Genomic DNA, 55,001 nt, shown 5'->3' on the forward strand with positions numbered 1-55,001 from the left:
GGAGGCGCGGTCGGGTGTCACCTGCCCGCGACGTCCGGTGAGCGATCCCTCGATGAGACGCAATCCTCATGCTCGGGCGTATCGCGCTCGGCGTCATCGCCGTATAGTTGTGTAGCACAGAAGTGGCACAGAGAGGTGTTTTGTGGCACAATAGTCATATGGGCATCGACTTCACGCGCAGCGCAGGCAAGCACCACATCCCCGGGCCCGACGCGCTGCATGCGATCAAGAACGCAGTGTGGAGCTCCACGAAGGTGAAGGTGAACGAGGGTGACCCGCGTAGCCAGCGGCGGGTGTTCGTTGGCCCGCAGCACGCGCAGACGGATCGGCTCATTGAAGTGCTCGTGGAGCTCAAGTCCGGCGGATTCGTGGTCTACCACGTGATGGAGCTTGGCTCGTACTACCGAAAGCTGATGGAGGAGGAGAAGTGACACTCTCGAAGAAGGACCAGGACCGCTACGACCGCATGGCGGCAATCGAGGAGGCGTCGACGGGTGCGCCGCTGCCCGGCGATAGCGCGCATGGCGCTGACGCGGCCGAGATCGGGGCGCAGCTGCTCCTCGACGCGCTCGGCAGCGAGGCGGCCGTCTCCAAGGCAATTGGCCGGCCGAAGCTGGGTGGCGCGGTGCCGGACGGCGAGCACTCGCCAACGATCCACGTCCGCCTCCCCCAGGACCGCAAGGACCGTCTAGAGCGTCTGCGAATCGTGCAGCGCCGCAAGTACGCAGCAGATCTGGTCCGGGACGCGATCGACGAGTATCTCGATCGACACAAGGACGACCTGCACCGCGTCGCGGGCTGAGAAACGCGCGCGCGGGCGGCCGTCTGAACAACCCCGGCCACGCCTGATGTCGAGTCGTGATCGAGCGGGCCGAGTCATGCATCGAGGCGCCGCGGCTTCGTTCCGCTGCGCTCCACGAACCCGCGCCCATGAACTGTGCGGGGCGCGCTCATGAGGCGGCGGGTGCTGTGGCATCGTGACCGCGAGCCCTCGCCTGGTCATGGCTACCGTGCTGACCCTGGCGAGCCGCGAAGGATGTGACGGGGTGCGGCCTGTGGTTCTTGTTCGGGTCCGACATGACGACTTCACCGCGGGCGATCTGGCATCGAAGAGAGTGAGGGCAGCAGGCATGCGAGCGTGGTTTGAGCAGGCGAAGGCGACGACCAACGGACGACGTGGGCTCGTGGTGTTGCTGAGCTACCTGATCGTGCTGCCTGTGACGCTTCTTGTGGCAGAGGTCGCGCTGCTCATCGGTGCGACAACGCTCGCGGGTGTCAGCGCTGTCATCACCTTCGGGCTAGGTCTCTTCACTGTCCCCGTGGCCGCGGTCGCGCAGGGCTATCGCCGCGCACCAGGCGCGCTGTCGTCGACCACGGGGGTGGTCTGGCATCTCACGTCGCAGCTCTGGGGCGTCGGGGACGGGGTTGTCCTCGAGCGGCGCCGGTGTCGTTTGCGGTCCTGCATGCAGCGCTCGGATCGGCCGGTCGCCCTTCCGCGTCGCGCGGTGTTCGTCTTCACGGCAGATCCGGCGGATGCGCATGTGCGCGGGAACGTGACCCGGAGCCGGGCCCGCTACCTCTACCGACTGGACATCAGCGAGGCGCACGGGCAGGTCTTTCAGCGCGGCATCGCGGTCGCTATCGCGGGCGATCTCCACGCCACCGTCTCGGCACGCCGAACCCTCACCGCGACCGACGTACCGACGCTCTAACCAGCAGGCCGCGTGGTGAGGCTGGTCCTCACCACGTCGGCGGAGTGCGGTACCTCCGCGGGTCGTCGATCGGCCGAGTCGTGTCCTCCACGGGAGCAACGACCTCGCCGGGGAGTCGGCAGGCGAGCTTCACGAACAGCTGCCCGGACTGCTCGTTGGGTGCCTCCACCGTCCACGTCCGGCCGGGGTAGAGCTCGATGAGCGCGCGCACCATCGCGTCGGCCCAGCCATCGCGGCGCCGCGCGGCCTGGACGACGATGTTCGTCACGAGCCCCTGATCGGTGTCGAGGAAGACCTTGAAGCGCATCTCGGTGTCCCTCGTCTCCGCGCGCCGAAACCAGCCGTTCGGACGTGACCGGTGGCGGGGCACCGGATGCAGGAAGGCAACGAGCGTGGGACCGTACTGGGCCTGTTCTGTGAATCGGAACCGACGTCCATCGACCGTCACGTCACGGTGCGAACGCGCCACCTTAGGCCTCGGAGGGGGCGTAATCCTCGCGCCGCTCGTCCTCGTCCTGGACGGCGGCTGCTGAGCTGCCGATGGCGCTCGGGGCGGACGAGGGAGTGGCTCGGGTGGCCTTCTTGACCTCCCGCGTGGTGATGCCGAGGCGCGCCGCGACTTCGGCCGGGCTGGCACCAGCATCGATCATGCGTGCGATGACCTGCTCGGCGTCGTCGCGTGCCTTCCGTGTCTGCTGCTCCGCCCGCTCCCGGAGCTTCGCGATCTCGCGCTCGGTCTCTTCGTTCGTTGCCTCCACGGAGTCGATGGCCACGAAGTAGTCGGCCGCGAGCTGTTCGAGCTTGTCTTGCAGCTCACGGAACTGTGCCGCCATCTCTCGTGCTCGACGCCGTGCGTCGGTCTGCTTCGCGGACTTGCGGAGTTCGGCCATGTGGGTCCCCCTTGCTCGATGACCGGACCAGTATGCACGGCCCGCCCCCGCGCGTCCCACGGGGCACCACAAGGCGGCGGGGCCTCGACTCCGGGGGAGTGAGCGAGGCCGGCTCGGCTGTTGCTTCTCGACACGCTGACGGGCGCGCTCCTCGTTCCTCGTCGCCCACCCGTGCGGTCTCAAAGCACAGCCGCATGAGCGTTGCTCATGGCCGATCTTCTCTCCCTTCGTCCAACGGTGAGCACGCTCGTTCCTCGCCTGCTCACCGCAGTCCTCCGGTCATTAGTTCGTCACACCTCAGGCATTACGAATGAATGAGGTAAGCTCGACCCATGTTTCAGATGCGAGCGCTGACTCTCTCCGGGTTCGCCCAGGGGTGTCCTACGCCGCTCGCAGATGAAAGTGAGGGCACTTGGATCGGTGGATCCCCGACCGGCGTTGACCCGTCCAGGCCGGTTTCCCCGTCGCAGTTTCGCGACATCGCGGCTCGCGCGACTGATCCCGTCACCGCGTCGCCGGCGCTCCTGGAGCTTACGTTCGACGTCCCTCGATCGGTGTCCGTCGTCTGGGCCACGGAGTCGGAGGAGATCCGTGTACTGCTGACGGAGACAGTTCTCCGCGCCGTCGACGACACGTTGCAGATGCTCGACTCGGCGTGGGTGTTCGCTCGCCGTGGTGCCGGCGGTGTTGCACAGATCGACGTGGCCTCCCCCATCGCGGGGTGCGCGTTTCTGCACTACTTCGACCGTCAGGGGAAGCCGGCCCTGCATGTCCACGTCGACGTCATCAACGCGGTACTCGGATCGGATGGGCAGGTCTCGGGCATGGATGTGACCACCTTCCGATCCGCGGACGAGCTGGCCCACGAGAGGTACGCGTCGTCCCTCATGTCCGGGCTGCGTGAGCTCGTCGGCGTCGCATCCGAGATCTCCTACGGCGACGACCGCCGCACGCACTTCGAGGTTGCCGGTGTCGACCCGGCGCTGATCTGGGATCTGCCCCGGGTGCCCCTGACTCCCCAGGATCCACGCTCATGAGCACGGTCTCCGCTACGCGCGCGATGCCGACTCCGCGAGTGCACCCGGCGACGTTCCGCATGATGACGATGCACGTCCTCTCCGCCGGGGATGGGTACACCTACTACACGAGCGAGGTCGCGACCGGCGACGCGAAGCGCGATCGGGATCGTGAGCTCGGCGACTACTACACCGTCGACGGGAACCCTCCCGGACGGTGGATGGGTCGGGGCGCCGACCTCATGGGTGTCTCGGGGACGGTCCACCGAGGAGCAGATGAAGGCCCTCTACGGCGAAGGGCTGCACCCCGGACGCGGACCGCATCATCGCGGATGCTCTCGCCGAGGGGGTGTCCGCGAAGGAGGCGCAGCAGCGCGCCAAGCTCGGCCGCTCCTATTACGCCTACCGCGCCGGACCCGCGACGTTGCAGGGGCGGATCCAGGCTGGCTACGACACGTTTCAGCGCCTCAACGGCCACGAGGCGGATGCCGAGGAACGCCGCCTCATCCGCGCCCGCGAGGGGGCTCAGGCGTTCCGCGACGCGAAGGGACGGGAGCCGGCCGACAAGGAGGAGCTCGGCAAGTTCATCACCGCCGCCACCCGGCCCGACCAGGCCGCGGTCGCCGGGTTCGACCTCGTCTGCTCCCCCTCGAAGAGCGTCTCCGTGCTCTGGGCACTCGGCGACACCGAGACCCGGAAGGCGATCGAGGCCGCGCAGGAGCAGGCCGTGCGTGACACGATCGGCTACCTCGAGCGCGAGGCCATCGCGACCCGCGCCGGTACCAACGGGGTCGCGCAGATCGAAGTCGAGGGCGGCATCGCGGCGACCGTGTTCCGCCACTATGACTCCCGGAACGGTGACCCGCAGCTTCACGACCACGTGGTGGTCGCGAACAAGGTCAAGGGCGTCGACGGCAAGTGGCGCACCATCGACTCGAAGCTCCTGCACCGCATGAACGTGCCGGCGTCCGAGTTTTACAACGCCGCCGTCATGTCAGAGGTCAGCCGTCGACTCGGCGTCACGACGACCGCCCGGGTCCCCTCCCCCGGCAAGCGGCCCGTGATGGAGATCGCGGGCGTCGACCCGGACCTGATCGACACGTTCTCCTCCCGCTCCGCCTCCATCCGCGCGGCGACCGCCCGGCTCACGGAGGAGTACCAGCGCGACCACGGCCGCGCGCCGGACGCGAAGGCCCTCATCGCGATCGCGCAGCAGGCGACGTTGGAGACGCGGCCGCAGAAGGACCACGTCCGCTCCCCGCAGGCCATCCACGAGGCCGCCGTCGCGCGCGTCGGCGCCGACCGCGCCGCCGGCCTCGTCGACGTCGCGCGCGCCCTTGCGCCCGCAGGGCAGGCCGTGACGGCCGTCGACGTCGACGTCGACGAGGTCACGGCGCTGGTGCTCCGCACGGTGGAGGAGCATCACGCGGTGTGGGGCGCGCACGTCATCGAGGCCGAAGCGCGCCGGCACCTAGCCGCGCGGATCCCGGATCAGAGCGTCGCGGAGCCGCTCGTGCAGCAGGTCACCCGCGCTGCCCTGGGCGAATCGGTGACGCTCACTCCCCCGTCCCCACACGGCGCGTTCACGCCGCTCACGCGGTCGGACGGTTCGAGCATCTACGAGCACAAGGGCAAGACCCTGTTCACGTCGATGCGGATCCTCGACGCCGAGGACCAGCTCCTCGACGCCGCCCGAACCCGCACCGTCTCCCCCATCAGCCGAGACACGTTCGAGCGCACAGCCGCACAGCACTCCGGCCCGCTCGACGCCGGCCAACGGGATCTCGCGCGCGAGTTCGCGACCTCGGACCGGGAGCTCGTGGTCGGCATCGGTCCCGCCGGCGCCGGCAAGACGACCGCGCTGCGCCTGGCCGCGACCGCGCTCGAGGACGGCGGCCGCCGCATGATCGGCCTCGCTCCCTCCGCCCCTGCCGCGTCCGTGATCGCCGAAGCGGTAGGCATCGAGGCGACCACCATCCACGGGTTCCTGACCGCCCACGCGCAGGCGGAGCTGCCCGCGAAGTACGAGATCCGCGCCGGCGACGTCCTGGTCGTCGACGAGGCAGGCATGGCCGGTACCCAGCGCCTCGCCGCTCTGCACACCATCGCCCGCGAGTACGGCGCGCACGTGCGCCTCATCGGCGACGACCGCCAGCTTTCCGCCGTCGAGGCCGGTGGGGCGCTGCGCCTCATCGACCGCGAGGTGGGGTCCGTGCGCCTCGAGCACGTCCACCGCTTCCAGGACGCCGACGAGGCCGAGGCGTCTCTGCACCTGCGCGACCCGTTGCGCCCCGGCGACCCGTTCACCTGGTACCAGGCGAACGATCGGGTCATCGGCGGTGACGTTGACCGCATGACCGACGCCGTGTTCGCCGGCTGGCAGACCGACACCGACGCAGGTCTCCGCTCGCTCATGCTCGCTCCCACCGGTGCCACCGTCACCGAGCTCAACGCCCGCGCCCAGGCCCACCGCATCGCCGCCGGCACCGTCACCGGCACCCGCTCGGTCGACCTCCGCGACGGCCTGTCCGCGCACGTCGGCGACGTCATCGCCACCCGCCGCAACGAGTCGCTCTTGCGGATCCAGAACGGCCGCGACCGGGTTAAGAACGGCGACCTGTGGCAGGTCACCCGCATCGGCGCCGACGGATCCCTCGACGTCGTCCACCGCGACCACGCCGCGCCCGTCACGCTGCCCGCCGGGTACGTGCGCGAGCACGTCGAGCTCGGCTACGCCCGCACCATCAGTCGCTCCCAGGGCCTCACCGCCGACACCAGCCACGTTCTGGGCGATGAGAGCATGACCCGCGAGACCGCGTACACCGGCCTCACCCGCGGCAAGCAGTCCAACCGCCTCTACCTCGACGTCGCCGACGGCGCCGCCGTCGACGACGCGCTCGAGCAGATCGCCGCCCGCTCCGACGCGATGCTCTCCGCGCACGAGACCATCCGCGCCGAACAGGACCGCGTCGATGACCTGGTCACCCTCATCGACCAGCACGCCGACGTCGTCGAGCGCGCCGGCGAGATCCGCTACGGCCGGATCGCCGAGGTCGCGCTCGGCACGGACCTGGCCACCACCTTGCAGTCGCAGGAGAGCTGGGGCGCCGTCGCGGCCGCGCTGCGGCACGCCGAGGACTACGGGTTCAGCCCCGTCGAGACCCTCCGCGTCGCGTACGAGCAGCGCGAGCTCGGGACCGCGGACGATGTGCCGGCGGTGCTGTCCTGGCGCATCGAGCGCGCCCTCGAGAAGATCGACGCCCCCAGGCGCTCCGTCATGGACCTGCCCGACGTCGACGGTGTCGCCGCGTGGATCGCCGACGCCCGACTGCAGGACAACGACCTGGTGCCCGAGGACTGGCGCGAGCACCTGCAGGAGCGCCACCACTACATCGGCGTCCGACTCAAGGAGCGCGGCGCGACCCTCGCTGCCGAGCGGCCCGCGTGGACCGACGCGCTCGGCGCCGTCCCGTCACACCCGAAGCGGATGGTCGCCTGGCACCAGCTCGCCGCCGAGGTTGACGTACTCCGCGCGAAGTACCGCGTCGACCCCACCGAGCCGGTCGCGATTCCTACGACGTTGCGCGGGAACGAGATCGCCGACCGCCTGCAGCAGCGCGTCACGGCCATGCACAAGGCGTTCCCGCTCCTCAGCGCCGAACCGATCGCCCTCGACACCCGCCAGCGGTACGCGGCGCACTTCACGAACCGCGTCGATGCCGTCCGCGCCACCCTCGGCTGGCCCGTTGTCCTGTCGGCAGTCGCGGCCTCGGCCGCGGCCACAGAGCCCGCCGCAGAGGCCATTCCGCCGACACCCGTCGTCGAGACCGCACCCGCGGCCATGCCCGGCACCGAGACCACCCCCATGGCCGCTGTGTCACCCACCACCGGGCAGGAAGGAATCCCCATGAGCGACCCCCTCGATGAGGCACTCGAGCACGTCGGCCGGCACGTGAGCCGTGTCGGGCAGACCGTCACCTCGGAGGTGACTCGGCAGATCCAGCGCGCCGCCGACGAGCGGCGCCGCGAGCAGCAGGAGGCCCAGCGCAAGGCGGAGCGCGATCGCGAGTACGCGGTCCGCGAGGCGCAACGCAGGGCCGATCGTGAGCGGGAGAAGGCGGAGCAGGTCGCCGAGCGCGAGCAGGAGCGCGCCGACCGGCTCGCCGCCCGTTACGGCCGCCCCGAAGCTGAGCAGCAGGAGGCTGCCGGCGTCGCGGATGGCGCCGCCCCAGGTGCGGCGGCGGCCAGCAGCACCGAGACGGAGGCCGACACAGCAGCGCTCACGTCCGAAGAGCGCGATGCGACGGTGGCAGAGGCGGGGACGGAGGTGCCCGACTCCGACGCGCAGAGCGAGAACGCCGCGTACACGGGTCGTGAGCTCGAGGAGCGCGAGATGCTGCGTGCAGCCGGCATCGACCCGGACGAACGGTCCAGCGGCACCTCATCCACCACATCGTGGGCAGACCAGCCGTCGATGCCGGAGATCTCGCGCGGCGACGACGGCATGGAGCGCTGACCCGGGCACACCGAAGGCCGGGCGTTCCCGCTGGGCCTTGTCTTCTACGTGCTCGGATCAGATCACGGCGACGTCGTCCGCTGGCATCTCGAGCACGATCGAGAGCTGCTCGCCCTTGTTGTCGGCGAGGTGCCCCGCGGCGTTGCAGGCCCGGAAGGGGCCGTATGTCTTGTCGAAGATGATGCGGGCGTGGTGGTCCCAGTGCTGCACCCACCATGCCGACTGCGCGAGCCGGTCGTCCTGCATGCGCTTCGTCGCCTCGAGGTAGCCCTTCCAGGAGACGTAGAACCGCTCGACGACCTCGGGGTGCTTCCACCACTCGGGGCACCACGCCGGCTTCTGCTTCACCGGGACTCCAAATGCCTCGACACGGCCGAGCTGCAGCGCGACCCAGTCGAGGAAGAGCTTCCGGTCGTCCGGCCTCGGCTTCTTCGGTGGCGCCGCCGTCGCTCCGCGCTCGTCGACGACCTCGCCTGTACCGGGGTCGGTGGGCGGCATGCCCTCGTCCTCGGGTGGTGGGGGCGCGTCGCGATCGGTCGGCAGCGGACGCCCATCACCCCAGCTGGGAGGCGGGACGTCGGGCCAGCTGCTCGCGTCAAACGGCGTCGACATGCGCGGCCCTCTCCGTGACCGCCTCGGATCCGGCCGCCGCCTTCTTCGGCTTCACGATCTTGCCGTCGACCACTTCCTGCCCGGCGACCATGGCGCAGAGCACCTCGTCCTCGAACCAGGGCCGGATGCGGACGAGGACCGGTCCGACGTCAGAGGCGTCGAACACCGCTCGCCACTTCGGCAGGTGAGCCAGCACGTCCGCCGGGAGGATCTGCTTCGACTTCGACGTCCGCGACCTCGTCGAGCCGTTCCGGCCGGAGGAGGTGCTCGTCGACCACTCGTCGTAGGTGCCGATGCTCTCGCTGAACCGCTTGAGGAACGGCGACTGCGTGGACTCGCCGCCGCCGTAGACGCGGATCGACGACGCGCTCCACAGCGTGTCCGCGCCCTCGTTGCCGAAGGTGCGGACTATCTGCCCCCAGGACTGGAAGTACATGCTGAGGCTCAGCCCCATCGAGCCGTAGAACGAGACGAGATCCGGCAACTCGGGCCAGCGGACTATGTTCGCGACCTCGTCCAGCTCGAACACGACGGGGACGGTGATGCGGCCGCCGTCCGCGGATGCCGCCCTCTCGCCGGCGCGGGCGATCGATCGCACGAGCGCAGCGACGAACGCACCACCCGATCCCGCGCCATTGCGCGAGATCAGCACCGCCGTGTCGCCGCTGCGCACGAACGCCTCCGCGTCGAACCGGCGTACGCCCGGGGCGTGGCTCCACAAAAGCAGCATGTCGTTGGCCAGGGCGGACGCCATCCGCTGCGCGGTCGCGTAGACGCTGCCGCGGGTCTTGTCCGGCTGGCCCTGCAACCCGAGCAGTGCTGCCTCCGGCCCCGGGTGCCCGTGCTTCTGCATGATCGCGCGGAGCTCGGCGTGCTCCTGCTGCGTGATCCACGCGTAGACCTTGATGAGCCCGACGCCCTCGAGTTTCGCAGCGAGGAGCGCGTACGCGAACAGGTCCAGGCCCTGGGAATCGAACTGCGCGTCCCTCTTGCTGTCCGCGTCCTTCGTGCTGGCCTCGAAGATCGCCGCGATCTCCTGGGCGCTGATGAGGTCGGTCACGTCGTCCAACGGGTCGTAGACGAAGTCCGGGCGCGCGTCCCGCCGGTAGACCTGCATGGGGTCGTAGATCCACTGCTGGCCCCGGCGCTGCCGGCCCGCGAGTACCTCCTTCACCCCGTCGACCTTGTTCGAGGTCATCACCGCCGGCCCGGGTGCTTCCAGCATGTGGCGCACGACGGCGCCGGTGGTCTTACCTCGGCCCGGGCCGAAGATGAAGATCGCGATGTCGCGCCAGCCCTGCCATACCCACGTCGAGCCGGCCCCGACTAGCGTGCCGATCCTCTGCCCGGGCAGCAGACCCTCAGCGCGAGGGTGCAGCTCCTCCCGCGTGGAATTCAGCCGTGCCGCGTACAGCACCGGCGTGAGCCTGTTGCCGGCTCGGAGGTGACGCTGCATCCGATCCACGGGATGCGTTCCGTACCGCCTGGTCACGGAGAAGACGGCACCCGCGAGAGCGAGCGCCGATGCGGCGATGAGGAGCGCGGGTGCCCACCACGACCAGGGGATCTGGCCGAACGGAGTGGCCAGCGTGTCCAGGGCGGTCGTGCTCATCTGGTTGTCCTCTTCCTCGTCGTGTGTGCGATCTGCTGATGTCGCGCAGGGCTAGCCGAGCCCGTCGACGGGGCGCCAGACCTGTCCGTTCGGCTGGCCCCAGACCTTCTGGACCTTGACGACGTCGCCGACCTTCGGGGCCGCGATCATGACGTCGCCGCCCAGGCTGATGCCGACGTGCCAGGCGCCGTCGCCGCCCCAGAAGATGAGATCGCCGGGCTGCGCCTCGGACAGCGGATGCATCTGGCCCCGCGCAACGCCGTTGCGCCACTGGGTGGTCGCCGAATGTCCGCCGTCGATGTCGATCCCGATGCCGGCGTAGGCCACCTTGGTCAGGCCGGAGCAATCCCAGCTGTCGGGGCCGGCACCGCCGAGCCGGTACGGCTTGCCGAGCTGCTGCTTCGCGAATGCAATGACCTGCGCGACCTGCTCGGCATGCGGACCCGTCGGCGGGTGTTCCCCCGTAGCCAGCTCACCGCTCGCGAGGCCTCTTCCACGCGAGCAGGCGAGGCCCTGGTCCGTGCTCGAGACATGCGCGACGTCGGCTCCCGAGAGGCCGTCCATCAGCTCGGTTGCCTCCGGCAGGTGCGTTGCGTAGCGGTCGGGGAACGCCGACCGCTCGACCGCCTGCGCCGCCTCGCCCGGTGCCTTCGCCTCCCAGCCGGGGACGGCCGTGAGGCGGTCGTAGAAGAGCCCGATGGCGTACTGCGGATCCGTGATTTGATCGTGCGTCCCCCACCTCTGCGACGGCCGCATCTGGAAGAGGCCGGCGGAGTCGCGATCCCCGCCGTCGAGATCCCGGAGACCCGACTCGGTCATCGCCGCGATCAGGGCGATCTGCTGGGCGTGCCGGTCGAGACCGCGCTGCCTGCCGATCGAGAGGATCGACGCCGCGTTCTGGAGCTGCTCGCCCGAGTACGCGCCGATGCGGTCAGGGAGCTGGCCCGTCTGCACGGCGACGGCCGGCCCGATGGCGGCACAGGCGGAAGCCGAGGCTCTGTCGTTCCCTCCGTCGATGACGATGGTGAAGACGACTACGACGAGCGCCGCGAGGCCGATGACCGGCGCGGCGACCACCATGGCGATCGCACCGCCCTTGCTCACGGCGCGCCGCCGGCCGGGTCGATGTACGAGACCTTCCACGGCGCGGCCGGCCTGTCCCGGTGCAGCGTGACGGTCACCGGTCCGCCGACCGCGGCGTCGAACTGCCATGCCGCATCCGTCGCTGTCTGCTGATCGCCGACTGGTCCGCCGGCGTCCATCACGCCCGCGCACGGCACGTTCGCCGGATCCGTCGCCGCATAGAGCACGCGGGCGTCGGCCGTGAGGTCCGGGTCGAGCGCGCGCTGCCACGTCCCGGAGTCGACGTCGGGTCTGCAGAAGGCGGTCGCGGCCGCGAACGCCAGCGCGCGATCCTCTGGTTCGGGTGTCGCCGTGGACGTCGCGTCAGCGGCGAACACGCCCGTGTCTTCGGACCCTGAGCCCGGCACCGAACGCGCCACCAGCATCACGGCGACTAGCAGACTGCTAGCGCCCGTCACCCCCAGAGCGATGACGATGGCTCTCCTCGACATGGGACCTACCGGTACCCGTCGACGATGGCGGCCGCGATACGCATCCACGCCAGGCGCGTGGCCGGCGACACCCGCCCCGGCACGATCTGCACTCCCCCGGCCGCGGCCCTGTCCCGCGGGACCTGGATGAGCTGTGCCGACGACACCTCGAGGAACCGCGCGATCGCTCCGCGGTCGACCTCATCCGGCACGTCCGCCATGTCGGTGACGACGACGATGGCGCCGTCGGCGAGGGGCGCATAGCCGTGCTCGCGCAACCACTCGATGGCCCGGGCAGCGCGGTCGGCCGCCGAGACCGCCCAGTCGGTCACGATCACGACGTTGGAGACGCTGCGGAGGATGCCCGCCATCGCCGGGTGCGAGACGCCCGTGCCGCAGTCGGTGAGCACCACGTTGTAGTAGCGCGCCACCAGTGCCTGGACCCGGGCGTGGTCGTCGGCGGTGAGCGCGTCGGACACCTCGGGATCCTGCTCCCCTGCGATGACGTGCAGCCGGTTCGCGTGGTGCATGTACCGGGAGAGGTCGGTGAGCGAGCCGATCGTCTCGGCCTCCCGGACGACGTCGGTCACGGTCGGTGCGGTCTCCACGTCGTAGGCCGCTTCGCCGACGACACGCTCGGCGAGATCGCCGGAATCCGGGTTCATGTCGACCGCACACGGCGGGTCGCCGCGGTGCTCGGCGAGCATCATCCCGACACCGCCGGTCGTCGACGTCTTCCCGACGCCGCCCTTCAACGAGAGGATCGCGGTGGAGTGGCTACCGGTCAGCTTCCGGCTGATCCGCCGCGCGAGCTCATCCGTCTCCCGCTCGAGCGCGGACTGGCCGAGGTTCACCACTCCCCCTGTGGCCGCGTACACGGCGGCGCGGAGCCCGGTCCGCGGTCGCGGCTTCGCCGGCTTCACGAAGCGCACGTCCGCGCGGCGGAGTGAGGCGCCCGGGGCTATCGTCGCCGCAGCCGGTCCGGCAGCATGGACGGTGCCGTCCGTGTCGACGGAGAACCAGCCCTCCTTGCCGGAGACCGTGTCGATGCTGTGCACGCGGATCGGGCGGCCCTTCTGCTGCGCGTTCCGGGTCAGCCACTCGATGGCGTCGGCGTAGGAGCCGGCGCCAGAGAAGGGGACGTCGCCAAGCCGGAGGACGTCGCCGGTCGCGATCAGGTCGAGCTCATCGCAGGGAATCGTGGTCATTCGGGCCTCCTAGTGCCGGTACCGGTCGTCGGTGACGTGGAGCCGCTGCTGCACGTCGGTCTGGAGCATCTGGACGGTGATCCCGGCCCGCTCGGGGAGCTTCAACATCACGCGCCCGGCCCCAGGCGGGGCCCCCTTCGTTCCCTTGCCCCTGCGTGGGGACCGCCACGACGGCGCGGCGTTGAAGCTCGCAACTCGGTCGATCTCCTTGGCGGTGAGCCGGCGCGTGCCGCTGAGCGACTCCAGGTCGTCGCGAGTCAGGGCCATGAGCAGCAGGAGCCCGGAGCGCTCGATGAGCCCGCGCGCCTTCTCCCGGTCGGCGGGGTTCGAGAGCGAGAGGAGGTCCTTCGGGGAGTGGGTGACCTTGAGGTCGGCCTCGCCTTTGCTCCGGTTCGTGCGGGACGCCGCGTCGGCACGGTCGACGATGTCCTCGCAGGAGCGCAGCGGGTACCAGAACTCGTCCTTCAACGACGTGTATCCGCTCCAGGTCACGGTCGGCTCGTAGAGGTCGCCGGCACGGGCGGCCTCCTCGGCCAGACGTTGCTCGTGCTGCGCGATCTCCCAGTGCGCGTCGATCGCGTCGCTGCCGAGCGACCAGGTGGAGAGCATCGCCGCCGACAGCAGCCGCGTGTTCGACGGGTCGATGCTCGACGTGTCGAAGCAGAAGCCACCCGGGTTGCCGGGGTCGAACTCGACGGAGTCCCGGCCGCTGAGCATCTGGCCCATCTCCCCCGCGAGCATGGCCCGCAGCGTCTCACCGAGGCGTGCGAACCGGGCGTGGAAGTCCGCTGCATCACGGCGGCCTGTCACGTGGAGCATGCGCTCGGAGACGACGTCGAAGACCGTCACGAGGTCCTGCGTCACCGGACGGGGCTCCCGCTCGCGGAGCGTGTCGACGATCGCCTCGAGCGCGGCGTCCTCGATGTCGTCGAGCGGCGCTCCGCGGCTGACCCGCGCGTTGAGCTGCACGAGCGCGACCGCCTTGTCGCGCGCCAGCTGCGACAGCTCGGCGCCGACGCGGCCGCCTATGCGCGAGGCCGCGGCCCCGAGCGGTCCGGGCGAGACAATGTTGAGCTTGTCGCGCCCGGATCCGGGTCCGATCGAGAAGACCTTCCCGCCGGCGGCGCGGATCATCGGCACGTGCTCGCCCTTGATCGGGTCGTAGACGGCCGGCGTCAGCCCCCGGCCCATCTGCCCGAGGAGGATCGTCTGGGCGGTGCTCGACTTGCCCACCCCGTTGATGCCGAGGAGGAACGCCGACGGCGACGAGATCACGTCCGCCCGGTAGAGCGCCTCATGGTCCGTGCACACGGCCGTGCCGGTGTCGACGCAGCGGCCGAGCGGAGCGCCGTCCGTCGGACGGCCGGTGCCGACGCCGAACGGGTAGATCCCGCACACCTGCACAGAGGTCGAGAACCACATCGGCGGCTGTGGCACGCGCGACCAGAGGCCTCCCCCACGACCATGGAACCCCATGGGCGTGCGCTGCAGGACCGTCGATCCGGCCATCAGTTGCCGCCCTCGGCCAGCCGCTGCACGGACGTCTCGTACTGCCAGGGGAGCAGCCCCAGCGGCAGCGTCGAGTGGAAGGCGGCTGCGGTGTCGGTCTCGACGAAGCGCCACGCCAGCCCGGTCCCCTCGAGCAGGCCCTTGAGCTTCTGCAGCGCGTCGCGCTGGGCCCGAGGCGTGGGCTCGAAGGTCACCGTCACCTCCATGGCGAAGCGGGTCATGGACGCGCCCGACACCAGGTCGGTCTCGGTCTTGTCGGCCAGCTGCACCTTGTACGTGTCGAACATGGAGGCCCGGGCCCTGGCCGTCGCGGCCACTCCCGTGCTCCGACGCAGCTCGGCCGCGCGCCGGAGTGACTCCCCCGGCGTCAGCGGACGGTAGAAGACCGCGACCCGCTTGCGCAGAAACTTGTCCTGGGGCAGGAACAGCGCGGCCATACTGTCCTCGGTGATGTGGGCCTGTGGAGGCGCGAGCATCATCACCGTGACCGAGGCCACACCGTCGTGGCGACAGACCCGGCGGGCGGTGTCGTCGAACTCATCGGGACCGGCATCGGTGACGCGGAGCCGGAAGGGGCGCCCGGCGAGCTCGTCGAGCGCGATCTCCAGCTCCCGATCGGGCCGGTAGGCGATGCGCACCGAACGCGCCAGCTCCTCGCTGGTGGTGACGGCCAGGCGCCCGGCGCCGGCGTCGGCGAGTCGGGCCCGGTGCTCCGGCAGCCGGGCCGCCACCTCAGCGGCCGCGTCCTCCAACGTGTCGCCCAGCTCCTTCTGCGACCAGGCGAGTGTCGCGAACACCTCGACGGACGAGCACCGCGCCGGCAGCCGGCGGGCACCCTCGAGGAGCGCCTTCCGGGCGAGCTCCGGAGCCGTCGGCGACACCTCGGCCGCGATCTTCTCGACGAGCGGCGCCGACGAGGTGAGGGCGGAGTCCACGACGATGACGGCGCCCTGCATGGCCGAGTCCTTCGAGAGCGACGCGATCCAACCACCCAGAGCGGAGACGTGGGCGTCGACCGTCTCCTGCGGCAGCATCGTCGTCCCGTCGGGGTGGCACACGATCGTCGCGGTGAGCGTCGGCTCTGACGAGGAACGGCGGTGGTGCAGCAGGACGAACGGCGCACCCTCGCCGTCCTCGCCCTCGATCTCCTCGAGCTCGGCCAGCGGACCCGGGAGCGCGAAGAGCGCGTCAGTCGGCAAGGAGGAGAAGGCGCCCGTCCGGTGGACAGTGCTTCCGGCGGCCCGCCTCGATCGGTGCGCCAGCCGGTCGGCCCAGCGTGCGGCGATGGTGCGTCCGCTGTTGAATGGCCCCCATCTCAGGACGAAGAGGAGCTCCCACAGGAGGACGAGTCCGAGCGCGCTCAGTCCGAACGCCCACATGTCGAGGCCGATGGAGATCACGAGCACCAGGACCGATGTGAGCAGGGCGCCCCAACCGCCGACCATGGTCAGGCCGCCGACAGTGGCCTTCGTGGTCGGGAGCCAGTTGCCGAACTTGACGCGCTCTGTCGCATGCGCCCGATCAGTCACCGATCATCCCCTCCGCCGTGGTGTCCGCTGCCTGGGTGCTGTCGGCCGTGTGCTGCGCCGCGGTCCATTCCGCTCGGGATCCCGGAGACGTACCGCCCGGGGCGGCGTATCCCGTCGCACGGAACGATCCGGACAGGGCCGTGGATGACCCGACGGCAGCGGTGTCGCCACCAGGCGCACCCTCTCCTGCGCCGTCGACCGCGCTCGGGCTGCCGACGGTGGCCGTCGTCGCAGCCGAGGGACCCTCCGCGCCGGCCGCCGTGCCGGCGCCGGACGTCCCGGTCGTGGTGGTGCCCGCGGCCGCACCCGTGCCGGCGATGGCGGACCCGCCGCCGGTCGCCACGGCTGCGCCGATGGCCACTCCTGCGGAGACCGCCGCCGTGATGCCCTCGACGGCCATGGCCCCACCGGACGTACGCCCGACGGCTTCGACGGCGGGGACGACGAGCCGCATCAGGGCCGGGAGCGTGAGCACGGCGAGGCCGATCAGCGTCAGTCCGGTCAGGACGCCGCCGGGCCCGTCGTCGCCGTTCTTGAGTCGCCACGCGTAGGCGTAGATCGCCGCGGCGATCGGGCTGTAGATGAGGAAGGCGATGAGCCAGGAGGTCACCTTCTCGAAGGCCTGATGCCCGCGCTGGAAGAGCGACGCGGCAGCGGCCGACGGCCAGAACGCCGCGAGCAGCGGCAGCGTCGCATCTCGCGCGATCATGATGATCCACTGGCACCCCACGGCGAGGATGCCGACCAGCCCGAAGATGAGCGCCAGCGCCGGGAACTGCGTGGCGAAAGTCGACACGATCTCGGCGCCGTTCGCGCTCGTGCCCGAGACGCGGAGGATGTACTGCGAGTACGCGTCGGAGGCCCAGGCGAGGACCTTGAGCGCACCGGCTCCGGCGGCCGTCACGGCCAGGACGCGAGCGGCGCCGCTCGCGGCGTCCTTGATGGGTTCGCTGCGGACCATGAGCATCGTCCGGATCCCCGCGACGATCAGCCCGAGGGTGAACAGTGCCACATCCACGGGGAGGTTGCTCTCCCGGAACCACTGGCTGGCGGCGCCCTGGATGTCGACGATGAAGGAGTTCGCCGTCCACGACGTGAGGAAGTCCTTCGTGACGGAGTCGAAGCCCTGGTACATCTGCGCCGCCGTGTCCTCGAACGCGCCGGTGGCGACGCTGCGCGCGGCCGAATTCGCGGCACCGCAGGGTGCGACGAGCGCGCAGACGGCATTGCCCACCGCGTCGAGCGGGTGGGCGATCACGCGTCGCCGCCCAACCAGGGGATGAAGTCCCCCCTGCCGGGTGTCGTGCTGCCACCCGCGGACAGGTTGCCGTCGTCCAGCACCCGGAGCTTCCAGTCGCCATCGACCCAGATCATCGTCGCGGGGATGCCGGCGTACCCGGTCGGCGAGCTCGGGAACGTGTATACGAGCGTGATCTGCGCCTGATCCGGTGAGAACGCGTCGACGATGAACCCGGCCGCCGTCATGCCGTTCGTCAGCATCGACTGCGGGTCCGACCGCCTGGCGGTCTCGGAGATCGCGGTCTGCTTCCCTGGCCCGTCCGCGATGTAGAAGGCCAACGAGTCGCCGATCGGGTGGCGCGCGTCGAACTGGCTGTACACAGCGGTCACCGCGGCCAGAGCGGCCCCGACGCGCGAGTGCGCGAAGCAGGCGTCGAACCCGTCGAGCTCCTTCGTCGGACCGACGGTCGGCGAGACCGGCCACGAGAGCCCGTCAATGCCGGGCTGGTACCGCAGATCCGACGGGATGCTCGGTCGGGACGACGTCTCCCCTGTAGGCGCGGAGCACGATGGGGTGTCGCTCACCAGAGGGGTGGGCGTCGCCTCGACAGGCTCGTCGCGATGCGAGGCGTCGGGACCTGCTGGCGACGCTCCCTCGGGCGCGACGACGCCCAGCACCGTCACGGTCACGACGACGAGGAGCGCAGCACCGAGCACGCCGACCGCGCCCCACTTCGCCTGCTTAGAGTGCCAGGCGCGGGAGGCGTGCCCCCGCTCGTCCGGGGTGCGCACGTTCACGTCGGGATCGGCGTGCATGCGCCCGAGTAGTGCCCGACGAAGACCGCGGCGATCCCCGATGCCGCCGTGACGAGGATCGAGCCGAGCATCCACCGCGAGAGCTTGCCCATCATCTGGCCGCCGTCGTGGTGCTGGTGCTGGAACAAGAGGCCCACGCCGAGCATCACGAGGGAGACGACCCCGGCGAAGCCCGCGCCGATCATCAGCCAGAGCCTCATGGTGTCCATGCCGTCCTGCGCCTGGCTCGGCATGCAGTACGCCTGCGCCACGACGACGCCTGCCCTGTCGAGAGCCAGGACGAACCGAGGCGAGCGTGCGACCGCTCCGGACACGACCGCGTCCCACATCACAGGACGCCTTCCCCGGCGGCCGTCGCCGCCTCGAGCGCTCGACCGACCCGAGCCGTCACGCGCCGGACGCGGTCGGCGAGGGCCGGCGAGACGTCCGCCGCTCCACGGAGTGCCGGCACCCACGGCGCGACGACCACGTGGGTCGCCCCGGCCACCACCCGCTGCTCGCGACGCGCCTCCGCGATCGGCCGACCGGGAGCATCGGCGACGACGAGGACCGCGCCTACCCGGCTTCGGCCGAGATCCCGGATCGCGTGCTTGGCCTGCGTGAGGCCAGCCGGCACCGAGCGGCAGACGAGCAGCACCCGGTCCTCAGGATCCACAGCGGCGTCTCGCGTCGCTTCGCGGACTCCGAGGAGTCGCGCCCATGACGTGGTCCCCGCTCCCGGGTGGCAGCCGAGCGCGATGACCGGCGGTCCTGCCTCGGCGCGAGCGGATGGGGCGATGTCGCCGGGACCGGCCCAGAGCGAGGCGTCAGCGCCGTCAGCGACCGACCCTCCGCCCGGCCCCACGGCCACGCGGGTCACGCGGTCACCGTCGACGACGGTCACGCGGTAGAGCGCCGGCGATCCTGCCGCCCGGCCGGCCGCGTCCAGGACGACCCGGCGCACGTCGTCGCCCGTCGGGACGACGAGGGGCCTGCCGTCGACAGCCCACACGGGCCCGCTTGCATGGATCACCTCGACCGGTGCCGAGATCCCGGATCGGAACCGCTTCACCTCGTCATCTGCTTCCTGGGGCGGGCTGGGGGCGAACCCTCCGGTGTGTGTGCGCGCGGCGCTCATCGGGCTCCATCTCTCTCGTGGTCGGGGCGCGGGGTGGTCGACGGGCACTGGGAACAGGACCTAGATGGCACGGCCGTGCTGCGTCATCCAGCCGTCTGCCTCCTCAGGTCTGTCAGGCTGGCGACAGCACCCGGATCGACTGGTTGCACATATTAGGCAAGAAGCGCTCTGCGTAAACAAGAGTGTGCACTACTTCGCCGTCGCGCCTCATGAAGGGACTCCGGGTGTCCGTGTCCGCCTCTGCGTTCAAGCGCTGGGCGGCCGAGAGCACCCTCCCCTCGGCGACGTCGCCGCTAGCGCAGGTGATCGGCATCGGCCGGATGACGTTGCAGCGGCAGCTGGTGAGTGGCCGTGTCCGCGAGGAGACGGTCATCGCTGCTGCGCGTGCCGGGGGCATGAGCCCGGTGACGGCGCTGTCGGCGTTCGAGGAGTACGAGGGTCTCGAGCGAGGCATGAAGCCTCCGTCGCCCGCGGAGGTGCTTTCGCAGGTCACCCTGGATGACGCGTCGGTGGCTCTGCTGCGGCGCCGCGGCGGTCGCGCTGCGGCTCTCCTGGGCGATGGCGGCTCGTGGGAGGATCCGCCGCAGCCGAATGGACTGAAGGCCTGGATCGACGCCGTCGACCCCGGAGGCATCCGGCTGCAGCTGGCCGAGCGCCTCGGCATGTCCCCTCAGCAGCTGTCGCGCGAGATCACCGGGAACGGCATGAGACCCCGCCACCTCATCGAGGCGGCCCGACTTGCTCACACCTCGCTCACCAGCGGTTTGGCCGTGGCGGGCGTCGTTACCCTTCAGGAGGCGGGGTGGTCCGCTGATGCGCGTGACCAGGTGGTCAGCCGCCTCTCGGAGGTCGAGCTGATCGAGCTGGTCCAGGCGCGGCTCGCCACCGCGCATCGGGCCGCGCGTCGCCGTGCGTACGATGACGCCGCCGCCCGACGCATCGAAGAGAACCTGGGATAGAACATGCTAATGACGTACCTCGCCGCTGTCGTGCTCGTGGCGTTGGCGCTCACCCGTCTGCCCTCGGTCATCCGCGGACAGAACGTCCTCATCGCGTCCTCGGCCATCGCCGTGGCCATCGCGTTCACCCTGATCACGCCGCCGGTCTACGTCGCCCTCGACGCCCTCGCCCCGTTCCCGAACTTCGTGGACCTCGTCGCCAAGCTCGCGCTCTTCCTCGGTCTCCTGCTCGCCGGCACGCAGGTCGCCCGCGCATGGGAGGCGCCCGCTACGCAGCGGTGGGTGTCCGGGCTTCCCGGGCTGCTGATCTTCGTTGCTGTCTTCGTGCTCGAGGTGGTCCTCTTCGCCTTCGCCCCTCAGGGTGCACACGCACCGGATCTCTCGGATGAGCTCGGTGATCTGACCAGTCGGGCCTACTCCACGGTCGCGACGGCCTACCCGGCGTACATCGCGGCCCTGCTCCTCCCCCACCTCCGTGCAGGCTTGTCCTCGACGAATGGGGCGGCGCGCGCGACCTCCTCGTTCCTGTTCGTCGGATTCGGCCTCGCCATCGTGCGGTTCGGCTTCGGGCTCGTGACGCTCGTCCTGCCGCCTACCTACTTCGTGGGCCAGGCGGTCAGCGGCGTCGCGGCGGTCTTCGTCGCCCTGGGGCTGGCGACGGCGTTCTTCGCCCGTATCCAGAGGAAGCGCCGGGCCGCTCAGTCCGTGAGCTAGTCCGCACGTAGTCGTTCCGTCTCTAGAGAGCGCCGGTGAGCGCCATCGACAGGGTCTTCAGCATCCCGTTGACGCGCTTCTGCTGCACGACGTAGCGCCGCGGCTTGCGGTCCGGCTCCGATCGCGGCGGGTCAAGCATCACCACCCCGAGCTCTTCGAGCAGATCGAGGTTCTTCGCCACCATCGAGCTCGACAGGTTCATCTCGCGCGCCAGGTCCGGACGCGTCTTCGGCCCGTGCGCCAGCAGGTGCCGGATGAGGCCCACGCGCACCCGGCTGCCGAGGGCGTCGATGCTCATGCCGACTTCGGTGGGCAGAGGCGGGTCGACGCGTTTGGGCACCTCGCGAGTGTGGCCGGGTCGTGCGTCCGGGGCATCTACTGGTATATAAAGTACCAATAGAACAGGAGGGGCCATGCGGGTTCGGATGCACGGAACGATCGTCGACGGGCCCATGCTCGCGGACACGGACGGCGGGGAGCTCGCGGCGACGTTCACGTACGCCGACACCGCCGGCTGCGCCTTAGTGCCACTCCCCCAGGCGTGCTGCGAGGTGGTGTGCCGCGGATCCCTCGCCGTCTCCGTCCTGCTCGACCTCCGCGCGGGCGCCGACGTCCGCATCGACGGCGAGCTCCGGCTGCACCGGCCGCCGCGCACCGGGGAGGATGAAGATCTCGTGCTAGCCACGGTCGTCGCCCGCAGCGTCTCGTCGCAGATGCTGCGTGTCGCGCGACTCGGATCGGACACGCCGCCGAAGTGACCTGTTTCTGAATCAGGCCGCCACTACTGTCCGAGACATGGCTGCACAGCGACACCACGGAGGACGACCCGCGAAGGGCGACCGTCAGGCGCTCCTCTCCCGGGTCCCCGCGCCCCTCGGCGAGGCCGTCAAGGCCCAAGCCGACATGCGCGGCATGAGCGTCAGCGACTACATCGCTGCCCTGCTCGCCCAGAACCTCGGCATGGCCGAGCTCGTCGCCAACCCTCCCGCAGTCATCCCCACACGACAGGAGCTGCCCATCGCGGACGTGGCCTAAAACGAAGGAGCCCGCCGCTTCCGCGACGGGCTCCTGCACGTGTTGTAGCTCTCACCCTCACTGCTTGCCGGCGCCGAGGTTCGAGCTAATCCAGATCAACCAGCCTTTACAGGAGGTCTCTCTATGTCCGCGAGCATAACCCAGGAACACCGGCTTGTCGCCGAACACGCCACGGAATATGTCTACGGATCCGGCGACACGTCCACCCGCCTCCGACTTAGTGGACCCCTTAATCGCCAGGCTTGCGCCATGACGAGCATCCACGCCGGCACCCGACGCAACCGTCGACCCACCGGCGAGATCGCCGTCCCCCGCAAGATCCGACTGGCTCCCGAGACCGAGGCCGCCTTCCAGGCCGCCGCCGAGGCGTCCGGGAACCTCTCGATGTCGCTCTACCTCGAGCGCCTCGCAGCACAGCTGCGCACCGACTTGGGAGCACTGCCCGTGCTCTCCCCTACGACCGCTTCCGAGGAGGCCGACACGACGACGACTTAACGAATAAGAGCCCGTCGCTACCAACGACGGGCTCTTGAAGATTCGTAGCTCCGACCCAACCACGGCTACCAACCACGGGTCCGAGCTCCAGCACACCTACCGGCTACCAACCGGGGCTTTGCCATACCTCCAGAGGAGATGTCGCCATAGTAGCTTCATCGCGCCCGCCAGCGCCAGAACCACGACCTGAGAAGACCATCGGCGTGTCGCCGTCTGTCGACTCTGCGTGGGAGCTGACGCGCCGCCTGAGTCCACGCGACCAGGTGCGCGCGATGATCCGCGACGCCTACGGCCGCCTCGACAGCAACAGCTACCCGCGTCTCCACCCGCTCGGTCCGGACGCGCCCACAACGCCGTGGGCGATCCGTCTCGCGGACGCCGGCGGCCGGTACCGGCTCCTCTGCTTCGACTTCGATGGCAAGGACAGCACCGGCGTCGTCCCCGAGCTCATGGAGCAGGCCCAGGACCAGGCCGCCGTGCTCTCGCGCACGCTCGACGAGCTCTCGATCCCGCACGTCCTCTGCCGCTCCTCCGGCGCCGGCGGCCGCCACGTCTGGGTCGCCGTCGACGGCGGTGCCGAGGCCGCTCAGGTCGGGGCCCTCGCCACGGCCGCGCGCGCCAACTTCTCCACCCTCGACCACGGCATGCTCCGCAACCCGGCGGAGGGCGCCGCCCGTCCCCCGCTCTCGCCTCACCGCGACGGCACCAGCTCCCGCGTCCTCGCCGGCGACGTCGCAGCGCTCCTGGCCCCGTCGACCACGTCGGCCGACCTCGACGCGCTCACCGCGCTTCTCACCGACCGCATGCCGATGCGTGGCGCCGAGAGCGCCCCGTCCGGCCCCGTCGACGTCCGCCATCAGGCGCACCGCAAGCTCAGCCGCGCCGGCACCGCCCACATGGCAACCATCGGCGGCGGCGGTAATCCGTCATGGACGGGCTTCATGTGCCTGCTGTCGGCTGCGAACGCCGCTTGGACCTTCACCGATGTCGAGCACGCCGCACGCACCGCGCCGGGCATGGAGCACTACCGCACCAAGAACACCGGCCGAGGCGTCCGCAAGAAGCGCAGCTCCGCCGAAGCACGCGAGCGCCTCGAGCGGCAGTGGGCCAAGGCCCAGCAGTACGCCGCCGTCCAGCGGCCGCTCCCCCGCCGCGAGCCCCAGGACCTCAGCGAGCTGCAGGCGATCGTCGCCGACGTCGACGCCATCCTCACGTCCTTCCGCGTCACCCCCGGCCGGTGGGGACGCTCCGAGGCCGACGCCTCCCGGCGCTCGATCCTCACCGCGCTCACCTACCTCACGCTCCAGACCGGCAAGCGCACCGTGGCGGCCTCGATCCGGGATCTCGCCCTCATGGCCGGCCTCGGCCGCAGCACCGCGCAGCGGGCCCTCCAGTCCCTCCAGGAGGCCGGATTCGTCGCCCGCGTCACCGCGGCCGACGCCGGCAACGCCGCCGAGTGGCAGGTGACTTGGCGACTTTCCACAGCACACGGTGCAGTTGGGTCACAACCACTCAATAACCCCCGCCCCCCGGCCGAACTCTTCGCCCATCGCGCCGAGCTCGTCGCTCTCCTCGAGCACGAACTCACCGACCAGCGACACGACCTGTTCACCCGCCCCGGCCTCGGACACCTCGCCGGCAAGCTCTACGCCACGCTCGGCCAGCACACCGCCCTCACCGTCGACGGCGCCGCCCGGATCCTCGGCGTTAGCACTCGCCACACCGCGACGATTCTCAGCCGACTCCGCCAGCACCGCCTCATCAAGACCCACAGAGACGGATGGGCCCGAGCCGCACGCGACCTCCGCGACGCCGCCGCACGCGCCATCGACGTCGCCGGCATCCTGCTCGACCGTGCACACCGGTACGGGGCGGAGCGAGAGGTCTGGGCCTGGTGGAACGCCGAGCTCACGACCATGCACACAACCCCCCGAGCCCGGCCCCGACGCCCAACTGTGTCGAGCCGGCCCCTCTTCGCGGCGCCGACCGCGGGCGAGCGCGTCTGGCCCCGCTACCCGCGAACGGCCACCCGTGGAGACCACCGTGCAGCTCGAGCGCTCGTCCTCGACGGCGCCCTCAACCCCGAAGCCCGCTGGCAGTACCTCGGCGAAGCCGCTTAGGAGTCTACTAAATATCAATTCGCCTGTGAATTTAACGGAGACCAGTCTGACGAGATGGCTAAAGTAACTATGCCGATAAATGTAACTATGTAAATAGTTGTCACTGTAAATGGATGGAACAAGAAGTCCCCAATGGCTTTCGCCACCGATGTTGCCCGCTTCATGAACGTCGAGCCGGTTGCGCGGTCAAGTGACGTTTCCAATCTGCTCAGTAATTTTCGGAACCAGTTTTTATCAGTGGGGACCCGTTCTTCACCGGATTCACTAGTGATGTCCCTTAGCGCGTACTTAACGCCAAGTGCGTCGAACGCGAGGCTTGAGAACGTTGCAAATGCTGAGTAGTGAATGGCCCAGTTGGGGTAGAACCCAGTTGCGAACGGCGTCCGGGTGTCGATCCACGGAATTACGACGCTGATGACGAGGGCGTAGGTGGACAAGCCAACCCACCGTCCCGTAGCGCCTCCGGCCATAGCCAGCGCAAGTGCTGCAAACGGTGACGCCTGGGCGATCAGGCCGGCGTCGTTGGTCGCAAGACCGCGAATCATAAAGCTCACGGCCGCCGCTATTACGAGGAGTATGTACCATTCCATAGTGCCGAAGTCAGACAACTTTGTCATGCCCGGGGGTTTAGTCATGCCGCGATGTTACTGAAGCGGTAGGGGTGCACGGCGTCGTTCGATGCCCCCTTTTCGGGTCGCCCACGGGCGCGGGGTCGTCCGTGCCCCGGTGAGGCCGGCGAGTGAGGCCGTGCCGGCCCCGGGAGCCGCTACGCCGCTCTGACCACCTGTTTTTTCGTCTGTGCGGCCGGTCATCGTAGTTCGTTCCGTGCCTGCGTGCCCAACAAGTCGTGCGCGGTCGCAAGCTCCCTTATTTCGCGCGACTTCTCGTGCACTCCGGCATTACCGCTCTCCATCGATTCTTTTGCCGGCCAGGAAAATAATCTATTGAAGGGAAGAGGAGACCCATGCGCATCGTCGAGAAGACCACCATCGCCAGCGGGGTCATCGAACACATCGACGCGAACACCCTCATCATCGAGGCGAACGTGCGACGCATCACGGTGCTGACGGTCGAGTCCATCCAGAGCATTAAGGCCAGCGGCGTCATCACGCCGGTACTCGCGCGACTTGATGAGCGTGGAAACATGTTCCTGCACGCCGGGCAGCGTCGTCTCCTCGGAGCGCGTGAGGCGTGCGTGCCCACGATTCCGGTCTACGTCATCGACGCGGACGAGACCACTGCCGACCGCATCGTGCAGCAGATGGTCGAGAACGACCAGCGTGAGGTCCTGACCCACGGCCGACCGTGCGGCCGCCTCCCAGCAGCTCGCATTCGGGGGGCTGCCCGTGACGAGGATCGCCCGGCGCACCGGCACCAAGGCCGCGGAGATGAAGTGCAGCATCAAGGTCGCGGAGAACCCTGGGGCCAAGGCCGCGGTCGAGGAGCACGACCTCACGCTGGACGAGGCGGCCGTCCTGATCGAGTTCGATGACTAGGAGGCTCGGAATGCGCTGATGCCGGTGGCCACGCCAGCCGTCTCAGGGTAGTGAACTGGGCCATGCCAGCCCGGGAGGCGTGAAGTGTCCCTCGGGCGGCTGTCAGGTGGCGACCCGCGGGCCCGCACTCCCCCGGCACCGGAAGGCGTCGGCGAGCTCAGGGACGTCGGCTCCTGGATCGGATGTCGGGCACGATCAGGGCGATCCTGCAGGCGAAGTAGACGGCAGTGAACACGAACAGCGGCGTACCGCTCTTAGTCGGTCCGATCCGCATCCAAGACGCCGTCGATGAGGGCCCATAGGCCGATCAGGAGGAACGTCACGCTCCCCCGATCACCATCCCTGGCTGTGCGCCGCTCTCTGTCGTCGCATTCGTCCCCCTAGCGGTCCGGGTGTGTGTTGATCAGAGCGGGGATCTTAATGTCGCCCTCTCCGCTGGCAGCAGCTCGAGTGCCTCGCGGGGCTCGATGCTCGACACAGGACGGGCGGGCTGCGGTCGTGGTAACCGACCATGCGCAGATGGCGCGGAGCCCGTTCGTTTCCGGGAGCCTCACACGTCTCGTGCTTGTATAGAAATTGTAGTATGCATGCGCTAGCGCTAGGCATGCGCTAGCACTATGCATGTAGTAGTCGGGCAAGGTGGCAGGGCTGCGGCGTGCTGGCGGGGGCCTCCTAGAACTTGCAGATTGCTTTCGAATTACTATCGCTGTGCTAGCCCTCGCCCCATCAGCCTGGTGTGGATGGTGTCTAAGTGGTGCGACCACGACCGGCGCTGTCCAAGCAGTCACCGCGACTGGCACGTGTCTACGGCGACGCCATGCGGTCGCCCACGCTGCTAGCGGAGTGCACGCATATCGCTAGGCCTAGATGCCTCGCTTGCAGAGCGCAAGTCCTCGCCGCAGGGCGCTGTCCGCCCGGGCCACATCGGACTCGCGCGCACGCACGGCGGATGAATCATGCTTGGCCATCCCCCACCCCCTACGGATTGTCAGCTGATCCGGGTCTCCTGGTGGGGCGGACGCTTCATGCGGAGCCGTGCCTGCGTCGTGCTAGCACTTGCATAGCGAAACTATATAGCAAGCGCTGTGGTAGCTGATGGACGTCCTCGCTGCCGTGCACTACTAATATGTGACTGCTAGCTAGCAGCTAGCAGCTAGCAGCTAGCGCTATGCAAGGGCTACAGATGGGAGTGCGCCGAGATGATCCTTCTGGTCGGCAGTCAAAAAGGCGGAGCAGGCAAGTCGACGATCGCGACCAATCTCGCCGCCGAGTACGCGCGGCAGGGGAGCGATGTGGTCCTCGTCGATGCTGACGTCCAACGGTCATCTGCACGCTGGCACGCGGATCGCGAAGCTGCGGCGCTGACGCCAGCCATCGCGTGCATCGAGAAGCTGGGCAACATCAGCGGCACACTCACTGACTTGGACAGCCGGTACGGCGTCGTCATCGTCGATGTCGCTGGGAAGGACAGCAAGGAGATGCGCACGGGGATGGTCGTCGCGCACAAGATGATCGTCACCGTCCGTCCGTCACAGTTCGACCTCGACACCTTGCCCCACATGAGCGAGCTCGTCGAGCAGGCTCGTGACCTGAACCCAGGGCTGGACGTCCGCAGCCTTCTGACCCAGGTGCCCACCAATCCCGGTGTCTCCGAGCGGGCGGACTCCGAGGACTACCTCTCCGACTACCCCGAGCTCCGACCCCTGCAGACCGTCGTCTTCGAGCGCAAGGCGTACCGGGATGTGATCGGGGAGGGGCGCGGTGTCGTCGAGTGGAGCAACCCGAAGGCACGAGCTGAGATCCAGGAACTGGCAGCGGAGGTGACGGTGTAATGGCCATCAAGAAGAGGACGCAGCAGGAACGCGACCGTGAGGCGCGCATCGAAGCCTTCGGGGCGGCGGCGGACGCGCACGGCGGCGAGCCGGCGCCCGTGCCGGCGTCGGTGCCCGTCGCTCCGCCGGCAGCGGCGGCGGGGGATCGTCAGCCCACGCCGAGTGCGGGGGAGGCGAGGACGTGGCCCAAGAACGCTCTCATCCGATATCCGAACGACGAGCTCCCGAAGCTCCTCGCGGAAGTCGCTGCTCTCGAAGAGCGCACGCACCATGCGACGAGCCTCCGTGCGCTCCGTCGAGGGCTCGAGGTCCTACGCGAGGAGCACCTCAAGCGCTGATACTCGCTAGTACCAATATGCAAGCAGTGCGCTAGCTGACTGATACTGGTCTGCTATTGCTGGGTAAGCATGGGTCGCCACTGGCTTCCGGTAGCGGCGGCCGACCCGGCGCTTGGGCACAGGCTCTGGCGGTGCGCCGGGGGAGCGGGGCCCATGAAGCTGTCGCCATCTGGGTAACCCGCAAGCGACCCTCATCGCGAGGTGCGACTCTCGAACGTGTGCTTCGGCGGTCACTCGCTCCGCCGCACGAGAGATCGACTGCGTCGAGAGGCCGAATCGGGCTCTACGGCGTGGCAGCGACATCTGATGGTCAGGGACCTGTCCTCGCCTGGCCGGAGCGGATATCCCGAGATATCCCTATGTCTGTCATGCTCTGACAGACATGGTGAGATGACGGGAGATTCGCGTGGACAGCACCACCAACCCCTACGCTCCTGGGGCTGGCGCACGGCCGCCCGCACTCGTCGGGCGCGACGCAGAGCTCGAGACCTGGCAGGTCTCGGTGGCACGGGCCGCAGCGGGACGGGCCCCGCGTTCACTCGTCTTGTACGGACTCCGCGGCGTGGGCAAGACCGTCCTCCTCGGTGAGATGTCCGGCGAGGCCGAGAATGCCGGATGGGTCGTCGCTCAGATCGAAGCCGCCGCCGGAACGTCCATGCGCGGCGCTCTCTCCGCTGCCCTCCAGAGCCACGTCGCCCGGATCGCCCGACGAAACCGAAAGCGACCCTTCCTCCGCGCGCTGAAGACCGCCCTCTCGTTCTCCGCACGCGTGGAGACCGACGGCGCGACCACCTTCGGGCTCACGCTCGACGGCATCGAGGCGGAACTCGCCGACTCCGGGAACATCGAACTCGACCTCACCACGGTCGTCGACGGCATCCTCCATGCCGTCCGCGACGACGGGCTCGGCCTCGCCATCCTCATCGACGAAGCCCAGGACCTCACTCCCGACGAGCTCGTGGCGATATGCACCGTCGCCCACCGCGCATCGCAACGACAGGCCCCTGTCCTCTTCGTGCTCGCCGGGCTGCCCAGCCTCCCCACACGCCTCGCCGAAGCGAAGTCCTACTCGGAGCGCCTCTTCCAGTACCGGCACATCCGCGAGCTGGAGCCCGAAGCCGCCGCGGCCGCCCTCACCGTGCCCGCCGGCGACGAGGGTGTCACGTGGACCGACGGCGCCATCGACCTCGTCGTGACGCTCACCGGCGGCTACCCCTACTTCCTCCAGGAGTACGGCTCCGAAGCGTGGCTCGAAGCCGCGTCATCGCCAATCGCCCGCGACGACGCCCAGAACGGCGCCGGGCTCGCCCTCCGACACCTCGACGACGGCTTCTACCGCACCCGCTGGGATCGGGCCACGCCGCTCGAGAAGGAGTACCTCCGCGCCATGGCTGCCGACGGGGACACGGGATCCAAGACCGCTGACGTGGCACGTCGCCTCGACCGCACCACCCAGCGGCTCAGCAAGATCCGCCAGAACCTCACTGACAAGGGCATCATCTACGCCCCCGAACACGGACGCATCGCGTTCACCGTGCCCTGGATGGCTGCCTTCATCGAGCGCCAGCCGGCTTGACAGTCGCGGGCGCATGGAGCGGGGGAGGGGGCACCGGAGAGACGAGCGCCCTCTCGGAGTCGAGGCGTCATCGAGGGGAACATCGCCCGTCGCGTACCGAGCAGCCCGATGAGCTGCCGGACTAGCTGACCCCACGGCTGCCCGGCGACTCGCCATGGGTGGTGACGGCATGCGCCTCGGCCTGTCGCGCTGCGAAAGCGACCAGTCGGTCGCTGTTCTGCATCATCCACGCCACCGCCGAGTTCAACGAGTGCTCACGCCGTAGCCAGATCCGCGCCCCGTCGGCATTCCGGGCGTCGGCGTAGATCTCGAACGTGAAGGGGTCACCCAGCTCGGTCCGGTGACGGAGCACGTACCCGAGGACCGGCTGGTCCTCGACCTGCACCCTCCAGTAGCCGGCCTCGAGATGCGCGCACGGGTGCTCTCCGATGCTCCCGATGAGCCGGTCGATGCGGTCGACGGTGCTCTTCACCTTGCTCATCGCTGGTCTCCTTCGTCGATCGAGTCGATGTAGGAGCATCCGGCCACGCTCGTGCACGAGCGTAGGAGCCCGCACCGACAGACCGTGCCGCAAGCCCAGGAGTCTGCCCTCGACCGTCGAGGAACCGGTCGCGGGGGGCGCTACTGGGTCCTTCATCTCGACGGCCCGATCGGGTCGACCACTCGAGGACCGATCGCCTCGGGGGGTCGAAGCACGGTGTGGTCGCCATCCGACCGGGTAACCCGGATCGCGACACGGCTGACCCTAGGTCAGGCGAGACGGCCGTCCTGACCCCTGGACTTCTGTCCGGCTCGTCGCTATTCTCCCAGCGACTTCTCGCGGAGACGAGGCGCACATCGTCTCCACATCCGAAGACGGAGAGTCAGAGGTCCCAGTCATCGAATGAAACGGCGAAGTGGTCGTCGAACGTCTCCGGGATGACGTGAGCATGCTGCTCGTGCGTGTCGAAGGGCGTGTCGAGGTCGCCGTCGTCGCGATCATTCGAGGCCGCTCGACCCGTCTCGAAGGAGACGGGGACCGCGGAAGTGATGAGGATCTCCACGGCTCGGTTGCCGTAGACCGTGACCGTGACCGCGACCAGGCCGGCTCCGGCGCGAGCCGCTCCGATGGTCGCGTCCGTGACGGCTACGGTGTCCTGGCCCCGAGCGAGCGTGTACGACTGGTCGCCGACGTGCATGGTGGTGCGCATTATGGTGGCTCCTTCTTCGGGATGGTGAGAGCGCTGCGGCGCCCGGGAATTCCTGTGCGCGTGCTCGTGGGGGAGGGGCGGTGAGGGAGCAAGGCGCTCGGCGCGGTGATCGAGTGCGATCGCGGTCGGCTCACCTCCTGTGGTTCCGGTACGAGGTGCAGGCCCGACGGGGTGCTAGCGATGAGCGCGAGCTCGTCCACCCATGCCCTGTTGATCGTGGGTCGGCGGCTCCCGTCGAACCGGAAGGCGATCTGACAGGTCGGATGCAGCCACACCGTGATCCGCCCGCCCCCCCGTCGATACGGGTTCCGTCCAGGAGAACGCGAAGCTGTCCCGGCTGCGCAGCTTGCTGATGATCACGACCTGCAGATGCGCGACCGTGCGGTCGTCGATGGGAAGCCGGATGGGCTCGCCATCACCAGCAGCGCACCCCGGGCTGACCGAGACGTCCGACGCTCCGTCGAGGACGAGCTCGCCTGGGCGCCCGACGTCGACGACGCCGGCATCGGCGTCGCCGTCGCCGTCGTCGACGGGACCGTCACCCTTTCCGGGCAGGTCGAGGACCTCGGTCACCGGCAGGCAGCCCGACGCGCGGCATTCCGCACCGCCGGCGTGACAACCCTGGTCGACGACCTCGTGATCCACCCCTCCATGTACGCCTGGACCAGCACCGAGACCGACATCGCCAAGAAGGTCAAGACCGCGCTCGAGTGGAGTTCCGAGGTCCCGATCTCCGTGCATGCGACCGTCGACGGGCAGCGTGACCCTCACGGGTGCCGTCGAGTGGCAGTACGAACGAGCAGCCGCGCGCTGCGCGATCGCCGGCCTCACCGGAGTCTCCGCCGTCGTCAACGACATCACGCTCAACCAGCGTCTCGCGAGCACACAGACAGCAGGGCACATCCGTGCAGCGCTGATCCGCAACGCCACCATCGACGCCGCTCACGTCCACGTGACCACCGCGGGCACGACCGTCACCCTCGCTGGGAGGGTCCGCTCCCACGCCGAGCGTCAGCAGGCGGAATCCACGGCGTGGGCGTCGCCCCACGTCGAGCGGGTGCTCAACGACATCGTGGTCGGGCGCTGACCGGTCACGCTCACGCAGGGGCGCCACATGCGATCGTGTGGTCCGGAGCCGACACCGATCACGTCGGATGCGACCAGCGGAACGACGTCCTGGCCCGGGACCTCACGGCGGTCACGTATGCGAAGGCGGATCCCGGCTGCACCGTGGCCGCAGGGCACCTCGCCGACGTCTACACGGGCCGCAGCATCAACTTTACCCGCGGGAAGGCTACGAGCGCGGCCGTGCAGATCGACCATGTCGTGCCCCTCGGGTGGGCGTGGCAGCACGGCGCCGCCGCCTGGACGGGGGAGCGGCGCGAGCAGCTCGCGACCGACTTCAACAACCTCCAAGCCGTCGACGGGCCGACGAACGAGGCGAAGTCGGACCAGGGGCCGGCGACGTGGCTTCCGCCGGCGGCGGGCTATGACTGCCTGTATGTGACTCGGTTCGCGTACGTGCTGAGCACGTACGCGCTCACGATCGACGACGCTGACCGTGCCGCGATCGACCACACGCTCAGCTCCTGCAGCTGACCGCCGAGCTCGCCCCCGGGCCTTCTCTCTCTTCCGGCCGGGGGCGTTTGGTGTCCGCGCATACTGGGTGGTGGATGGCCTAGGAGCTCGCGCACCGGCCCCGCACGGAGACCAGCGCGCAGCTCGTCACCGTCGAGCTGGGCGGCCGCCGAGCAGCTCGGCCCGCGGATCCCCGGCGGGCACGTCATCCTCTACGTCCGGCCCCTCGACTAGACGCCGGCGTCGAGGTGCTCGTCGACGCCCGCCGGTTCCGGCGGCGCATGCCGCGCAGCCAACGCCACGAGCCGGTCTGAGCGCTGCATCATCTACGCCACGCCACGGCCGCGTTCGCGAACGCCTCCTGGTGGACCCAGATCCGTTGTCCGCGCTCGTTGCGGGCACTCGCGTAGACCTCGTACGCGAACGGAACCCCGAGCTCCGCACGAAGCCGCATCACGTACCCGAGCACGGGATGGTCCTCGACCTGGACGCGCCAGTAGCCGGCCCATGGGTGTGTCTCGATGCCGCGCACCAGGCGCGTGGCGCCGCCCTTCACCTTGTTCACCTGGTGGTCTCCTTCGTCGATCGAGTCGATGTAGGAGCATCCGGCCACGCTCGCCGGGCGAGCATACGGGCCGCCAATGACAAGCACGCGCACTCCTGGCTCCTTGGCGCTTTGTCTAGGGAACGATGCGGCGGGACTCGAGACGCTTACGGATCTTGCTGGCGCGCGGGCCTGTCGCGGTAAGGACGCCGCGGTGGCCGTCAGGGGGAGACGGAGGCGCGAGCTAACCACGACGAGGACGTGGACACGGGTCTCGCGTAAAGCCGGGCTTGACCGGCTCGCCCCTCCCGCGCCGTCACTATCACCTCGATGGCCCGACCGCCAGTGTTCCCCGACATTTCTTTGATCGCGCGCTCACCTGATACCATTCCCCCCATGGGGGAAATTCAAGTAAGAACCATGCCGTCGATCACCGGGGAACGCCGCGGTCTCGGCCTGATAGCCGGTCAAGCACTGGTGGATGGCATCGCGACGGGGGGCGTCGTCCTCTTCGCGTTGATCGTGACGGATATTGGAACCCCCACCACCGCGCTCCTCGGACTCGGAATCCTCGCGCTGTCGTCACTTGCACGAATCGCCCTGATTGTGGGCGTGAAGCGGACCGGCGTGCGTGCGGTCGGTCGGGACGAGATGCCGGGACGGCAGTGGATTTACCTGCTTTATGCGCTCGAACTGGTGGCATTCGGCGCGGGGGTTGTCCTTGCGCATTCCCCGATGGGCGTGGTGTCCGCCGTTGTGGCCGCAGTCGCCGCGACGGCGATCGCCTCTGCCGTCCTCGTTCGCGTGGCGACTCGGGCTGGGAGCGGATCCGCGTTCATCGACACGGTGAGGATGCGCGCGTACCGCTAGTCCGGTAGGGCCTCCGTACCGACGGATTGCCGCGGTGGCGACCGCGCCGCGTGGACCGCTTGAGGACTCGAGATGCACGAGCGCTCGTATCGATAATATTGCGCGAATCATGCTCGCCTTTTCTCGGTAGCAGCTTCGGCGCGCTTTCGCGACCCCACCCCCGGAATGTACGATGCCGCCCCAAAAAAGGGGGTAATCACCATTAAGGCATTGCCCATCGGCTTGATTCCCTGCGACAGTCGAGACCGAGTCCGGAATTAACATTCGCACCGGGCTTGCTCCGCCGACAGAACCAACGAGAGGCAAGAAAATGTCTGACATCTCATCTGAATTCGATCTCGACCCCAAGGTCGGTGCGTCCAGCGGGAATGCATCCCCGCAGACGACGCCCGTTTTCGGGCTCACATTCAAGCTGACCGTCAAGGTGTGCAGGACGATCATCACCACCACCGCCTGCGGCTCCACGCAGACGTCGGGTCGCTGCTGACACGAAGCCTGTGGGTGTTCCGGCGCACATGGCCGGAACACCCCTTTCCGCTTTGAAGCCCATGATCACGTACACGACTCACGCGATGGAAATCCTCGCGACACGCCTCGCGGACGAGGCAGCCATCCGCGCAGCCGTCTCGGACGCGGACGCTCTCGACGTGGGCATGTCATGGGACGGCCGCAATCTCGGCGATGGTCATGCCGGCGTCTCCTTGGCGCTGTTCGCGGCCACGCTGTCGACCGGCGTCGACTTCGATCGCGAGGCCATGGCGCATCTCCGCTCGGCGGTGCAGCTGAGCACTACCGCCCCCTTCACATCGCTGGGGCTCTTCGACGGAGCTGCCGGCCTGGCGTCTGCCATGGCGGAACGGTCCATCGTCGACGAACGGCTGCTCCCATCCGCAAGGCGATTCCATCAAGTCGTCGTCACGCAGCTAGGAGCCCGCACGCCGCCTCCTGAAGGTGGCTTCGCTGACGGGAGCCCGTATGACGTCATCTCCGGGGCAGCCGGTCAGCTCCTCTTCCTCTCCGCCGCCCCCCGAGCCGTGAGCGGTCCCGACGACGGGGCTGTTGCGTCCGGGCTCATGGACGTCCTCGCCGACCTGTTGCAGGCGAGCACCTCCGTGACGGAGGCCTTCACGGTGGACAGGCGCTACTTCATGCCGGGGAGCACGTACGAAGTGCTCTCGACCGGCGACTTCGTCGATCTCGGCACCGCACACGGCGTAGCGGGCATCGCGCTGGCCCTGGCGTCGGCCGCGAAGCGCTTCGGGGCACGACCTGTCGTCACCGACCAGCTCCGCCGGGTGAGGGACTGGCTGCTCGACATGGCCGTCCCGGAGCCGAGCGGATGCCTGCAATGGCCACGTGGACTGGAGGTGCACGGCTCCGTGACGATGCGCTCGACGGGGTCGGCGTGCGCCTGGTGCTTCGGGAGCAGCGGACCAGCCGTCGCCCTCCTCCGCATCGCCGAACTCCTCGGTGACGAAAGCTCGGCGTCCGGCATGCGGGCCTCCATCGAGTCGAACGTAGAGGCGTTCATCAGCACGCCGACGACCGACTTATCCTTGTGCCACGGCGCAGCAGGCATGCTGGTCTTGCATTCTGTGACGTCCCACGGCTCGACGGTGCCGTCGACACGCTGGGCCGCCAACGACGAGCTGCTCGTGAGCCGGATCATGCAGAGCATCGATACCGATGCCCCCTTCGGCATCGTCAGCGCGGGCCTCGACGGACAGCCCCTCCACGACCCCACCTTCCTGATGGGCGCGGCCGGCACCCTGGCCACGCTGGCAGGACGAACCCATGACGCCCAACCGATCTGGCACCGCTACTTCACCGGAGCACCCAATGAATGAACCCACCGCGCGCTACCGGTACCAGCCCGCCGGCTTCTCCATGACCCGCACCACCCTGAGCCCCCTCAAGCCCCTCATCGACGCCTACGCATCCGTCATCGACGCGGAGGCGTTGCGATCACTCATCGATCCTCGCCTCGAGGTGGCCATCGACTACGCCTCGCCCGGGCTGTCGTCGTGGTACCGGAGCGCGACCCCGCAGCAACTGAACATCGCCGAGTCCAACAAGGCACGCAGCCTGTTGCGCTACATCATCCGATCGCGCTCGAGGCCCACCCCGTTCGGCCTGTTCGCCGCGACCTCGGCCGGCCCCCTCGCAGACCCTGAGCACCCCGTCGACGCCGACACCGTGGACCCCGACGCGGTCATCGTGCACTCTCGACCGGACATGGCCCTGATCGACAGCCTCCATAGGAAGGAGATTCTGACCCTTCCGCCAGATGCTCCGGTGAGGAGCAATGCGCTCCGACGAGTGATCCACGGGCGCGTGACGCTGCCCGCCGCCTTCGCGATGGGAGCGACCGATGCGGGCGCCGACTTGTCGATCAAAGCCGCGCCGGCGGCGCTCCTCGCGCTGGAGAGAGCGGCAGACGGCATCACCCTGGACGGCTTGCGCACCGGACTGCGTGATCACTACGAAGGACGCGCGTCGACCGCCGTCCTTAATGCCTTACTGACCAACCTTTTGGAGCTCGGCTTCTTGATCCCCGAGGACACGCCGAGCCTCGTGTACGGCGGGTACCGACCGGATCGCTTCCTCCGAGGCCTCCCGGGTCGCACCTCCGACATGTTGCGGCAGCTCGTCTGGACAGCCCGCGCCAATTCGGTAGACGAGATCGGTCAGCACCTGGAGCGAGCGACGCTCCTGTTCCCCTCCGAGTCGAACCGAGCGCCCATCGACCTGCATCTGACCACGCCAACGCACCACCTGGCACTCTCCCGTGTCACGGCCGAACGCATCGCCGATGCGGCCACGTTCATGCAGGCCGTCGCCCCGGCATCTGGCGAAGGCGACGTGGCGAACGAGTACCCCCTGCGGGCCTACCACGCGCAGTTCCTCGATCGCTACGGGTTTGGCGGCGCGGTCCGCATTGCCGACCTGGTCGACGGGCACCTGGGCTTGGGCTCGGTGGGCGAGCACATCGCCTCTCCCCTTGAGGTCCCCTCTCAGCCTGGCCGCCTGACGGCATACGAATCCGTCTTGTCGGACGTCCTGATGCGCGGGCTACAGGAGGGCGCCTTCCTCGTGGAGATCACCGAGGCACTCGAGGCGCGCATGCGCCTCGCCGTCGGCTCGCAGGGAACCGCACGGACCCCGGTGCATGCGATCGACGTCTTCGCACAGGTGGGACGACACCACGAGGGAGACGGGGAGGACCTGATCGTCCTGAACAGCGCGTCGGTCGCAGAAGGAGGGAGCGCTTTCGGCAGATTCGCGCATGTCCTCACGCACGAGGTCAGGGAGTCCCTCCGCGCCCTCGCGATGACACCGTCTCCTCAGACGGCCGTCCCGACGCAAATGGTCGACTTCCCCCAGGCGGCGCGCGGCGCGAACGTGTCCGTGACGCCAAGCTCCACCGACACGAGGATCGTCGTCAACGGCGGACAGACGGACGCTGAGGGCCTCGCCCTCGACATCAGCGACGTGTATGTGACCTCCGACTACGACAGGCTCATTCTCTGGTCGCGGAAGCTCGACAGGGAGATCACCATCCGGCGATCGCATGTCCTCAACCCGGAAATGTCTAACCCCGTCGCGCGGTTACTCACTGTGCTCTCCGACCACTCCCGACGCCCCCTCGGCGGATTCTCCTGGGGGACGTTCGAGGGAAGCCTGCGGCTCCCTCGCGTCGTCCGGCGGGGCGTGGTGCTGCGTGCAGGCGAGTGGACGCTACCCAAGGCCGACATCGACACCACCGACGCGACGGTCGCACGGGAGCTCGTCGATGCCTGGCGTCAGACCTGGCAGGTGCCGGACCTCGTCTACGAAGTTGAAGAGGACAACCGTCTCCTGCTCGACCTGGACAACGACTTCGCCGTGATGCACATCCTGGGCGAGCTGAGGACCCGCAAGCACCTGCGATTCCAGGAGGTCCTGCCGGGTCCGGACCAGTTGCGGAGCACCGACGCGGCCGGCGAGGGCCTCGTAACCGAGGTCGTGGTGCCCATCGCGCTCGTCGCGGTCCCGAGCGGCAGCGATCGCGGAGCCCACGCCAGCTTGGATCACCACGCGTCGCCATCCTGGGCGGCGGTGCATGAGCCGCACTTCATCGACGATCCCCTGCAGGTCGACGACGAGTGGCTCTCTCTGCAGGTGTACGAGCCGGCCGCGCAGCACAGGCGGACGCTGCTCGAGCTCGACGAGATGCTCGGCCACCTGCTTCGCGGATCCCCGCGATCGCGGTGGTACTTCGTGCAGTACCAGGACCCGCGACCTCACCTGCGGATCAGGCTGCATGTCGGCGAAGACCGGGCCGCGCTCACGCAGGCTCTCCGGGCGTGGTGGGAACCCCGGCGCATCGAGGGACTCTTACGAGACGTGCTTGAGGTGCCGTACCGCCCGGAAAAGGGGCGGTACGGCGGTGCGGCGATGTTCACGTTCTTTGAGACGTTTTTCGCGAAGGAATCGTCGGCGTACCTGGCCGCGCTCCGAACGACCTCGGAGCTCGACGACATGGCGGTCGCGGTCGCAATGCTCGATGCCTACGCGCGCACGGTGTTCGACACCTTGGAGGAGCGGCTCGCGTTCGTCAAGGGCGGCGTCGTCGGTGCGGAACGGAATCCCAAGTCCATAAGGTACCTACGCGAGAACCGCGCCGTGCTGCATGCGCTCGTTTCCAGCTCGTCGGGAGCTGATCACGATCCGCCCGCCATCGGTGAGGGACTCCGTGACCTGGCCGCATCGAGCGAGCGTGCTTTCGGTGCGTTGCTTCGCTCCGTCAGGGATCTGGGCTGGGATGACCTTGCCGATGCGCATCGCGAAGGCATCCTCCGCAGCGTCTGGCACATGACCTGCAATCGCGTCCTCGATCACAGGTCGCTGGCGGACGAGGAGGTCTTCGACGTGTGGCGTGGAGCCCTGCAGAGCCAGCGCGGCCGCTTGACGTATTTGGAGGAAGCGAGCTCCCATGCTTAGTGCCATCTGGCGGGTGTGGCGTACCTCTCCACGACGTTATGCCCTGGCGGCGCTCATGACGTGGATCGGCGCTGTGGTGCCGGGCCTGCAGATTGCCCTCACAGCAGAGGTCGTGGATGCGGTCGCGGACGGCGCCGCGGCGGGTGCGGGCATCGAGTACGTCAACGTCGCCCTGCCCCTCTTCGGGCTGTTCGCGGCCCAGGTGGCGCAACGCCTACTCTCGTCGGCCGCGCAGTACCTGATGTCGCACGCGGGACTGTTGGCGGACCAGGCATTCTCGAAGCAATCACTCGCGACAGGGCTCGGGCTCTCGCAATCGCACTACGAGGACCCGGCCGAGTACAACCGCATCCGACGCGCGCTCTCAGAGATACAGGGCAACCGTGTCTCCTCCTTGCCGGAGACGACCATCGACACGCTCGCTGCGTTCGTCTCGATCGTGTCGATCTCGGTGTCCTTGTTCTCGTGGCACCCACTCGCGTCGATCCTGGTGCTCCTATCCCCGTTCCCCGGCGTGGGCGTCGCGGCCCTCTTCGGGCGCCACCGTTGGTCGTTGGACGTCAACCAGACAGAATCACGACGCATGATCAACTACCTCCAAGCGCTGTCAATGAGCGACCAGTCGCACAAGGAGCTGGCCCATTACCGACTAGGTGGGCACATACGAGCCCGCTTCTCGAACATGCTCCAGACCCTGCTCCGGCAAGACGTCCAACAGCTCCGTCAGAGCCAGGCGGGAGTCACCGGCGCGGATCTCTTCGGCATGGGCTTCACCATCCTCGCCCTCGTGTTGGTCGTCAACAGCGTCATAGGCGGTGGGGGGAGCGTGACTGTCGGGAACCTGGCCGGCTTCATCCAGGGCATGAACTCGTTGTACGGAGTGACGATCGGGGCCCTGGGAGGGATCGCCGGGATATACCAGGCATCGCTGTACGCGCGAAACCTCTTCGACTTCGTGGACACACCGATCGAGAAGCCCTTGGATGGCGGCAAACCCTTTCCAGAGGTCCTGGCCGACGGCATCACCTTCCGCGATGTCCACTTCTCCTATCCCGGCACCAAGACGCCCGTCTTTACATCCCTCGACCTGACGCTCCCTGCCAACAAGACAATCGCCATCGTCGGCCCGAACGGAGGCGGAAAGACCACCCTGGTCAAGCTCCTGCTCGGCATCTACGCGATAGACCGCGGCCAGATCGAATTCGACGGGCTTCCCTCGTCCGCGTACGATCGCGATTCCTTGCGTAGCGGAATCGGCGTGCTGTTCCAGGACTACGTCCGGTTCGAGCTGAGCGCCTACGACAACATCGCGTTCGGCAACATCGATGACATCGGCAATCAAGGTGCAGTGTCCTGGAGCGCCGAGAAGGTCCGGATGTCGGATCGCCTCAACCGGTTGAAGAACGGCCTGCACACACCGCTCGGCAGACGCTTCGAGGGAGCCGAACAGCTGTCCATCGGGGAATGGCAGCGCGTGGCGGCTGCGCGTGCCCTGGTCTCCGAGCCAGGTATCGTCGTGCTCGACGAGCCGACAGCGTCGATGGACGCCGAGAGCGAGCACGCTCTCCTCCACGCCCTGAGCAACGGTTCAGGGAAGCGCACGATCATCATCGTCGCGCACAGCTTGTCCGCCATCCTGGCTTCTGACATCGTGCTGTTCGTCGGCGGAGCCGGGCAAGAGATCCATCTCGGCCCGCATGCTGAGCTGCTCGCCGACGCCCACTACGCCGAGTTCTTCGATCGACTGCTCATGAACGCGCGCGGGGAGTAGCCGTCACGTGGAGTGGGTGATCGGTCATCATGTGGTGCGAATGCATGACCCGCGCGTGCCCTTCCGTGGTTGTCCATCGCCATGGTGGCCGTCGTCGCCGCAGGATTCATCAGCTCCTCCGGCGTCAGCATCGGCCTTGCCGCGCTGCTCTTCGTGATCGCCACGGGCACCTATGAGGCGCGCAACCGACGGTCAGGCGGCGGCGCCCGCTGGCACCAACGTCACGATGGCGGATATTCCTGGGGGTGCCCGCCGTCGGTCGTCAACACGCGCCACGCCGACGGGTAGGCGATTCGCGAGCAGACCCCACAGCTGCGGGGCGCCGGTCCAGTGCCCGAGCATGACGACCATCGCGATCAGCACGCAGCCCTCCCAGCCTTTGTTCTCGCGGCGGTTCCTGTCGAGCGTCACGCTTGCGAGCGGCGCCGGCTAGGCCGTGGACTTCGCCCTGCCGCTGTTCGCCGGTGCCGTGCTCGGCCTCACGGCCGCGCAGACCGGCGCGCTCCTGGCGGGGGGTCTTGCGACGTCGTTCCTGCTCCGTCCGCTCGGCGGCGTCGCCGCGGACCGGTAAGACTGGGCCATGATCGCCACGGCCTCCGCTCTCATCCTGGGCGCCGGCTATGCGCTCGTCGCCGCCGCCGGCACCTTCCCCGTCGTCCTCGCGGGCGTGCTCGTCCCGGGCCGGCGGGGCGTTCCTGAGGGTCGCGCTGCGTGCGACCGCCGGCGCCCGCCACCAGGCGGATCCGCGCGCGTTCGCCCGGCTGATGTCGGCCGAGGAGCTGGGGTCGTGGGTCGTCCTCGCGCCGGCGATCGCGCTCCTCGCAGCGGCTGGCTATGCGCCGACCTTCGCCGCGGCCGCGGCGTACGCGTTCGTCGCCGGCGTGCTCCTCGCCTCGAGCCGACGCCGGGCGTCGCCGCGGGGGAGTGGCGACGTCGATGCCCCTCGAGTGGCGCCGCTCGTCGACGCCGGCACCGCGGTCGTGCGCGAGCTCGCCCGCCGGCTGCGCCCGCTCCTGGCTGTGGTGACGGTCATCGGGACCGCGGAGGCCGCGATCGGTCTGCTCCTGGTGCTGCACCTGCAGCGTGAGCTCGGCCTCGAACCCCTCGCCATCGCGTGGGTGTCACTCCCGGGAGGTATCGCCCTCGCGGTCGCCCCGCCCCACCAGCACCGGCTCACGGTCCGGTTCGGCCGCACGCCCGTCCTCGTCGGCGCGGCCATCGCCGGCGCCGCGTTCGCCGGCGGGCTCGCACTCGCCCGGGATCCCGTGACGATCGCCGTCGTCTGGATCCTGTCTGCGCTCGCGCAGCCCGCGATCCTCCCGATCGAGCAGGCCGCCCTCACCGAGGCCGCCGGCCCCGCCCGCATCGGTCGCGCGCTGGGCCTCTACGAGGCCACCACGCTCCTCGCCGCCGCCCTCGGCAGCCTCGCCGCCGGGATCCTCTACGACGCCGTCCAGTGGAAGATCGCGTGCGCGACGTCGGCGGCCGTGATCCTCGCCGGCGGGCTCCTGCTGCCGCGGGTCGTCCGCCGGCTCGCGCCGGCGTCCGCTGCCCGCTGAGCCACCAACGGCGAGAGGGCCGACCCGTGCCGGGCCGGCCCTCTCATGCGTCCTGCGCGCGCTAGCTGTTCGCGCGGTACTCCTCGAGCAGATCCGCGGAGATGCGCCCGCGCTCGGAGACCTTGTGGCCGTGCTCGCGCAGCCACTCGCGCGCCGCGCTGAGGTCCTGCTTCGGGCTCGAGCCGGCCGAGCGGCGGGGTGCCTTCCCAGAGGTGGCGCGGCCGACGCGGCGGCCCTTCTCGATGTAGTCATCGAGCGCGGTACGCAGCTTGGCGGCGTTGTCGTCGCTGAGGTCGATCTCGTAGTTCACGCCATCGAGCGCGAATGGAACGGTCTCGCCCTGGCCCTCGTCGATCTGAGTGCCGTCGATGTCGTCAACGAGCGTGGTAAGTACTTTGCGGGCCATCTAATTTCCTCCCCAAACGGATTCAGCGCGGTAACGATGCGCTGAATCCCACGATACATGCCCAGGTCCGTACAGTGCGCATTTGCTGGTCGTGGTGCGCCTGTCGCATTCGTTTTGAGTCAGGGGAGCGGGGTGATGAGGTCAGCGCGGTTGTTCTTCATGCTGTTCCCGTCTCGGGAAACCTCATAGTGCTCGAGGTCGTTCGCGACCTGGAGCGACTCACGATTAAGGAGCTTGAGCAGGTCCTTCGCCGGCAGATGATCGCCGAGCCAGTTGTCGTATGCGTCCGGGGTGAGGTACGCCGGTATCCGGTCGTGAACCTCGCCCGGAGCCTCGTGCGCGTCCCGTGTGATGATCGCCATCGAGAGCCGCCACTTGTCCGGGTCGTCCTCGTCCTTGGCCGGATCCGGCCACGCGGAGACGATGCCGGCCATCGCGATGGCCGCGTCCGGCTGGTAGATGAAGTGCGGTTGCTTGCCCGTCTCCGTGATGACCCACTCGTAGTAGCCGGCGGTGGGGATGATCGCTCGAGCCGTTGCGAACGACTTCCGGAACATCGGCGACGTCGACACGGTCTCGATGCGCGCGTTGATCGGCTGCGGCCGCTGCTTCTTGAAGTCCTTCGCCCGCCCGGGCACATACCCCCAATGCACGGCCGGCACCGACCGCTCACCCTCGCGCTCACGCACTAGCGCGACATCCCGGGTTGGCGCAACGTTGAAGTCATCCCGCAGCGGATCGAACCCGTCCAGCAGATCGGGCAGGAGATCTCCCGAAGCCCGTGTCACTACGAAGCGTCCACACATACGGCGAGTCTTGTCCCTCTCGTGGGGAATGCGACCGGTTGAGCCGTGTGTGTACACGGGATTGCGGGGGAGACTCATGCTTGACGCCACCATTCGGCGGTCACTTCACAGCAGAGAGGGCGGCATGAGCGGGCGGAAAGCGAAGGCATCGAGAGGGCAGGCGCGACGCGAGGCGGAGCGTGCCCGCCGCAGCGGAGGAGGGGGAAGTGTCGCGGCGACCCTGGACCCCGAGATCGGGCCGATCCCGCTCGCGTCGGACATCTCCCCCTACCTCGGCGACGGGGCGGCAGCGAAGGCGTTTCGTGACGGCGCCGTCGCGCTCATCGAGCTCGGCCAGCGGCAGCACGCCTACTTCGGGAGAGACCCTGCACGCGTAACGGCTGCGAAGGACGCCGACGGCCGGGACGTCCTCGTCACATCGGACGAGCTTCCCGAGGAGTGGACAGAGCTGTTCGCGCGCTCGATCATCTGGCTGCGGACGTCTCTGGACTACCTCGCGTACGAGCTCACGATGGCGCACACCCCGGACGCGGATCCGCGGTTGATTGGCTTCCCGATTAGCCGGAGGCCGTGGGACGTCAAGGCCAAGGCCCGGGAGAAGATCGCGGCCATGTCTCCTGAGTCGCAGCAGATCATCGAGGAGCTGCAGCCGTATCACACGCCAGGGGAGGACAGGCCGCATCACCCGCTGATCGTGCTCGACGAACTCCGACAGCTCTACGCGCACCGACGACCGGCGGTGATGCTGACGGCCGTGACGTCGACGTCTGCGCTGACGCATCCGGTCGGGATGCGCGGCAACGTGAAGGTCGACATAGGCCGACCGGCGTTCGAGAGTGATACTCCCTTCGCCACCCCGTGCCTCCCGTCGAGCAACCCCTGGCGGGGCACGGAGTACGCGGGCGGTCCGGAGCGGGAGTACCCGACATGGGCGCAGGTCAACTTCGACGTGTGCATGGGCCCAGACACGGCCATCTCCGATGGCACAAGAATTCATCAGATGATGAATCACCTCTACGACCAGATCCAGGAGCACGTCCTCGCACGGCTCCTCGGCGTGAAGATGCCTCAGGACTAAGGTTTTCCGTCTGTTAAAAATGCGCAGGCAAGCCATCACGGGCTGGTTCTGCATTGGCATTGTGCAGGGCGTGCTCGCCGGCCGCCTTTGAGAGGCCCGCAGGGAACCGATCCGCGAGCTCCCGGCCGAGACCAGCAACCGGCCGTAGGAGTGATGTGCCCTACAGGTCGGGCGGCCCTCGGCCCGCCGCACTTTGATGAAGCGTCGACGACACTACGGACGGCAACAAGCCTCATGTCTTGTCCGGCGGACAGCTTGGCTGCGCCTGAGGGCATCGGACCGTGCCAGGCAGCCACATGGTCATGCGCCAATCTGCGTCGGTGCAGGATGATGGCCTCGTGGAGCAGAGGACGCGGCATGGCCAGTAGACCCCTCAGCGAGCGGGCACGGCGTCGCTGGCAACTGACCACGCTGGCTTCTGTGGCGCTCGTGGCCGGGGGAGTGCTCCGCGGTTACCTTCCGCCGTTTGTCCTGGACGATCCGTTCTGGCGGCAGTTCTGGTCAGGTCCGCCTGTAGCCGGCCTCTTTGCCGTGGCTGCCGCTGCGGTGGCGTTCTACCCAGCTCTGCGCTCCACCCGCATCGCGCGCGAGAACGCCGCGCGCGAGCAGTGGTGGAACCGCGCCGAGTGGGCGCTGGGGTTGGCTAGCTCAAGCAACCGGGATGATCGACAGGTCGCAAACGATGCTCTGGCCGCGCTCCTGGCTGATGCCACACAGACCGAGGCTAAGATGATCGTTCGCTCCATTGAGATCCTGCAACGGGGTCAGGACGTGGACAGCGCGGCGAAGGCGACGCATGATAGAGGCTGGAGGAGGATCTTCTGTGCCAAGAGTGACTAACAGGGACGGCAGCCTGCAGGAGCGCATCGCGTCCGGCAAGGCGGAGCCGATTAGCGAGCGCGAACGAGCGCAGCTCGAAGAGCTCTACAGGATCTACGAGAGCCGGTTCGGCGAGCAGCTCGACAACAAGGCAGCGTCCAAGACGGGCTGACGGCCTGTTGGACCGCACACAGAAGGGATCGGCCTCAAAGGGCCGGTCCCGTCTGTGCTGACTGCACAGCCCAGACGGACACAGCAGGTGCGGGTGTGCCGGTCATGGTTCGCTCCTCGAGATCTCGGCTGGCGTCGTCCGAGGTCAGTGCTTCTTGTCTCGCGTGGGCGACTCGTTGCCCGGCTTCACGGTGTCGGCATCACGGATGACGCCCTTCGGAGTCTGGATGTAGACCTGTCCGCCTCCGGCGTCCCGAACCTGCACCTTCGCGATCCTCTCTGCAGCGGCCTGCGTCTTGGTCGTGGCCTGGGGCGTGGTGCTGCCCAAGATCAAATGTGCTGCGGACGCCGGACACATCACAGTGAGCACGGAGGAGTCCCCGTGCTTCCACCTCAACCTGCCGCTGTGTAACTCTGATCAAGCGTTCGAAGGGCGGGTCGGGGCTCGCAGATGAGGCTCGATTACGGGTGGTGGATTGGGGTGCCCGAGCGCGCTCCTCGGCTTGGTGCGTGCGCGCTCGTACCGGGTCCTGCCGGTCGAGGCGGTGAAGCCGACGATCTGGCTCGCTTCGGCGATGGCGAATCCGTCCCAGTGGATGAGGCATACGAGCTCGGCGTGGGCGGGTGAGAGGCGGTCGATGGCGTCGCGGACGTCGGCGCCATCGTCGGCGCCATCGTCGGCGGGCTGCATCTCCTACCGGACACGCCCATCCGTAGGCTGATGGTGTGCTGCACCTGCTTGTTGACACCTCCACGTACCTCGACCTTGCCGAGCGCCGAGACGGGCAGCGGTGGATCGTGGCACTGCGGGTCCTGATCCGTCAAGGGAACGTGAAGCTCTTGGTCCCGCGAGTAGTCATTGAGGAGTACGACCGCAACGAAGCTCGCGTGCAGACCGCGATGACGTCGAGCATCGCGTCACGGTTCAAGGAGATTCGCCACGATCTCGTGACCTACGGCAGCGACGAAGATACTCACGCCAAAGAGGTCATCGAGGACCTCAGTCGACACCTCCCACTCGTCGGCGCCATGACGACCAGGAACTTCGAGGAGCTACGAGAACTCCTCATGGCCGGCCAGATCGTTGAGCCTTCGAGGGTCGAAATGAGCCGCGTCGTCGGGCGCGGATTGAAGAAGGCTGCGCCGTTCCACAGCGGGAAGAACAGCGTCGCGGACGCCGTCATCCTCGAGCTCTACCGGACGGCGACGCAGGCAGCGGACCTCGCGCTGCACCCGCACGCGTTCGTCACCACCAACCACACCGACTTCTCCCAGGCGAATGGTGATCGGCGAGAGCCGCACAACCACATCGCGGATGCGTTCCACGAAGTGGGTAGCCGCTACGCACTCGGGGTAGACGGCCTCCTCACCGTCCTGCGCGACCACTTCGGTGAAGAGCTGGCAAAGCTTTTTGAGGAAACCGACTTCCAAGAGGAGCCCCGCCGCCTGGACGAGATCGTCGCCGCAGAGACAGAGATGTTCGATCGCATCTGGTACCACCGGTCGTTGCAGCACGACTACCGGGCCGAACGGGATGGCGACGCGGCGGAGCTCCAACGCCACCAGGCCATCGCCGGCCCCGCCCGCGCGCGTGCCGAGGTTTGCTACACCGAACCCGGGCAACTCGGCCCGTATACGGACTTCGAACTCGGCATGCTCCACGGAAAGCTCAGCGCCCTGCGCTGGGTACTCGGCAGCGAGTGGGACTTCCTGGACACCTAAATCACGGCACGCTGACCGATCCTCCACGGGATGGCACAAGGGTGGCCCGTTTACGTCGTGATGGTGGGTCCGTTGTGATTACTGTCATGATGAGGAAATGGGATTCCTTGCTCGTGTGTTCGGCCGTTCCAGTGGGCAATCTGGTGGCGATGATGGCGTGGAAGGCCTGGCCAAGCTGAGCGGCACAACGACGACCTGCCGGGCCGCCATCACTGCGCTCGCGGAGCGGTACGGCGCGGCGGACGGTGGGTATCTCGAGCTACCAGCGTCGCTCCAGCGTGAGCCGCACAACCCTGTCGACCGCAACGCGGTGGCCGTCATGGTCGAGGGGGAGCGCGTGGGGTACCTCCACAGGTTCTCGACGCCGGCTGCCCAACTCTCAACGGTCGGTTCACGGCCCGCCCGCGTGCAGATCTTCACGGAGGTGCTCCCGAAGGGTCTTCGCGCCGAGGCATGGGTGTGGATCGGCGCCCGAAGCCCTCAGTGGGACTGGTCGGAGTCGAAGCGCCCGCCGATGTCGTCGAAAGCGAAGGCTGAGATTGAGCACGCTGAACTACGGAACTCGATCCGCGAGGGACTGAACGGTGGTGATGACCGAGCTGGCGAGCTCCGGGCGGGCATGGTCAACGGCGTGCACTTCCTCGAACTCGTTGAGCCGATCAAGCAGTTGAAACGCGAAGGTCGTCTTGAGGAGGCGCTGGTGCTCTGCTACGCCGCGATCGAAGGGGCGGAAGGCGGGCGCGCCAGGCGGGAGCCTGCACCGGCATACACGGAGCACGCAGCCATCATCCTTCGCAAGCTCGGCCGCAAGGACGAGGAAGTTCTCGTCCTGAAGCGATGGCTTGCGCTCTGCCCGCCGGAGCACCGTGACGGTAGCCGGATAGGGCAACGACTCGCCAAGCTTGGGTGAGTCAGGACGAAGTCAGGGGGGCGAGTAAGAGACGTCGATAAGTTGCTTGGAACGCTGCTTGATGAAGCTCGAGGTTATTGACTGGTCCGCGGAAGGGCTGATGTCACTGCTCCGCGCTGCGGGCCAATCATCGAGGCGCGCTCCGTTCCCGGGGAGCTCGACGCTGTCGCGCATGTCCGCATGCATCTCGAGGGGTTCGAAGGCGGGGAGTAATGACCGTGCCTTTTGGTGGCCCCTGGCGCTCAATGTTGGGGCCGTCTCTTTAACTCCCGTTGTTGCGCATGCGCGGCCCAGCGGCTCGTGTGAGGAACGATGCGGCGGCGACGAGGACCAGGACCAGGATCATGGCGCCGCGGAGGCCGAAGTGCTCGCCGAGGAATCCGAGCAGCGGTGGCCCCACGAGGAACGCGATATAGCCGACCGTCGCGACGGCGGCAACCGACGACGTGGGGTCGTCGCTGTCCGCGGCGGCCGAAAGCGTGACGGGGAAGCCGAGGGCGGCGCCCAGCCCCCAGAGGACCACGGCGCAGCCGGCGGCGAATGGGCTGTCGACGAAGACGACGATCGCGATGCCGGCCGCCGAGATGAGGGCGCTGACCCGCAGGACGGCGACGTTCCCGAACCGTGCCAGCAGCGGCGCACCGAGAAAGCGCCCCACGGTCATGGCGGTAGCGAAACCCGCGAACACGATCGTGCCGACGGTCGCGGAAGCGCCGTGGCCGTCGACCATGAGCAGGGGCAGCCAATCCATGGCCGATCCTTCGGCAAGGGCGAGGGCCAGCACGATGGCGCCCAGCATGAGCACCCGCGGTTCGCGTGCCATCTGCAGGAGCGAGCGGTGCGGCGCGGACGCGGACTCGCCGGTAGTCGCGGCGACTTCGCGGCCGGTAACTGGTGATACCTGCCGGATGACAGTGCCCAGCAGAACGGAACTGATCACGGCCACGCCGACGAGCTGCCATAGGACCGGGAACGCGATCGCCGTGAGGCCGATCCCCGCCACAGAGCCGAGCACGGTACCGAGGCTGAAGCAGCCGTGCATGGCGGGGAGGACCGAGCGCCCGAGCGCGGTCTCGATGGCTGCGCCCTCTAGGTTGAGGGCGATCTCGGAGAAGCCGATCCCCAGGCCGGTCAGCGCGAGGCCGACGAACACGCCGATCGTGGACGACAGGCTCGCGGACACTCCGACGAGCGCGATGCCCAGTGTGAACGCCGCCCCGCCGAGCGTGACGGTGAGGCGGACGCCGTGGCGCCGTACAAACGCGGCCGAGGTGAGGACACCGGTCATCGAGCCCATGGACAGGCCGAGGAGCATGAGGCCCATCTCGGCGGTGGATGCGGTGAGGAGGTCGCGGACGGCAGGGGTCCTGACGACCCAGGACGACATGCCGATGCCGAACACAAGCATGAAAGCGAATACCGCCAGGCGTCGGCGGAGCAGCGGGCTCTCCGTGTTGGGGACGCTCGGATTATGCGTCGTCACCGCTGCGGAACGGGTGCGAGCCTCGGTCTCATGCTCACCCGATCGCGTTCCGTCATGCATGGTGATCCTCGTATCGGTGTAGTGGCGGTACACGCAGTTACGTGAGAGCGACGAAGTGGAAGTAGAGCGTCTTGTCCCCGTCAGCCTGGCACGCCGCATCTGCGTTCACGGCATGCTCCGAGTACCTAGTGGCGAACGGAAAACCCGGGGCTATCGGAGCCGGACCGGCTGCGGTCCGCAACTTCTGCTGACGACGCTACCCGGCTGTTGGCACCTGAACGGCCGGGTCTACTTGGGACCCGGCCGCGATGGTCTCAGCTCTCGCGCGCTCCGCGTATCACCACGCGGGGCATTGGCACGCCTGCTGGCGGCGCCACCTCCACAGAGCCGTCTCGACGCTCGACACGATATGTCACCGTCGCAGCTGTGAGCGCGTCGGTGATGGTGACATCGCGTGCGCCGTTCGGGCCGGGAAAAACGTGCAGCGTCAGGCCATCGATGTATTCGTGGTCCGGTCGGTCGTCTCGGCCACCGATCGGTAGGATGGCACCTTCGCGGACGTAGAGCGGGAGCGTGTCGAAGCCGTGCTGCTCGGTGCGCCATGACCCACCCTCGACGATCTCGTCGGTGAACCAGTTCGTCCAACGGCCGTGCGGAAGATAGAGATCCGCGGTTCCGTCGGCGGAGAACACAGGGGCAACGAGGAGGTCACCGCCGAGCATGTACTGCGTGTCGAGATACGTGACGGCGCGGTCGCGGAAGAACTCGAGCGCCATCGGCCGCATCACCGGCACGCCTCGCTCGTGGGCCTCGACGCCCGCGTGGAACAGGTACGGCATGAGTGAGAGCTTCAGCTTCGTAAACGACCTCGTGACGTCGACGGCTTCGTCGTCGAACAGCCACGGCACCCGGTAGGAGCTGGATCCGTGCAGCCGTGAGTGCGATGACAGCAGCCCAAACGCGAGCCACCGCTTGAACACGCCGGCGTCGGGCAGGCCCTCGAAGCCGCCTATATCGTGCGCCCAGAAGCCGAAGCCGCCCATGGAGAGGGACAGGCCGCCGCGGAGGGTCTCGGCCATGGACACGTGGCTGGAGGAATTGTCGCCGCCCCAGTGCACGGGCATGGTCTGGCCACCTACGGTCGCGGAGCGCGCGAACACGACCGCGTCGCGCGCTCCGCGCTCCTCCACGAGCACCTCGTGCACGGCCTGGTTGTACAGCTGGGCGTAGAGGTTGTGCATGGCTTCAGGGTGGCTCCCGTCGTGCCAGACCACGTCGGTCGGGATCCGCTCGCCGAAGTCGGTCTTGAAGGAGTCGACCCCCTGCGCCACGAGCTGGCGCAGGTAGCCCTGGTACCAGGCGACCGCGTCAGGGTTCGTGAAGTCGACGAGCGCCATGCCTGCCTGCCACATGTCCCACTGCCAGACATCGCCGTCCGGCTTTCGCACCAGGTAGCCGGCGGCCGCACCCTCGTTGAACAGGGGAGAGCGCTGGGCGATGTAGGGGTTGATCCAGACACACACTCGGAGATCCCTCGCGTGGAGGCGGGCGAGCATGCCGTCCGGGTCGGGGAAAGCCCGGGGGTCCCAGACAAAGTCGGTCCAGTTGAACTCGCGCATCCAGAAGCAGTCGAAGTGGAAGGCGGAAAGGGGAAGGTCGCGTTCGGCGAACCCGTCGATGAAGGAGTTGACAGTCTCCTCGTCGTAGGAGGTGGTGAAGCTCGTAGTGAGCCAGAGCCCGTAGCTCCACGCCGGCACGAGCGCGGGCCGGCCCGCCAGAGCCGTATAACGCTCCAGTACGTCCTTGCCGGTGGGACCGGCGACGACGAGGTACTCCAGCGCCTCACCCTCGACCGAGAACTGCACGCGCTCCACCGTCTCGGTGCCGACCTCGAACGAGACTGCGCCGGGGTCGTTGACGAGGACTCCGTAGCCGCGGTCGGAGAGGTAGAAGGGAATGTTCTTGTAGGACTGCTCGCTGGAGGTGCCGCCGTCAGCGTTCCAGATGTCGATGGACTGGCCGTTCTTAACGAGCGGGCCGAAGCGCTCGCCCAGGCCATAGATGTGCTCGCCGACGCCGAGGTCCAGCTGCTCGTGCACGAAGGCGCGGCCGGCGGCGTCGTGCATGTAGCCGACAGAGCGGTGGCCGGAGCCAGTGAGGCGCGTGCCGCCGGAAGTGAACTCCAGCGACCAAGGTGCGCCCTCGCGGACGGTTGCCGTGAGTGGACCGCTGGTCAGGGTGCCCACGCCATCGACGACCGTGGCGTTGCCCGCTATCTGCCCCTGATCGCCCGGCAGGGTGAAGCCCCCTCGCCCACGGGTGCCGCGGTGGTGCTCGATGCGCACGCGGATCACGCCCTCGGCCGGTGCGGTGAGGGACACGGTGAGCATGGGCCGGTTGAGGGTGTCGCCGCGGGTTTCCATCCGCTTGGTGGGTGCGTACGCTATAAGGCCGCCGTTCTGCTCCCACACGTCATGGGCCTCCTGCGCATAGAGCGCGGTCACGCCCGGGAGGATCTCCCAGTAGCCGTCAGTGAACTTCATGCCTGCCTCCTCTTGGTGGTTGAGGCGGCGGGGGAGCCGGGGCGGGTGGTGGTAATCACGGGAGGAGCCTTCCTGAGGTGGCGGGACGGGTGGGTTCAGGGGAAGTTGAGCTGCTGATCTCAGCCCTTGAGACCGCCGGCGAGTAGATCGGCTCGCCAGAACCGCTGTAGTACGAGCACGAGGATGATGAGCGGGATCACGGACACGGCGGAGCCGATGATCACGAGCGGGTAAAGGGAGGTGTCGCCGGCACCCTTGGAGAGGAACGTGTACAGGCCGAGGGTCAACGGGTACTTGTCCTGGTCGGACAGCATGATGAACGGCAGCAGGAAGTTGTTCCAGATCCCGACGAACTGGAGCAGGAAGACCGTGACGAGGCCCTGCGCCATCATCGGTAGCGCGATGAACCCGAAGATACGCACTTCACCGGCGCCATCGAGCCGCGCGGCCTCGAGGGTGTCCTCGGGGACGGCGGCGGTTGCGAACACGCGGCAGAGGAAGATCCCGAACGGGTTGATGAGCACGGGGAGCAGCACCGACCAGTGGGTGCCTGCCAGCCCGATGGCGGCCATCAGCAGGTACTGCGGGACGGCGAGGACGATGCCGGGCACGAGCACCCCCGCGAGGATTACGGTGAATAGCGCCTCACGCCCGCGGAAGCGGAACTTGGACAGCGCGTAGCCGCCCATGGCGGAGATCAGGGTTGACAGGACTGCGCCGACTCCTGCGTAGAGAAGGCTGTTCAGCGACCACAGCCAGAACTGCCCGCTGCCGTAGGAGCTGAGGTTGGCGAAGTTGTCGAGCAGCCCGGTGCCGGGGGCGAACGAGAACGACGTGAAGAGCTCGCGCGGGGACTTCGAAGATGCGATCACGACCCAGGCGACGGGGATGAGGCAGTAGAGCGCCCCGAGGATGAGGACTATCGCTGCGAGGCGGGGTCGCCTCGTAGTCGTGCGGCGCCGACGGGGCTGACGGTCGCCGGTGCGGACGACGGCGGTGGCGGGTGTGGGGAGCGTGGTGGTCATCAGGTGTCTCCGAAGGTCCGGCGTTGGAAGAAGCGGAGCACGAGCAGGGAGAAGGCTAGGATCGCGGCGGCGAGGATGACCGAGGCGGCTGCGGCTGCGCCGAGGTTGTCGTTGGTGAAGGCGTCCTGGTAGATCTTCATCAGCGGCACCCATGTGCTGGAGATGCGCGGCGTGAACGGGCGCAGCGTCTGCGGTTCGCTGTACAGCTGCAGGGTCCCGATGACGGAGAACAGGCCGGTGAGCACCAGCGCTGGGGCGACGAGGGGCACCTTGATGCGCAGCGCTACCTGCACTTCGGAAGCGCCGTCGATGCGGGCGGCCTCGTAGATCTCGGTGGGGATCGCGCGGAGCGAGGTGTAGATGATGATCATGTTAAAGCCCACCCCGGACCACAGAGCGATATTCGCGAGGGAGAAGTAGAGCGTGGGCGTGCCGAAGAAGTCCAGCGCTCCGCCGCCGAGAGCGCGGGAGATGTCGCTGAGAGGGCTGGTGCTGGGGAGGTAGAGGAAGCCCCAAAGTAGGCTCGCGATCACCCCGGGGACAGCGAAGGGCAGGAAAATTGCGGTGCGCGTGAAGCTCTGGAACCGCACGCGGGGGGTGTCTAGGAGCAGTGCGAACAGGAGCGCGAGTCCGAGGACGCTGGGGATGGAGATCGCCCCGTAGAGGAAAACCCGGCCAAGGCCCGCGACGAATTCGGTATCGGTGAGCGCGGTGATGTAGTTCTCGAAGCCGATGAAGGTCTCTTCGCGGCGGCCGAAAGCGCCGCCGGCTCCGACGCGGAAGCCGCGAAAGCTGAGGTAGATCGCGTAGATGATCGGGATGATGAGGAACGCGGCGAACAAGATGATCGCCGGAGCGGCGAACATCCACGGCGTGAACGCTCCTTGAGTCGAACGGCGGCGTCTCGGCTGCCCTGCGGTCGGGCGATGCGGTGGCGCGATGGTGGCGGTAGGCGATGACATCAGTGTCCAGACTCGAGTGCCGACGGTGCTGGGATAGGTGGAGGGGAGGAGCTGCGGCCGCGCCGCAGCTCCTCCCGAAGGTGGCTACTCCTCGACGGAGTAGCCGGTCTTCTTCAGGTCGGCGACGACTGCGTCCTGGGTGGCGGTGTAGACGTCGCGGAAGGACGTGCCGTTCAGGGCTGCGGCGTTCATGGCGTCGTTGAACACGGTCTGCGCGACGTTGACGTTCGGTCCCCAGGTGACGGGGATGGTGGTGTCCTCGATGACCTGGTCGGCGATCGTGTAAAAGTTCGCCTGGTCAGGCATGAGGGCCGGGGGTGCGCTCTCGGCGGTTGCCTCGCGGCCGCCGTTACCGCCCGGGTAGAGATCGAGCGTCAGCAGGAGCTTCGAGCCCTCATCGGATGTTGACAGCCAGGTAGCGAACTTCGCGGCGGCTTCGGCATCCGACGACTTCTCGGGCACGAAGTAGGCCGATCCGCCGATGAACGGCACGGACGCGTCGCCCTCGGTCCACTGGGGGAGGGGCGCGGATTCCCACTTGCCGGCGGTGTCGGGGGCAACGGCGTTGATGACGCTGGGCACCCAGGATGCCGCAGCCCAGGAGAGGACCTTGCCATCGTTGATCTCCGCGTTCCACTCCGGGGTCACGAGGGCCTCGACCTTGACGAGGTCACGCTCGACGAGGTC

General features: G+C 68.3%; 58 protein-coding genes and 4 pseudogenes (1 of these 62 running past the window's edge). 33 read left to right on the forward strand and 29 right to left on the reverse strand.

The genetic code is table 11. From position 1 onward, the window contains the following. Positions 1-158: 158 nt before the first annotated feature. The 3 genes from AES38_RS14720 (at position 159) to AES38_RS14730 (ending at position 1,712) form a co-directional block, all read left to right on the forward strand. Positions 159-431: a hypothetical protein gene (locus tag AES38_RS14720; RefSeq protein WP_053775873.1), complete on the forward strand. Its 273-nt coding sequence runs from the start codon at positions 159-161 to the stop codon at positions 429-431. Continuing rightward, positions 428-802, forward strand: a complete 375-nt coding sequence (locus AES38_RS14725) for a ribbon-helix-helix domain-containing protein (protein WP_053775874.1) — start codon at positions 428-430, stop codon at positions 800-802. The genes AES38_RS14720 and AES38_RS14725 overlap by 4 nt, the downstream gene beginning before the upstream one ends. Before the next feature lie 199 nt (positions 803-1,001). Next, positions 1,002-1,712, forward strand: a complete 711-nt coding sequence (locus AES38_RS14730; RefSeq protein WP_157883575.1) for a hypothetical protein — start codon at positions 1,002-1,004, stop codon at positions 1,710-1,712. Between the two features lie 28 nt (positions 1,713-1,740). Here AES38_RS14730 and AES38_RS14735 read toward each other — a convergent pair whose 3' ends face one another. Together AES38_RS14735 and AES38_RS14740 are read right to left on the reverse strand one after the other, a co-directional pair. Further along, positions 1,741-2,019, reverse strand: coding sequence for a hypothetical protein (locus AES38_RS14735; RefSeq protein WP_053775876.1), 279 nt, complete (start codon positions 2,017-2,019; stop codon positions 1,741-1,743). Positions 2,020-2,182: 163 nt separating this feature from the next. Then, the gene (locus AES38_RS14740) at positions 2,183-2,602 is read right to left on the reverse strand and encodes a hypothetical protein (protein ID WP_157883576.1); all 420 of its coding nucleotides are present in this window, start codon (positions 2,600-2,602) and stop codon (positions 2,183-2,185) included. 332 nt (positions 2,603-2,934) lie between these two features. Here AES38_RS14740 and AES38_RS14745 point away from each other — a divergent pair, with 332 nt between their 5' ends. The 3 genes and pseudogenes from AES38_RS14745 (at position 2,935) to mobF (ending at position 8,134) form a co-directional block, all read left to right on the forward strand. Beyond that, positions 2,935-3,639: a relaxase domain-containing protein gene (locus tag AES38_RS14745; RefSeq protein WP_053775878.1), complete on the forward strand. Its 705-nt coding sequence runs from the start codon at positions 2,935-2,937 to the stop codon at positions 3,637-3,639. Between the two features lie 68 nt (positions 3,640-3,707). Next, positions 3,708-3,836 (forward strand): annotated as a pseudogene (locus tag AES38_RS16405) (hypothetical protein); the annotation flags it as partial. A 131-nt stretch (positions 3,837-3,967) separates the two neighbouring features. Then, a complete protein-coding gene (mobF, locus tag AES38_RS14750; RefSeq protein WP_053775879.1) occupies positions 3,968-8,134 on the forward strand; it encodes a MobF family relaxase in 4,167 nt (1,388 codons plus the stop codon). 57 nt (positions 8,135-8,191) lie between these two features. On the opposite strand, the gene AES38_RS14755 is transcribed toward mobF, so the two are convergent. The 11 genes from AES38_RS14755 to AES38_RS14805 all read right to left on the reverse strand — a co-directional run bounded on the left by AES38_RS14755 (position 8,192) and on the right by AES38_RS14805 (position 19,329). Next, entirely contained in the window at positions 8,192-8,632 is a 441-nt protein-coding gene (locus AES38_RS14755) for a DUF4913 domain-containing protein (RefSeq protein WP_053775880.1), read from the reverse strand. A gap of 97 nt (positions 8,633-8,729) precedes the next feature. After that, positions 8,730-10,358 (reverse strand): type IV secretory system conjugative DNA transfer family protein, encoded by a 1,629-nt coding sequence (locus AES38_RS14760; RefSeq protein WP_053775881.1) that lies wholly within the window; start codon positions 10,356-10,358, stop codon positions 8,730-8,732. A 51-nt stretch (positions 10,359-10,409) separates the two neighbouring features. Beyond that, positions 10,410-11,462 (reverse strand): C40 family peptidase, encoded by a 1,053-nt coding sequence (locus AES38_RS14765; protein ID WP_053775882.1) that lies wholly within the window; start codon positions 11,460-11,462, stop codon positions 10,410-10,412. Then, entirely contained in the window at positions 11,459-11,866 is a 408-nt protein-coding gene (locus AES38_RS14770) for a hypothetical protein (RefSeq protein ID WP_244629301.1), read from the reverse strand. The genes AES38_RS14765 and AES38_RS14770 overlap by 4 nt, the downstream gene beginning before the upstream one ends. A 71-nt stretch (positions 11,867-11,937) precedes the next feature. Then, positions 11,938-13,119 (reverse strand): MinD/ParA family ATP-binding protein, encoded by a 1,182-nt coding sequence (locus tag AES38_RS14775; RefSeq protein ID WP_053775884.1) that lies wholly within the window; start codon positions 13,117-13,119, stop codon positions 11,938-11,940. A gap of 9 nt (positions 13,120-13,128) precedes the next feature. Beyond that, positions 13,129-14,556, reverse strand: coding sequence for a putative type IV secretion/conjugal transfer ATPase (locus AES38_RS14780; RefSeq protein ID WP_244629285.1), 1,428 nt, complete (start codon positions 14,554-14,556; stop codon positions 13,129-13,131). Between the two features lie 71 nt (positions 14,557-14,627). Then, the gene (locus AES38_RS14785) at positions 14,628-16,157 is read right to left on the reverse strand and encodes an SCO6880 family protein (protein ID WP_053775886.1); all 1,530 of its coding nucleotides are present in this window, start codon (positions 16,155-16,157) and stop codon (positions 14,628-14,630) included. Further along, entirely contained in the window at positions 16,150-17,415 is a 1,266-nt protein-coding gene (locus AES38_RS14790) for a hypothetical protein (RefSeq protein WP_053775887.1), read from the reverse strand. The genes AES38_RS14785 and AES38_RS14790 overlap by 8 nt, the downstream gene beginning before the upstream one ends. Next, positions 17,412-18,212: a DUF8175 domain-containg protein gene (locus AES38_RS14795; RefSeq protein ID WP_072174719.1), complete on the reverse strand. Its 801-nt coding sequence runs from the start codon at positions 18,210-18,212 to the stop codon at positions 17,412-17,414. Before AES38_RS14795 ends, AES38_RS14790 begins: the two co-directional genes overlap by 4 nt. Next, positions 18,191-18,445 (reverse strand): hypothetical protein, encoded by a 255-nt coding sequence (locus tag AES38_RS14800; RefSeq protein ID WP_256998907.1) that lies wholly within the window; start codon positions 18,443-18,445, stop codon positions 18,191-18,193. The genes AES38_RS14795 and AES38_RS14800 overlap by 22 nt, the downstream gene beginning before the upstream one ends. Before the next feature lie 95 nt (positions 18,446-18,540). Continuing rightward, the gene (locus AES38_RS14805; RefSeq protein ID WP_053775890.1) at positions 18,541-19,329 is read right to left on the reverse strand and encodes a hypothetical protein; all 789 of its coding nucleotides are present in this window, start codon (positions 19,327-19,329) and stop codon (positions 18,541-18,543) included. 224 nt (positions 19,330-19,553) lie between these two features. Here AES38_RS14805 and AES38_RS14810 point away from each other — a divergent pair, with 224 nt between their 5' ends. Together AES38_RS14810 and AES38_RS14815 are read left to right on the forward strand one after the other, a co-directional pair. Further along, a complete protein-coding gene (locus AES38_RS14810; RefSeq protein ID WP_053775891.1) occupies positions 19,554-20,288 on the forward strand; it encodes a hypothetical protein in 735 nt (244 codons plus the stop codon). A 9-nt stretch (positions 20,289-20,297) separates the two neighbouring features. Next, positions 20,298-21,002: a hypothetical protein gene (locus AES38_RS14815; protein WP_157883577.1), complete on the forward strand. Its 705-nt coding sequence runs from the start codon at positions 20,298-20,300 to the stop codon at positions 21,000-21,002. A 22-nt stretch (positions 21,003-21,024) separates the two neighbouring features. Here the strand turns inward: AES38_RS14815 and AES38_RS14820 are convergent, their stop codons facing one another. Further along, positions 21,025-21,300 carry a winged helix-turn-helix domain-containing protein gene (locus tag AES38_RS14820; protein ID WP_053775893.1) on the reverse strand — a complete coding sequence of 92 codons (276 nt, stop codon included), beginning with the start codon at positions 21,298-21,300 and terminating at the stop codon, positions 21,025-21,027. 127 nt (positions 21,301-21,427) lie between these two features. Between AES38_RS14820 and AES38_RS14825 the strand changes: the two genes are divergently transcribed. The 4 genes from AES38_RS14825 to AES38_RS14840 all read left to right on the forward strand — a co-directional run bounded on the left by AES38_RS14825 (position 21,428) and on the right by AES38_RS14840 (position 24,652). After that, the gene (locus AES38_RS14825) at positions 21,428-21,760 is read left to right on the forward strand and encodes a hypothetical protein (protein WP_053775894.1); all 333 of its coding nucleotides are present in this window, start codon (positions 21,428-21,430) and stop codon (positions 21,758-21,760) included. 37 nt (positions 21,761-21,797) lie between these two features. Then, entirely contained in the window at positions 21,798-22,037 is a 240-nt protein-coding gene (locus AES38_RS14830; protein ID WP_053775895.1) for a hypothetical protein, read from the forward strand. Between the two features lie 249 nt (positions 22,038-22,286). Next, the gene (locus AES38_RS14835) at positions 22,287-22,532 is read left to right on the forward strand and encodes a hypothetical protein (RefSeq protein WP_053775896.1); all 246 of its coding nucleotides are present in this window, start codon (positions 22,287-22,289) and stop codon (positions 22,530-22,532) included. Between the two features lie 272 nt (positions 22,533-22,804). Continuing rightward, positions 22,805-24,652 carry a helix-turn-helix domain-containing protein gene (locus tag AES38_RS14840; RefSeq protein WP_244629287.1) on the forward strand — a complete coding sequence of 616 codons (1,848 nt, stop codon included), beginning with the start codon at positions 22,805-22,807 and terminating at the stop codon, positions 24,650-24,652. 14 nt (positions 24,653-24,666) lie between these two features. On the opposite strand, the gene AES38_RS15910 is transcribed toward AES38_RS14840, so the two are convergent. Next, the gene (locus AES38_RS15910) at positions 24,667-25,287 is read right to left on the reverse strand and encodes a hypothetical protein (RefSeq protein WP_157883579.1); all 621 of its coding nucleotides are present in this window, start codon (positions 25,285-25,287) and stop codon (positions 24,667-24,669) included. A gap of 329 nt (positions 25,288-25,616) precedes the next feature. Between AES38_RS15910 and AES38_RS16570 the strand changes: the two are divergent. From AES38_RS16570 to AES38_RS14860, 5 genes and pseudogenes are all read left to right on the forward strand, one after another. Then, positions 25,617-25,844 (forward strand): annotated as a pseudogene (locus AES38_RS16570) (ParB N-terminal domain-containing protein); the annotation flags it as partial. 154 nt (positions 25,845-25,998) lie between these two features. Next, positions 25,999-26,148, forward strand: a complete 150-nt coding sequence (locus AES38_RS16415) for a hypothetical protein (protein ID WP_244629289.1) — start codon at positions 25,999-26,001, stop codon at positions 26,146-26,148. Positions 26,149-27,347: 1,199 nt separating this feature from the next. Further along, the gene (locus AES38_RS14850) at positions 27,348-27,980 is read left to right on the forward strand and encodes an AAA family ATPase (protein ID WP_053775899.1); all 633 of its coding nucleotides are present in this window, start codon (positions 27,348-27,350) and stop codon (positions 27,978-27,980) included. After that, complete coding sequence (locus AES38_RS14855) at positions 27,980-28,318, forward strand: hypothetical protein (protein WP_053775900.1); 339 nt, start codon at positions 27,980-27,982, stop codon at positions 28,316-28,318. The genes AES38_RS14850 and AES38_RS14855 overlap by 1 nt, the downstream gene beginning before the upstream one ends. A 406-nt stretch (positions 28,319-28,724) precedes the next feature. Next, positions 28,725-29,894: an ATP-binding protein gene (locus AES38_RS14860; RefSeq protein ID WP_053775901.1), complete on the forward strand. Its 1,170-nt coding sequence runs from the start codon at positions 28,725-28,727 to the stop codon at positions 29,892-29,894. Positions 29,895-30,015: 121 nt separating this feature from the next. Here AES38_RS14860 and AES38_RS14865 read toward each other — a convergent pair whose 3' ends face one another. The 4 genes from AES38_RS14865 to AES38_RS16595 all read right to left on the reverse strand — a co-directional run bounded on the left by AES38_RS14865 (position 30,016) and on the right by AES38_RS16595 (position 31,489). Further along, positions 30,016-30,375 carry a hypothetical protein gene (locus tag AES38_RS14865; protein ID WP_053775902.1) on the reverse strand — a complete coding sequence of 120 codons (360 nt, stop codon included), beginning with the start codon at positions 30,373-30,375 and terminating at the stop codon, positions 30,016-30,018. A gap of 382 nt (positions 30,376-30,757) precedes the next feature. Next, a complete protein-coding gene (locus tag AES38_RS14870; protein ID WP_053775903.1) occupies positions 30,758-31,084 on the reverse strand; it encodes a hypothetical protein in 327 nt (108 codons plus the stop codon). Further along, complete coding sequence (locus AES38_RS16590; RefSeq protein WP_442545346.1) at positions 31,084-31,359, reverse strand: DUF7882 family protein; 276 nt, start codon at positions 31,357-31,359, stop codon at positions 31,084-31,086. The genes AES38_RS14870 and AES38_RS16590 overlap by 1 nt, the downstream gene beginning before the upstream one ends. Further along, on the reverse strand, positions 31,259-31,489 hold the full coding sequence (locus AES38_RS16595) for a DUF7882 family protein (RefSeq protein ID WP_442545361.1): 231 nt from the start codon (positions 31,487-31,489) through the stop codon (positions 31,259-31,261). Before AES38_RS16595 ends, AES38_RS16590 begins: the two co-directional genes overlap by 101 nt. Between AES38_RS16595 and AES38_RS16420 the strand changes: the two are divergent. From AES38_RS16420 to AES38_RS14885, 3 genes and pseudogenes are all read left to right on the forward strand, one after another. Beyond that, positions 31,454-31,573, forward strand: a pseudogene (locus AES38_RS16420) (hypothetical protein); the annotation flags it as partial. The gene AES38_RS16595 and the pseudogene AES38_RS16420 sit on opposite strands and share 36 nt — an antisense overlap. Positions 31,574-31,844: 271 nt before the next feature. Next, positions 31,845-32,171, forward strand: a complete 327-nt coding sequence (locus AES38_RS16425; RefSeq protein WP_244629290.1) for a BON domain-containing protein — start codon at positions 31,845-31,847, stop codon at positions 32,169-32,171. A gap of 83 nt (positions 32,172-32,254) precedes the next feature. Beyond that, a pseudogene (locus AES38_RS14885) lies at positions 32,255-32,683 on the forward strand (HNH endonuclease family protein); the annotation flags it as partial. 301 nt (positions 32,684-32,984) lie between these two features. Here AES38_RS14885 and AES38_RS14890 read toward each other — a convergent pair. Then, complete coding sequence (locus AES38_RS14890) at positions 32,985-33,320, reverse strand: hypothetical protein (protein ID WP_244629291.1); 336 nt, start codon at positions 33,318-33,320, stop codon at positions 32,985-32,987. 306 nt (positions 33,321-33,626) lie between these two features. Between AES38_RS14890 and AES38_RS14895 the strand changes: the two genes are divergently transcribed. The 8 genes from AES38_RS14895 (at position 33,627) to AES38_RS14915 (ending at position 42,389) form a co-directional block, all read left to right on the forward strand. Further along, positions 33,627-34,076 carry a hypothetical protein gene (locus AES38_RS14895; RefSeq protein WP_053775905.1) on the forward strand — a complete coding sequence of 150 codons (450 nt, stop codon included), beginning with the start codon at positions 33,627-33,629 and terminating at the stop codon, positions 34,074-34,076. Positions 34,077-34,386: 310 nt separating this feature from the next. Continuing rightward, on the forward strand, positions 34,387-34,563 hold the full coding sequence (locus AES38_RS15915) for an FDLD family class I lanthipeptide (protein ID WP_012300331.1): 177 nt from the start codon (positions 34,387-34,389) through the stop codon (positions 34,561-34,563). 61 nt (positions 34,564-34,624) lie between these two features. Continuing rightward, positions 34,625-35,923, forward strand: a complete 1,299-nt coding sequence (locus tag AES38_RS14900) for a lanthionine synthetase C family protein (RefSeq protein ID WP_053775906.1) — start codon at positions 34,625-34,627, stop codon at positions 35,921-35,923. Continuing rightward, the gene (locus AES38_RS14905) at positions 35,916-39,059 is read left to right on the forward strand and encodes a lantibiotic dehydratase (protein ID WP_053775907.1); all 3,144 of its coding nucleotides are present in this window, start codon (positions 35,916-35,918) and stop codon (positions 39,057-39,059) included. The genes AES38_RS14900 and AES38_RS14905 overlap by 8 nt, the downstream gene beginning before the upstream one ends. Then, a complete protein-coding gene (locus AES38_RS14910) occupies positions 39,052-40,830 on the forward strand; it encodes an ABC transporter ATP-binding protein (RefSeq protein WP_244629292.1) in 1,779 nt (592 codons plus the stop codon). The genes AES38_RS14905 and AES38_RS14910 overlap by 8 nt, the downstream gene beginning before the upstream one ends. Positions 40,831-40,911: 81 nt before the next feature. Then, the gene (locus AES38_RS15920) at positions 40,912-41,118 is read left to right on the forward strand and encodes a hypothetical protein (RefSeq protein ID WP_162232642.1); all 207 of its coding nucleotides are present in this window, start codon (positions 40,912-40,914) and stop codon (positions 41,116-41,118) included. A 148-nt stretch (positions 41,119-41,266) separates the two neighbouring features. Beyond that, positions 41,267-41,401 (forward strand): hypothetical protein, encoded by a 135-nt coding sequence (locus AES38_RS16430; RefSeq protein ID WP_256998909.1) that lies wholly within the window; start codon positions 41,267-41,269, stop codon positions 41,399-41,401. Between the two features lie 193 nt (positions 41,402-41,594). Next, the gene (locus AES38_RS14915) at positions 41,595-42,389 is read left to right on the forward strand and encodes an MFS transporter (RefSeq protein WP_053775909.1); all 795 of its coding nucleotides are present in this window, start codon (positions 41,595-41,597) and stop codon (positions 42,387-42,389) included. A 61-nt stretch (positions 42,390-42,450) separates the two neighbouring features. On the opposite strand, the gene AES38_RS14920 is transcribed toward AES38_RS14915, so the two are convergent. Both AES38_RS14920 and AES38_RS14925 read right to left on the reverse strand, forming a co-directional pair. Continuing rightward, the gene (locus AES38_RS14920; protein WP_053775910.1) at positions 42,451-42,795 is read right to left on the reverse strand and encodes a histone-like nucleoid-structuring protein Lsr2; all 345 of its coding nucleotides are present in this window, start codon (positions 42,793-42,795) and stop codon (positions 42,451-42,453) included. A 119-nt stretch (positions 42,796-42,914) separates the two neighbouring features. Beyond that, positions 42,915-43,601: an SOS response-associated peptidase gene (locus AES38_RS14925; RefSeq protein WP_053775911.1), complete on the reverse strand. Its 687-nt coding sequence runs from the start codon at positions 43,599-43,601 to the stop codon at positions 42,915-42,917. A 76-nt stretch (positions 43,602-43,677) separates the two neighbouring features. On the opposite strand from AES38_RS14925, the gene AES38_RS14930 reads away from it, so the two are divergent. The 3 genes from AES38_RS14930 to AES38_RS15925 all read left to right on the forward strand — a co-directional run bounded on the left by AES38_RS14930 (position 43,678) and on the right by AES38_RS15925 (position 45,670). Next, positions 43,678-44,679, forward strand: a complete 1,002-nt coding sequence (locus AES38_RS14930) for a hypothetical protein (RefSeq protein ID WP_053775912.1) — start codon at positions 43,678-43,680, stop codon at positions 44,677-44,679. Positions 44,680-45,036: 357 nt separating this feature from the next. Further along, positions 45,037-45,519 (forward strand): hypothetical protein, encoded by a 483-nt coding sequence (locus tag AES38_RS14935; RefSeq protein ID WP_053775913.1) that lies wholly within the window; start codon positions 45,037-45,039, stop codon positions 45,517-45,519. Beyond that, positions 45,503-45,670 carry a hypothetical protein gene (locus tag AES38_RS15925; RefSeq protein ID WP_157883581.1) on the forward strand — a complete coding sequence of 56 codons (168 nt, stop codon included), beginning with the start codon at positions 45,503-45,505 and terminating at the stop codon, positions 45,668-45,670. The genes AES38_RS14935 and AES38_RS15925 overlap by 17 nt, the downstream gene beginning before the upstream one ends. A 144-nt stretch (positions 45,671-45,814) precedes the next feature. Here AES38_RS15925 and AES38_RS14940 read toward each other — a convergent pair whose 3' ends face one another. Both AES38_RS14940 and AES38_RS14945 read right to left on the reverse strand, forming a co-directional pair. Continuing rightward, entirely contained in the window at positions 45,815-46,027 is a 213-nt protein-coding gene (locus AES38_RS14940) for a DUF2188 domain-containing protein (protein ID WP_053775984.1), read from the reverse strand. 60 nt (positions 46,028-46,087) lie between these two features. Further along, complete coding sequence (locus tag AES38_RS14945; RefSeq protein ID WP_053775914.1) at positions 46,088-46,360, reverse strand: sigma factor-like helix-turn-helix DNA-binding protein; 273 nt, start codon at positions 46,358-46,360, stop codon at positions 46,088-46,090. A gap of 35 nt (positions 46,361-46,395) precedes the next feature. Between AES38_RS14945 and AES38_RS14950 the strand changes: the two genes are divergently transcribed. Together AES38_RS14950 and AES38_RS14955 are read left to right on the forward strand one after the other, a co-directional pair. Beyond that, positions 46,396-47,391 (forward strand): PIN domain-containing protein, encoded by a 996-nt coding sequence (locus AES38_RS14950; RefSeq protein WP_053775915.1) that lies wholly within the window; start codon positions 46,396-46,398, stop codon positions 47,389-47,391. A gap of 97 nt (positions 47,392-47,488) precedes the next feature. Next, positions 47,489-48,301, forward strand: a complete 813-nt coding sequence (locus tag AES38_RS14955) for a hypothetical protein (protein WP_157883582.1) — start codon at positions 47,489-47,491, stop codon at positions 48,299-48,301. A 262-nt stretch (positions 48,302-48,563) separates the two neighbouring features. Here the strand turns inward: AES38_RS14955 and AES38_RS14960 are convergent, their stop codons facing one another. From AES38_RS14960 to AES38_RS14980, 5 genes are all read right to left on the reverse strand, one after another. After that, positions 48,564-49,844, reverse strand: coding sequence for an MFS transporter (locus AES38_RS14960; RefSeq protein ID WP_081001941.1), 1,281 nt, complete (start codon positions 49,842-49,844; stop codon positions 48,564-48,566). A 254-nt stretch (positions 49,845-50,098) separates the two neighbouring features. Then, a complete protein-coding gene (gene yicI, locus AES38_RS14965; protein ID WP_053775917.1) occupies positions 50,099-52,327 on the reverse strand; it encodes an alpha-xylosidase in 2,229 nt (742 codons plus the stop codon). A 119-nt stretch (positions 52,328-52,446) separates the two neighbouring features. Further along, positions 52,447-53,352, reverse strand: a complete 906-nt coding sequence (locus AES38_RS14970) for a carbohydrate ABC transporter permease (protein ID WP_053775918.1) — start codon at positions 53,350-53,352, stop codon at positions 52,447-52,449. Beyond that, positions 53,352-54,314: a carbohydrate ABC transporter permease gene (locus tag AES38_RS14975; RefSeq protein WP_053775919.1), complete on the reverse strand. Its 963-nt coding sequence runs from the start codon at positions 54,312-54,314 to the stop codon at positions 53,352-53,354. Before AES38_RS14975 ends, AES38_RS14970 begins: the two co-directional genes overlap by 1 nt. An 84-nt stretch (positions 54,315-54,398) precedes the next feature. After that, positions 54,399-55,001: the 3' portion of an ABC transporter substrate-binding protein gene (locus tag AES38_RS14980; protein WP_053775920.1), read on the reverse strand. Its footprint extends 756 nt past the window's final position; only the last 603 of its 1,359 coding nucleotides appear in the window; its start codon lies beyond the right edge, outside the window; its stop codon occupies positions 54,399-54,401.

Origin of the sequence: Clavibacter capsici, from assembly GCF_001280205.1 — a bacterium.
GTDB classification, from domain to species: domain Bacteria; phylum Actinomycetota; class Actinomycetes; order Actinomycetales; family Microbacteriaceae; genus Clavibacter; species Clavibacter capsici.

What these genes read in the sequence shown, in the direction of transcription:
- AES38_RS14720 (WP_053775873.1), top strand. Translation starts at nt 159, where the DNA reads ATGGGCATCGACTTCACGCGCAGCGCAGGCAAGCACCACATCCCCGGG.
- AES38_RS14730 (WP_157883575.1), top strand. Translation starts at nt 1,002, where the DNA reads ATGGCTACCGTGCTGACCCTGGCGAGCCGCGAAGGATGTGACGGGGTG.
- AES38_RS14735 (WP_053775876.1), bottom strand. Translation starts at nt 2,019, where the DNA reads ATGCGCTTCAAGGTCTTCCTCGACACCGATCAGGGGCTCGTGACGAAC.
- AES38_RS14740 (WP_157883576.1), bottom strand. Translation starts at nt 2,602, where the DNA reads ATGGCCGAACTCCGCAAGTCCGCGAAGCAGACCGACGCACGGCGTCGA.
- AES38_RS14745 (WP_053775878.1), top strand. Translation starts at nt 2,935, where the DNA reads ATGTTTCAGATGCGAGCGCTGACTCTCTCCGGGTTCGCCCAGGGGTGT.
- AES38_RS14755 (WP_053775880.1), bottom strand. Translation starts at nt 8,632, where the DNA reads ATGCCGCCCACCGACCCCGGTACAGGCGAGGTCGTCGACGAGCGCGGA.
- AES38_RS14760 (WP_053775881.1), bottom strand. Translation starts at nt 10,358, where the DNA reads ATGAGCACGACCGCCCTGGACACGCTGGCCACTCCGTTCGGCCAGATC.
- AES38_RS14770 (WP_244629301.1), bottom strand. Translation starts at nt 11,866, where the DNA reads ATGCTGGTGGCGCGTTCGGTGCCGGGCTCAGGGTCCGAAGACACGGGC.
- AES38_RS14775 (WP_053775884.1), bottom strand. Translation starts at nt 13,119, where the DNA reads ATGACCACGATTCCCTGCGATGAGCTCGACCTGATCGCGACCGGCGAC.
- AES38_RS14795 (WP_072174719.1), bottom strand. Translation starts at nt 18,212, where the DNA reads ATGCACGCCGATCCCGACGTGAACGTGCGCACCCCGGACGAGCGGGGG.
- AES38_RS14800 (WP_256998907.1), bottom strand. Translation starts at nt 18,445, where the DNA reads ATGCCGAGCCAGGCGCAGGACGGCATGGACACCATGAGGCTCTGGCTG.
- AES38_RS14805 (WP_053775890.1), bottom strand. Translation starts at nt 19,329, where the DNA reads ATGAGCGCCGCGCGCACACACACCGGAGGGTTCGCCCCCAGCCCGCCC.
- AES38_RS14815 (WP_157883577.1), top strand. Translation starts at nt 20,298, where the DNA reads ATGACGTACCTCGCCGCTGTCGTGCTCGTGGCGTTGGCGCTCACCCGT.
- AES38_RS14820 (WP_053775893.1), bottom strand. Translation starts at nt 21,300, where the DNA reads ATGAGCATCGACGCCCTCGGCAGCCGGGTGCGCGTGGGCCTCATCCGG.
- AES38_RS14825 (WP_053775894.1), top strand. Translation starts at nt 21,428, where the DNA reads ATGCACGGAACGATCGTCGACGGGCCCATGCTCGCGGACACGGACGGC.
- AES38_RS14830 (WP_053775895.1), top strand. Translation starts at nt 21,798, where the DNA reads ATGGCTGCACAGCGACACCACGGAGGACGACCCGCGAAGGGCGACCGT.
- AES38_RS14835 (WP_053775896.1), top strand. Translation starts at nt 22,287, where the DNA reads ATGACGAGCATCCACGCCGGCACCCGACGCAACCGTCGACCCACCGGC.
- AES38_RS14840 (WP_244629287.1), top strand. Translation starts at nt 22,805, where the DNA reads ATGATCCGCGACGCCTACGGCCGCCTCGACAGCAACAGCTACCCGCGT.
- AES38_RS15910 (WP_157883579.1), bottom strand. Translation starts at nt 25,287, where the DNA reads ATGACTAAACCCCCGGGCATGACAAAGTTGTCTGACTTCGGCACTATG.
- AES38_RS14850 (WP_053775899.1), top strand. Translation starts at nt 27,348, where the DNA reads ATGATCCTTCTGGTCGGCAGTCAAAAAGGCGGAGCAGGCAAGTCGACG.
- AES38_RS14855 (WP_053775900.1), top strand. Translation starts at nt 27,980, where the DNA reads ATGGCCATCAAGAAGAGGACGCAGCAGGAACGCGACCGTGAGGCGCGC.
- AES38_RS14865 (WP_053775902.1), bottom strand. Translation starts at nt 30,375, where the DNA reads ATGAGCAAGGTGAAGAGCACCGTCGACCGCATCGACCGGCTCATCGGG.
- AES38_RS14870 (WP_053775903.1), bottom strand. Translation starts at nt 31,084, where the DNA reads ATGCGCACCACCATGCACGTCGGCGACCAGTCGTACACGCTCGCTCGG.
- AES38_RS14895 (WP_053775905.1), top strand. Translation starts at nt 33,627, where the DNA reads ATGCCGTCGATCACCGGGGAACGCCGCGGTCTCGGCCTGATAGCCGGT.
- AES38_RS15915 (WP_012300331.1), top strand. Translation starts at nt 34,387, where the DNA reads ATGTCTGACATCTCATCTGAATTCGATCTCGACCCCAAGGTCGGTGCG.
- AES38_RS14900 (WP_053775906.1), top strand. Translation starts at nt 34,625, where the DNA reads ATGATCACGTACACGACTCACGCGATGGAAATCCTCGCGACACGCCTC.
- AES38_RS14905 (WP_053775907.1), top strand. Translation starts at nt 35,916, where the DNA reads ATGAATGAACCCACCGCGCGCTACCGGTACCAGCCCGCCGGCTTCTCC.
- AES38_RS14910 (WP_244629292.1), top strand. Translation starts at nt 39,052, where the DNA reads ATGCTTAGTGCCATCTGGCGGGTGTGGCGTACCTCTCCACGACGTTAT.
- AES38_RS15920 (WP_162232642.1), top strand. Translation starts at nt 40,912, where the DNA reads ATGGTGGCCGTCGTCGCCGCAGGATTCATCAGCTCCTCCGGCGTCAGC.
- AES38_RS14915 (WP_053775909.1), top strand. Translation starts at nt 41,595, where the DNA reads ATGTCGGCCGAGGAGCTGGGGTCGTGGGTCGTCCTCGCGCCGGCGATC.
- AES38_RS14920 (WP_053775910.1), bottom strand. Translation starts at nt 42,795, where the DNA reads ATGGCCCGCAAAGTACTTACCACGCTCGTTGACGACATCGACGGCACT.
- AES38_RS14925 (WP_053775911.1), bottom strand. Translation starts at nt 43,601, where the DNA reads ATGTGTGGACGCTTCGTAGTGACACGGGCTTCGGGAGATCTCCTGCCC.
- AES38_RS14930 (WP_053775912.1), top strand. Translation starts at nt 43,678, where the DNA reads ATGCTTGACGCCACCATTCGGCGGTCACTTCACAGCAGAGAGGGCGGC.
- AES38_RS14935 (WP_053775913.1), top strand. Translation starts at nt 45,037, where the DNA reads ATGGCCAGTAGACCCCTCAGCGAGCGGGCACGGCGTCGCTGGCAACTG.
- AES38_RS14940 (WP_053775984.1), bottom strand. Translation starts at nt 46,027, where the DNA reads ATGTGTCCGGCGTCCGCAGCACATTTGATCTTGGGCAGCACCACGCCC.
- AES38_RS14945 (WP_053775914.1), bottom strand. Translation starts at nt 46,360, where the DNA reads ATGCAGCCCGCCGACGATGGCGCCGACGATGGCGCCGACGTCCGCGAC.
- AES38_RS14955 (WP_157883582.1), top strand. Translation starts at nt 47,489, where the DNA reads ATGGGATTCCTTGCTCGTGTGTTCGGCCGTTCCAGTGGGCAATCTGGT.
- AES38_RS14960 (WP_081001941.1), bottom strand. Translation starts at nt 49,844, where the DNA reads ATGCATGACGGAACGCGATCGGGTGAGCATGAGACCGAGGCTCGCACC.
- yicI (WP_053775917.1), bottom strand. Translation starts at nt 52,327, where the DNA reads ATGAAGTTCACTGACGGCTACTGGGAGATCCTCCCGGGCGTGACCGCG.
- AES38_RS14970 (WP_053775918.1), bottom strand. Translation starts at nt 53,352, where the DNA reads ATGACCACCACGCTCCCCACACCCGCCACCGCCGTCGTCCGCACCGGC.
- AES38_RS14975 (WP_053775919.1), bottom strand. Translation starts at nt 54,314, where the DNA reads ATGTCATCGCCTACCGCCACCATCGCGCCACCGCATCGCCCGACCGCA.